The sequence below is a fragment of the Kitasatospora sp. NPDC022785 genome (assembly GCF_055561295.1).
In genome coordinates, this window is record NZ_JBVHHB010000022.1 from 109471 (window position 1) to 166543 (window position 57073).

The following is a 57073-nucleotide window of genomic DNA, read 5'->3' on the forward strand; positions in this document are numbered from 1 at the left end:
TGCTGGCCCACCTGTCCGGCGCCGCCCGCCGGGCACCCGAGAAAGGCTCCCGATGAAGATCCCCGACCTCGCCGAGGCCCGGCGGCTGAGCTGCGACGTGCTCGTGATCGGCGGTGGCACCGCCGGTTCGATGGCCGCGATCAGCGCGGCCGAGGCCGGGGCGGACGTCCTGCTGCTGGAGAAGGCGCACGTCCGGCACTCCGGCGCGCTCGCGATGGGCATGGACGGCGTCAACAACGCCGTCGTCCCGGGCCGCGCCGAGCCGGACGACTACGTCGCCGAGATCACCCGCGCCAACGACGGCATCGTCGACCAGCGCACCGTCCGCCGGACCGCCACCCGCGGCTTCGCGATGGTGCAGCGGCTGGAGCGGTACGGGGTGAAGTTCGAGAAGGACGAGCACGGCGAGTACCAGGTCCGCCAGGTGCACCGCTCGGGCAGCTACGTGCTGCCGATGCCGGAGGGCAAGGACGTCAAGAAGGTGCTCTACCGCGTCCTGCGGCAGCGCCACATGCGCGAGCGGATCACCATCGAGAACCGCGTCATGCCCGTCCGGGTACTCACCGCGGGCGGCCGGGCGGTGGGGGCCGCCGGGTTCGACACCCGCAGCGGGGAGTTCGTCACCGTCTCGGCCGGCGCGGTGGTGCTCGCCACCGGCCCCTGCGGCCGGCTCGGCCTGCCCGCCAGCGGCTACCTGTACGGGACGTACGAGAACCCGACCAACGCCGGGGACGGCTACGCGATGGCCTACCACGCGGGCGCGGAGCTGAGCGGCATCGAGTGCTTCCAGATCAACCCGCTGATCAAGGACTACAACGGGCCCGCCTGCGCGTACGTCGCCAACCCCTTCGGCGGCTACCAGGTAAACCGGCACGGCGAGCGGTTCGTCGACTCCGACTACTGGTCGGGGCAGATGATGTCCGAGTTCGCCGCCGAGCTCGCCTCCGACCGCGGCCCGGTCTTCCTGCGGACCACCCACCTGCCCGAGGAGACCGTCCAGGCGCTGGAGTCCATCCTGCACACCACGGAACGGCCCAGCCGGGGCACCTTCCACGCCGGGCGCGGGCACGACTACCGGACCCACGACGTCGAGATGCACATCTCCGAGATCGGCCTCTGCGGCGGCCACTCGGCGAGCGGCGTCTGGGTCGACGAGAACGCCGCCACCACCGTGCCCGGCCTCTACGCGGCCGGCGACCTCGCCTGCGTCCCGCACAACTACATGATCGGCGCCTTCGTCTTCGGAGACCTGGCCGGCACCCACGCCGCGGGCCACCTCCCCTCCGGGCGTGCCGAGTTGCCGGCAGACCAGATCGCGGCCGCGCACGAGCTGGTCTACCGGCCGCTGCGCCACCCCGACGGGCCGCCGCAGCCGCAGGTCGAGTACAAGCTGCGCCGCTTCGTCAACGACTACATCGCCCCGCCCAAGACCGGCGCACGCCTCTCCCTCGCCCTCGACCACGTCGAGCGGATGCGCGGCGAGATCGCCGCGATGGGTGCCCGGACCCCGCACGAGCTGATGCGCGCCGTCGAGGTGGACTTCATCCGGGACTGCGCCGAGATGGCCGCCCGCTCCTCGCTCGCCCGCACCGAGAGCCGCTGGGGCCTCTACCACGAGCGCGTCGACCACCCCGGGCGGGACGACGAGCGCTGGTTCAGCCACCTCAACCTGCGGAAGAACGCGGCCGGCGCGATGGAGTTCCTCACCCGGCCCGTCGCCCCGTACCTGGTCCCGGTCGACGGCCTGGAGCCGCCCGCCCTCCCGGTGACCGTCCTCGGCGAGGTCCACCCGCTGCCGGTCGGCCGCACCGGTGAGGCCGCCCCCCTCGCCCCGGCGCGCGCCGCCTCCGACGCACCGGCCTCCCCGCGGCTGCTCGACCTGCTCCGGCTCGCCGAACTGCAGCCCGGGCTCGACCGGTTGGCGCCCTACCTGGCCGACCCGGCCGCCGAGGTCCGGCGCACGGCCGTCACCGTGCTGACGGAGACCGCGCCGGACGGCACCGGCGCCGCCCTCGCCCGGGCGCTGGGCGACGCGGACGGGCCGGTCCGGGCGGCGGCGGTCGCCGGGCTGCGCGAGCTGGCCGAGGTGCTGGACGCCTCGCTCGGCGCGGACCTCCTCCCGGCGGCGGCCTCGGCCGACCCGGTGGTGCGGGCCGGGGTGCTGGAGCTGGCCCGGGTGCTGCGGGCCGGCACGGTGCGGCTCTTCGCGGACGCGCTGGCCGACCCGGCCGTCCCGGTGCGGCTCCAGGCCGTGCACGGGCTGGTCTCGTTGGACGCCGCCGCCGCGCTCGCGGACGCCGCCGGGGACGCCGCCCGCGAGGTCAGGGTCGCCGTCGGCGAGGGCCTCGGCACCGTCGGCGACCCGGTGGCCACGGCTGCCCTGCTCCGGCTGGCGGGCGACCGGGACCCGCTGGTCCGGGCCGCCGCCTTCGCCGGCGCGGCCGGGATCGGGTGCCCGCCCGTGCTCGCCGGGCCGGCCGGGGCCGCGGCGCGGGACGAGGCCTGGCAGGTGCGCAAGGCGTCCGCCGCGGCGCTGGCCGCCGCCGGGTCCCCCGCCCCCCTGCTCGGCCTGCTCGGCGACCCGGACGCGGACGTCCGCAAGGCCGCCGTCCGCGCGCTGGCCGCATCCGCCGCCGAACCCGCCGTCACCCCGGCCCTGCGCGCCCGCCTCGCCGACCCCGACGCCGACGTCCGCGCCTACGCCCGGCTCGCGCTCCGGGCACTGCGCGCACGGTGAGGCCGGACCGGTGGCCGACGGCGAGGCCGCCGGCCGTCCCCTCCTGCCCCGCGGCCCGGGCCGCGATGACGGTCACCCCCTGGAGCGCCTGGAGCGGCGTCGACCACCCGAACAGCCGGCCGGGTGGCGCGCGTCAGCCGATGAGGCCGAGCGCGCCCAGCGCCCCCACCCCGCCGAGAGCCATGAAGACGGGCATCAGGATCTTGATCTCGACCCGGCTGCCGGCCCGGAACCGCATGCCCTTCGGCGGCCCGACCGGGTACCAGCGCCGACGGCCGACCGGGATCGGCCACAGGATCGGGCAGCCGGAGACGGTCAGCGCGTCGCCGACGCAGTGCACGAGCGCGCCGAGCACGATCGGCAGGCCCACCCAGAGGTACTCCTGGCCGGGCTCGGTGAACAGCCACCCGGCGCCGTTGCCGGGCCGGTCGAGCACCTCGACCAGCATCCAGGCGCTGCACGCGCCCAGTAGCCAGACCAGCACGTCACTGGAGACCCGGGCGTGCCGCCAGAGCAGCCCCTCGATCGCCAGCACCATGTGGACGAACAGCACCGCCAGCACGCCCCAGCGGCCGCCGTACACACAGACCGCCGCGGCGCCGGCGCCGCAGAGCACGGCCCAGAGCCAGGTGTGGGTGAGCGTCCGGTGCCCGCCCGAGCGGCGCGGGTCGCGCTTGCCCCGGGTCGACTTGTAGACCGAGTAGGAGAGCTTGTCGATCACCTCGCAGAGCGTCCGGGAGACCGGCCCGAAGGCCCGCGATATGGTCGCCGCCTTGTGGTCCAGGTCGGGCGCCAGCGCCGCACCGGCGCAGATCAGGGCCCCCGCGAGCAGTACCGGCCACGGCATCGGGTGGTCCCAGGCCGCCGCCGCGGCACCCACCCCCAGCCAGGCCGCCGCCCCGGAAAGCGCGTGTGCCGGTCCCATCATGGCGAGAACCATCCCTCGATCAGCTGCCGGGCGCCCCGTGCGCCCGGCGGTCCCGCAGCATATCGACAGATGATCTTGCAGCCCGACCATCGTGACGGCGGCCGCCCCTGCCCGCACCCCTGCCGCCCGCCGGCCGGGCCCGGTTCGCCGGCCCGCCGAGCCCTGCCCCCGGCGTGCGGCCGTCCTCGCGAGGGCGGACCATGAGGCCAACGAGCGGAGGGACAGGTGACCCAGGAGATCCCCACCGCGGCCACGGGCGACCTGGTCGTGCTGAGCAAGGTCAACAAGCACTTCGGCACGCTCCACGTCCTCCAGGACATCGACCTGACCATCGCGCGCGGCGAGGTCGTCGTCGTCATCGGGCCGTCCGGCGGCGGGAAGTCCACCCTGTGCCGCGCCATCAACCGCCTGGAGACCATCGACTCCGGCGAGATCGCCATCGACGGCAGGCCGCTGCCCGACGAGGGCCGCGAACTGGCCGCGCTCCGGGCCGATGTGGGCATGGTCTTCCAGTCCTTCAACCTCTTCGCGCACAAGACCGTGCTGCAGAACGTGACGCTCGGCCAGATCAAGGTCCGCAGGAAGGACCGGAAGGCCGCCGAGGAGCGGGCCCGCCGGCTGCTCGACCGGGTGGGTGTGGCGTCCCAGACGGAGAAGTACCCCGCCCAGCTCTCCGGCGGCCAACAGCAGCGCGTCGCGATCGCCAGAGCACTGGCCATGGACCCGAAGATCATGCTCTTCGACGAGCCGACCTCCGCGCTGGACCCCGAGATGATCAACGAGGTGCTGGAGGTGATGCGGCAGCTCGCCCGGGACGGAATGACCATGGTCGTCGTCACCCACGAGATGGGATTCGCCCGTTCGGCCGCCAACCGCGTGGTGTTCATGGCGGATGGCCGGATCGTGGAGGAGACGACGCCCGATCAGTTCTTCAGCCACCCGAGCAGCGAGCGAGCCAAGGACTTCCTCGCGAAGATCCTGCACCACTGACGGGACCCGGGCCCCTCGAACACCAGGGAAGATCACCATGAAGCTTCGCAAGGTCACGGTCGCGGCCACCGCCGCGCTCGCGCTGGCCCTGACCGCCGCCGGCTGCAGTTCCGGCGGCGGCACGAGCAGCGGCAGCAGCAGCCCGGGCGGCGGTTCCAGCGGCAGTACGGGCGGCGGCGGCAAGATCACCGTCGGCATCAAGTTCGACCAGCCCGGCATCGGCCTGAAGACCCCGGACGGCACGTACACGGGGTTCGACGTCGACGTGGCCACGTACGTCGCCAAGGAGCTCGGCCACCAGCCCGGCGACATCCAGTGGAAGGAGGCCAAGAGCGCCGACCGCGAGACGCTCCTCCAGCGCGGCGACGTCGACTTCATCGCCGCCTCGTACTCGATCACCCCCGCACGCTCGGAGAAGGTCGACTTCGCCGGCCCCTACCTGCTGGCCCACCAGGACGTGCTGATCCGGGCGGACGACGACTCCATCACCAAGCCCGAGGACCTCAACAACAAGAAACTCTGCTCGGTCACCGGCTCCACCTCGGCACAGAACGTCAAGACGAGAATCGCGCCCAACGCCCAACTCCAGGAGTACGGCGGCTACTCGGAGTGCCTGACCGGCCTGGAGAACAAGGCCGTCGACGCCCTGACCACCGACGACTCGATCCTCGCCGGCTACGCGGCGCAGCCCGAGTTCAAGGGCAAGTTCAAGCTCGGCGGCTTCAAGATGAGCAACGAGAACTACGGCATCGGGGTCCAGAAGGGCAGCGAGCTCAAGGCGAAGATCAACACCGCCCTGGAGAAGATGGTCGCCGACGGCTCCTGGGAGGCGGCCGTCCAGAAGAACTTCGGCCCGGCCAACTACCAGAACGAGCCCGCACCGAAGATCGGCGTCATCGTCAGCTGAAGCGGGTGACCAACGGCGCGCCGCCCCGCAGCGGCGCGCCCCGCCGTTCACCCGCGCGAGAGCGCCACCCCGCTGCAGGCTCCACCCACACGAGAGCGCCACTCCACGCACGCGAGAGCGCCACCCCCCGCAGCAGGCTCCACCCACGCGGAAGGCCGGGAGACCGTGTTCGACTTTCTTGACCGTTACAACCTGCTGGGGGCCTTCTGGGTGACGGTGCAGCTCACGTTCTGGTCCGCCATCGGCGCCCTGATCTGGGGAACCGTCCTGGCCGCCATGCGCGTCAGCCCGGTACCGCTGATGCGGGGCTTCGGCACCGCCTACGTCAACGTGGTCCGGAACATCCCGCTCACCGTGATCATCGTCTTCACCTCGCTGGGCCTGTTCCAGACGCTCGGCGTCACGCTCGGCGGGGGCACCTTCAAGACGATCGACTTCCGGCTCGCCGTGCTCGGCATGATCGCCTACACCTCGGCGTTCGTCTGCGAGGCGCTGCGGTCGGGCATCAACACGGTGCCCGTCGGCCAGACCGAGGCGGCGCGGGCCATCGGCCTGAGGTTCGGCCAGGTGCTGACGCTCATCGTCCTGCCGCAGGCCTTCCGTTCGGTGGTGGGCCCGCTGGCGAACGTGCTGATCGCGCTGACCAAGAACACCACCGTGGCCTCCGCGATCGGGGTCGCCGAGGCCGCGGCCCTGATGCGGGTGATGATCGAGAACGAGGCCCAGCTCATCCTCATCTCCGCCGTCTTCGCGTTCGGCTTCATCTGTCTCACCCTCCCGACCGGGCTCTTCCTCGGCTGGGTGGCCAAGAAGGTCTCGGTGCGGCGGTGACCTCGCCGACCACGCTCTACGACGTCCCGGGGCCGCGCGCCAAGCGGCACAACGTGCTGTACACGGCGCTGTTCCTGGTCGCCCTCGCGCTCCTGGTCTGGTGGGTGGTCCAGAGCCTCGCCGACAAGGACCAGCTCGAGTGGGCCAAGTGGCGGCCCTTCTTCACGGACTCCCGCGCCTGGTCGACGTTCCTCCTGCCGGGGCTGCGGAACACGCTCAAGGCGGCCGCGCTCGCCATGGTCCTCGCACTGCCGCTCGGAGCGCTGTTCGGCATCGCCAGGCTCTCGGAGCACCGGTGGGTACGGGGCGCGGCCGGCACGGTCGTGGAATTCTTCCGTGCCATCCCCGTGCTGATCCTGATGCTCTTCGCGAACGCGGCGTACTCCGAGTTCACCGACGTCAGCCCCGACAGCCGGCCGCTGTACGCCGTGGTCACCGGTCTCGTCCTCTACAACGCCTCCGTGCTCGCCGAGATCGTCCGGGCCGGCATCCTCTCCCTCCCCCGGGGCCAGACCGACGCGGCCAAGGCCATCGGCATGCGCAAGAACCAGGTCATGCGCCACGTGCTGCTGCCGCAGGCGGTCACCGCGATGCTGCCGGCGATCGTCAGCCAGCTGGTGGTGATCGTGAAGGACACCGCACTGGGCGGCGCGCTGCTCGGCTTCTCCGAGCTGCTGGCGTCGGTCCGCCCGATGAGCGCGAACTACGGTGCCAACACCATCGCCAGCTTCACCGTCGTCGCGGTGATCTTCGTGCTGCTGAACTTCGCGCTCACCTCCTTCGCCGGTTGGCTGGAGGGCCGGCTACGGCACGGCAAGAGGTCCACCGGCGCGGTGGTCGGCGCCGACGCGGTCGAGGAGCTGGCGACGCCGGGCGAGCACGTGACCCGTGACGACCTCGGCGGCGGCCCGGCGCCCCCCGGCGCGTGATGGCCGGCGCCGGCCGCACGGCCGGGGCGTGCGGACCGGCCGGCGCCGGCCGTGCGGCCGGGGCGTGCGGCCGCCGGCGCTCAGCCCAGGCACCCAGCCCAGGGACTCAGCCCAGGGACGCCCCGGACCCCACGACGACCCCGTACAGGTCGGCGACGGTCGCGAGCGCGCCGTGGTGGATCTGCTCGGCGGTCAGCTCGACGCCCACCGACCGCAGCGGCCGCGTCGCGCAGGCGTCGGCGACCACCGTGGGCCGGTTGCCGCGCAGGAACGCGCCCTGCGCGGTGAACAGCACGCACATGTGCGTCATGAACCCGGCGATGATGACGTCCTTGTTGCCGGCGGCGTCGAGGTGCTCGGCCAGGTCGGTGCCGACGAACGCGTTCGGGACCTGCTTCACGACGACGGGCTCGCCCTCGATCGCCGCCACGCTCGGGTGGATCCGCCCGATCTCCGCCCGGATGTCGTACGGGGTGCCCTCGCCGCCGTCGTTGACGACGTGGACGATCTTCGCACCCGCCGCCCGCGCCCGACCCAGCAGCGCGGCGGCGGAGTCGAGCGCCGCCTGCCAGCCGTCCAGCTCCATCACGCCGCGGACGTAGGTGTTCTGGTAGTCGATCAGGATCAGGGTCGATCCGGCGAGCGACGCGGGCGTCTCGTCGAAGCCGTTGAGCTCGCGCAGGGTCGTCGTAGCCATGGGAGTACCGCCTTGAATTCCGTGTCAGGGTGCGCAGTTCACCGGCGGTGACCTGCTCATGAAACGCTACGGGCGGCCGTCCGGTGTCGGCAATGTCATCTAACATGCAGATACCGACATCGCCCGCACCGAGCAGCGGAGACCCGTGACCACCGTCAACCGACTCATCGTCATCGTCCTGTTCGAAGGCGTCGACCTGCTCGACGTCACCGGACCACCCGAGGTCTTCTCCCTGGTGCGGCGCGAGACCGACGACGCGACCGGCTACCAGGTCGTCCTCGCCGCGGAGACCCTGGACCCGGTCACCACCTCCGCCGGCGTCCGCATCCTCCCCGACCTCACCTTCGAGGAGGCGTCCGCGAGGGCCATCGACACCCTCCTGGTGCCCGGCTCGGTCGAGGTCGACGACCGGCGCCGCGTCCACGCCCTCACCGACCCCGCCGTGGTCGGCTGGGTGAGGACGCTCGCCGCGACGACGCGACGGGTTACCTCCGTCTGCGTCGGGGCGCACCTGCTCGCCGCCGCCGGGCTGCTCGACGGCAAGCGCGCCACCACCCACTGGTCGACCGCGCAGCAACTCGCCGCCGAACACCCGGCGGTCGAGGTCGACGCCGACCCGATCTTCATCCGCGAGGGCGACATCTGGACCGGGGCGGGGATCAGCGCCTGCCTCGACCTGTCCCTCGCCCTCGTCGCCGACGACTTCGGCGAGGCCACGGCGCTGCGCGTCGCCCGGCAGCTGGTGATGTACCTGAAGCGCCCGGGCGGGCAGAGCCAGTTCAGCGTTCCCCTCGAACCCGTCTCCACGACCCGGCGCATCGAGGACCTCCGCCACCACATCACCCGCACCCTGGGCGAGCAGCACACCGTCGCCGGCCTCGCCGAGTTCGCCCACGTCAGCGAGCGGCAGCTCACCCGGATCTTCAAGGCCGAGCTCGGCATGACCCCGAGCGTCTACATCGAGTCGGCCCGGGTCGAAATGGCGCGCAACCACCTCGAATCCACCGACATGACCCTCGAACGCATCGCGTCCACCTGCGGCTTCGGTACGACGGACACCCTCGTCCGGGCGTTCCGCCGCAGGCTCGACACGACACCGACGGAGTACCGCCTCCGGTTCCGCTCCGGCACCGGCTGAGCACCACGGGCGCGGAGGCGCGGAGCAGGGCGGGCCCCGGTCAGAGGGCCGCCCCGAGGCCGGGCGGCGGGGTGATCCCGAACTCGGATTCCAGCACCTCGCCGATCTCCTCCGGGCCTTCGAGCTCCCGGGTCGTGGTCGCTCCGGTGGCCTCGGTACGGGTGAAGGTCGTGCCTTCGAGCCGCAGGTGGCCGTCGGCGCTCGTGCGCTGGATGTAGAGCCGCCGGAAGGGCGAGCGCGGGTGGGTCGCCACGTGCCAGTTGGCCATCGTGATGTCGGGGGCGGGGACCGGGTCCAGGGTGAAGGCGACCTGGTCCCCCCAGGTGTCGCCCGTCCTCGCCTGGAGCACCCAGACCGGCGCGGGGCCGTCCGGCTCCTCCACCACGAGGCGGTGGACGCGCCCGGCGGCCTCGCGGACCTCCCCGGGGATCATCGGCAGGGGCTCCAGCAGCGCGCCGATCGACCCGTAGCCGACGTCGGCGAGGTAGCGGCCGGGATCACCGGGCACCCGGACGGCCAGCACCATGTGGGTCCGCGGCCGGATCTCCCCGGCGCGCGCGCCCACGCGGACGCGGCCGGTGAGCCGGGTGACCTCGAACCCCAGCTGCTCCAGTACGGCGGCGAGCAGGGTGTTGTGCTCGAAGCAGTAACCGCCGCGGGCCTCCTCGACGAGTTTGGTGTGCAGGTCGGCGACGTCCAGCGACGGGACCGAGCCGACGACCACGTCGAGGTTCTCGAAGGGGATGCCGAGGACGTGGGCGTGGTGCAGGGAACGGAGGGTGGCCAGGGTGGGCGCGGGCTCCCCGTCCCACCCGATGCGTGCGAAGTACTTTTCCACATCAACAGTCATACCGTCACCCTACGTACCGGAATGGGGTGTTGGCCTCGGCCCGTGGACCCGGCCGCGATGGAACGCGCGACCTAGGTCCGGCCCACCTGCCCGGCGCCGGGCGGGTCCGCGGCCGCCGCACGGGCGGTGACCAGACCCGATTCGTAGGCCGCGATGACCGCCTGGGCACGGTCGCGGACGGCGAGCTTGTCGAAGATGCTGGTGATGTAGTTCTTGACCGTGGAGAGGCTGATGTCCAGTGCGCGGGCGATCCCGGTGTTGTCGAGGCCGGTGGCCATCAGCTTCCACACCTCCACCTCGCGAGGGGTGAGTTCACCCCGGCCGGTGGGGACCGGCCGGGCGGCGGCGGGTGCCCGTACGTAGGTGGAGATCAGCCGGGTGAGCAGGCGCGGCGCGACGACCGCATCGCCCGCGTGGACGGTGCGGATCGCCGCGCTCAGGTCCTCCGGGGAGCTGTCCTTGGGCAGGAACCCGTAGGCTCCGGCGCGCAGGGCTCCCACGACGTACTCGTCGACGTCGAAGGTGCTGAGGGCCAGGACCCGGCAGCCGGGCACGGTCGCGGCGAGCTCCCCGGTCGCGCCGACCCCGTCGAGGACGGGCATCCGGATGTCCATCACCACGACGTCGGGGCGCAGTTGGCGGGCGAGGCTGACCGCCTGCGCACCGTTCTCGGCCTCTCCCACCACCTCGAAGGACGGGTCGGGGGAGAGGATCAGCGACAGGCCGCGCCGGACCAGCGGCTGGTCGTCCACGATCAGCACCTTGATCCTCGGCGGCGTCGGGCCGGCCCCGGTCATCGGCTCGCCCCCTCGCACCGGACGGCCGCCTCGTCCACCTCGTCCGTGGTCAGCGGCAGTTCGGCCACCACGGCGAACCCGCCGCCGGCCTGCGGGCCGGCGGTGAGGGTGCCGCCGTGCAGGGCGACGCGCTCGCGCATGCCGATCAGGCCGTAGCCGCCCGGGCCCGCCGCCGGCACCCCCTCCTGCGGCAGTGCGTCCCCGCCGTCGTCCCGCACCTCGACGGTCACCCCGCCATGACGGTACGTCAACTGCACGGACGCGCGGGCCGACCCCGCGTACTTGCGGGCGTTGGTGAGAGCCTCCTGGGCGATCCTGAACACCGTGAGTCCGACGGTCGGCGGCAGCGGCCGCCGCGGCCCGTGGACGCCGAACTCGGTCGGCAGTCCGCCGAGGCGGGACTCCGCCACCAGGCGGTCGAGGTCGTCGACGCCTGGCTGGGGCAGCGCCGGAGCCGTCTCCGGCTCGTCGCCGGCCCGCAGCACGTCGAGGAGCTGGCGCATCTCGCGCAGCGCGAGCCGCCCGGAGGCCTCCAGGGTGACCAGGGCGTCCCGGACCACCTCCGGATCGGCGATGTTGGCCCGGGCTCCCCCGGCCATCAGCTGCATGGTGGTGATGTGGTGGGCCACGATGTCGTGCAACTCCCTGGCGATGCGGCGGCGTTCGTCGGCCACCGCACGGTCCGCGAGGAGTCTGCGGTTGGCCGCCACCTCCCGCTGCCAGCGGTTGATCACCAGGGCGGTGCCGACGACGATCAGGCTGGAGACGGGCGGCCCGACGGCCACGTGCCAGGGCGGAATCCGGCCGTTGCTCTGGCTCAGGAGCGTCACCGACGCCGTCGCGACGGCCGCCACCGCCGTCACCCGGCCGGGGCAGGCCCTGGCGACCGCGAACAGGGCGACCACCAGGACGGCGCCGAAGTGGCTGGGCAGCGGGACGATCAGGGCGGCCGTCGCATCGAGCACCAGCACGGCGGCGAGCGCCGCCACCGGGTGGCGGCGCCGGGCGAGCAGCGGCAACGCCGCCGCCGCGACGAGGAGGAACCCGGCCACGCTCACGTCGTACTGGGCGCCGGGGTCGTCGAAGAACGCGTAGCTGAGCACGTTGATGGCGCAGGCCCCGGCGGTCACGAGCGCGTCGTTGCGCGACCACGGCGGCTCGGCACCGTCGACCGGCAACGGCTCCCCGGCATCGCCGGGCCCGGTGTGTCGGCTCCTGGGCATGTCCGTTCCCCCTCCGCCTGGCCTTCCGGCCTCCTGTCTCCCGGGACAGGGTTGCACACCGGCCGCGGTGTCAGCACCGGCGGCGGGTCGCGGCCGCAGGCCCCTGACCAGGACCGTGGTCCTGGTCAGGGGCCTGGCAGGGCCCCAGGGCCCCGGTCCGGATCATCCGCTCCCACGACGCCCGGCGGCCCCCGCGGCTGATGGTCTGGAGACCGGCCGGGAGCCCCCGCCAGACGTCCGCACCCAAGTCCGTCCGCCGGAGGACACCACATGATCCGCGCCCTGACCGGCTACTCGACCAGACACCCGTGGAAGGTCATCGCCCTCTGGGTGGTCCTGGGTGTCGTCCTGAGCGCCCTGACCCCGACGCTGCTCGCCCGCGTCACCCAGCACCAGACCGGGGACTTCCTTCCCCGCAGCTACGACTCGGCCGCCGCACAGCAGATCGCCGAGGAGCGGTTCGGGGTGAACCCCGACGCCACCACGGTGACGGTGCTGGTCGCCCGGTCCGACGGCAAGCCCCTCGACGCCGCCGACCAGCAGCGGATCGAGGCCGAGGCGGCGCAGCTGGGCCGGCGCCGGGTGGTCATGCCCCGGGAGGACGACGTCCCGCGGTTCCTGGTCCCGGACCGCTCCCAGACGCCCCGGATCGCCCCGGCGATGACGGCACCCGACCGGAGTTTCGAACTGCTCGCCGTCCAGCTGACCGGGAATCCCACCGACAAGGGGGTCCAGGGCGTCTACCGGACCTTCCGGGACTCCGCCCGGACGCAGTTCTCCGAGGCGGGGATGCGCACCGGCTTCACCGGGAGCCTCGCCGGGAGCGTCGACACCACCGATGCCCACAGCACCGCCGCGACGGTCGGGAGCGCCCTCGTCACGGGGCTGATCGTCCTGCTCAACGTGCTGGTGTTCCGCAGCGTGCTCGCGGCCCTGCTGCCGCTGCTCGCGGTCGCCATGATCGGCGGCGCAGCGACGGGAGCCGTCGCGGGCGCCGCGGTGCTCACCGGCCGCAAGCTCGACGCCGGCACCCCGGGGCTGATCAACGTCGTCCTGCTCGGCATCGGCATCGACTACCTGCTGTTCCTGCTGTTCCGCTTCCGCGAGCAACTGCGCACCCGGCCCGATCAGCCCGCCCGCGAGGCCGCCGAGCAGGTCTCCGGCCGGGTGGGCGCCGCGATCACCTCGGCGGCGCTGACCATCGTGGCCGCGTTCGCCACCCTGGGGCTGGCGACCTTCGGGCAGTTCCGCTCACTGGGCCCCGCGATCGCCGTCGCGGTCCTGGTGATGCTGCTCGGCAGCCTCACCCTGCTGCCCGCACTGCTGGCCGCCGCCGGGCGCAGGATGTTCTGGCCGTCGCGGACCCTGCGGCGCGAGCCGCGCGAGGGCCGTGCCGCCCGCTTCGGCGCGCTGGTCACGCGGCGGCCGCTGGTGATGCTGACCGCCTCCGTCGCCCTGCTCGCCGCCCTGGCCGCCGGGGCGGCCGGCATCCGGATGGACTACGGCCGGGGCGGCCCGGGTGACGGGACCGCTGCCGTGGCCACCGCGGCCGAGATCTCCCGCGCGCTGCCGGCCGGGGTGTCGGACCCGACGAGCGTCTTCGTCACCGCCCCGGACGGCGCCACCCTCACCACCGCCGGGCTCGACGGCCTCTCGCGCGCGCTCACCCGGGTCGACGGCGTGGGCGCCGTCGCACCGACCGTTCTGAACGAGGACCACCGCGCCGCCCGGATCGACCTCTATCCGACCGCCGACCCGCAGAGCAGGCAGGCCCGGGACCTGGTCGCCGGACCGGTCCGGGCCGCGGTCGCCCGGCACACGCCCGCCGGGACGACAGCCCACGTGGGCGGGACGGCGGCGGTCCTCGCCGACGTCTCGACCGCCGTCGACCACGACCTCACGGTCGTGTTCCCCGTCGCGGCCGCGCTGATCGCGCTGATCCTGCTGCTACTCCTGCGCAGCCTGCTCGCACCGGTCGTCCTGATGCTCTCCGTCGGGCTCGGCTTCGCCGCCACCCTCGGCGCCGCCACGCTGCTGTTCCAGCACGCCCTCGGCGAGCCGGGCGTCGACTTCACCCTCCCGCTGGTGCTGTTCCTCTTCGTCGTGGCCCTGGGCACCGACTACAACATCCTGATCGCCGACCGGATCCGGGAGGAGATGCAGCGGCCGGGCCCGGCCCGCGCCGCCGTGGCCCGCGCGGTGCGGTACACGACACCGGCCATCGCGACGGCCGGGCTCGTGCTGGCCGGCTCCTTCGCCACCCTCGCCACCACCCCGGGGAGCGAACAGGTCGCCTTCGCGATGGCGCTCGGCATCATGCTCTCGGCGCTCGTCCTTTCGCTGGTGCTGGTCCCCGCCCTGGCGGCACTCCTCGGCCGGGCCCTGTGGTGGCCGGTCCGTCCGCGACCCACCGCGGGCGGCCGCCCCCTGCACCATACGGCCGCACCGGCCACGGAACCCGACCGGGTCACGGCGTCCTGAGGCGTGGGACGGCGGAAGCGTGGGACCGCCGGCTCCGGGGCCATGCGCCCCCGGGGCCGGCGGTCCCGGGCTCCGGTCGCCCCGCCGCGTGGCCGGGCGACCGGAGCCCGGTGGACGGTCCCGTCCTCGGCTCAGAAGGCGGAGTTGGCGACCCAGTGCGCCAGCAGCTCGTCGTCCCCCCGCACATCGAAGCGGTCGGCGGACCGGTCCAGCCGGCCGTAGAGGAGGAGCAGCAGGTCCGCGGCGGAGCCCCGGACGGTCGCGTCGGCGGTCGCGTCCGCGCTCTGCGGGTCGAGCCCGAAACCGTCGGGGCGCAGCCGGACCAGCCAGTCCCCGTCGCCGTCGGTGCGGGTGAACCGGATGGTCCGGTCCGCGCCGCGGAGCGCGGCCGTCCCGGGGGCGAAGCCGGCGGCGAAGGGCAGGTTGGTCAGGAACTCCGACACCCCGTCGGCGGCGAGCGCCGGGTCGATGTCGGGGTTCAGGCCCAGTGCGAGGTCGGCGTCCACGCGGTGCACGAGGGTCTCGAACAGCATCCGGCGCACCCAGAACCGGGCGTGCTGGTCGGCGCCCCAGGCCCACATCTGCGCGTCGAGGTCGGCCGAGGCGAACTCCGCGCCGGCCTGCGCCGCGGCTTCGGCCAGCCAGTCGGGGTAGCCGTCCGGCGTCTGCGGCAGGCGCAGGTCGACGTCGCGGCTGCGCGGCGGCTCCTGGATCTTCTGCCGCAGCAGGACGGTGAACCAGCGCTGCACGCTGCCGGTGTGGCGCACCAGGTCGGTCAGGGTCCAGCCCGGGCAACTGGGCACCGGGGTGGTCGGATCGGCGGTCCGGACGGTGGCGACGAGGCGCGCGGTCTCGGCTGCGACGCCGGCGGCGTGGTCGAGGGTGGTGGTGGTCACGAGGGTCATTCTCCCGGGTTGCTGGGTCGGGCTCAGACGAGGGGCTTGTCGACGACGGCCTTGGCGTGGCTGAACGTGTCGATGGAGTACTCGCCGTGGTAGCGGCCCATCCCGCTCTCGCCCACGCCGCCGAACGGCAGCTCGGGCATGGCCAGGTGGGAGACCGGCAGGCCGAAGGAGAGCGCGCCGGAGGAGGTCTCCTCGGTCAGCCGCCGCTTGGTCCGCTCGGACTCGGTGAAGGCGTAGAGGGCGAGCGGCTTGTCCCGCTCGTTGATGAAGGCGATCGCCGCGTCGAGGTCGGGGACGGCGACGATCGGCAGGATCGGGCCGAAGATCTCCGCGCGCATCACGGGCGCGTCCGGGGAGACGTCCGCGAGGACGGTCGGGGCGAGATAGCGCTCGGCGCGGTCGTGCCCGCCGCCGGTGACGAGCCGCCCGTCGTCCAGCAGTGCGGCCAGGCGGTCGAAGTGGCGTTCGTTGACGATCCGCCCGTACTCGGGGTCGGCGGCCGGGTCGTCGCCGTACATCTCGTGGACGGCGTCGGCCAGGTGCTTCTCCAGCCCGGCGGCGGTCTCGCCGATGGCGAGGACGTAGTCGGGGGCGACGCAGGTCTGGCCGGCGTTGAGGAACTTGCCCCGGGCGATCCTGCGTGCGGTAAGCGCCAGGTCGGCGCCGGGCTCGACCACGACGGGGCTCTTGCCGCCCAGCTCCAGGGTGACCGGCGTGAGGTGCCGGACGGCCGCCGCCATGACGATCCGCCCGACCGTGCCGTTGCCGGTGTAGAAGATGTGGTCGAAGCGCTGCTCCAGCAGGGCGGTGGTCTCCGGGACGGCGCCCTCGACCACGGCCACGGTCTCCGGGTCGAGGTAGCGCGGCAGCAGCCGGGCCATCGCCGCGGAGGTGGCGGGCGCGAGCTCGCTCGGCTTGACGACCACGGTGTTGCCGGCGGCCAGGGCGCCCACCACCGGGGCCAGCGCGAGCTGGAGCGGGTAGTTCCACGGCGCGATGACCAGCACCACGCCGAGCGGGTCGCGGACCACACGGGCGTCGGCCGGCTGGAAGAAGCCGGGGACGGCGGCCGGCTTCGGCCGGAGCCACTCCTCCAGGTGCGCCACGGTGTGGTCGAGCTCGTTCAGCGTGAACCCGATCTCGGTGCGGTACGCCTCCTTCGCGCTCTTGCCGAGGTCGGCGGCGAGCGCCTGCTGGAACACCTCGGCCTGCTCGGTGAGCAGCGAGCGCAGGGCCGCCAGCTGGTCCAGGCGCCGGGCGAGCGGCTTGGTCCGGCCGCTGTCGAAGGTGGCGCGCAGGCGGGCGACCAGGGTGGGGATGTCTGCCGCGGCGGAGGTCGGGGGGTGCGTCATGAGGGTCTCGCGGTCCTTCCGGGGGCTTGAAGGCCTAGATGGTTGATGTCTTCAAGTAATTCGACGGTAGACCTCAATGGTTGATGATGTCAAGCAATCTCCCTATGCTGGAGGCATGCCCCAGACGCCCCGGCCCGCACCCGCCCCCTCCCCCGAAGAGCTGATGGACCGGCTCGCGCGGGTGGCCGCGGCCTACTACCGCCACTTCGCCACGGTGGCCGCCGGGCACGGGCTCACGCTGATGCAGGGCAAGACGCTCAGCCTGCTGACCCGCCCCCGACCCATGCGCGCCCTCGCCGAGCTGCTGGCCTGCGACGCCTCGAACGTCACCGGGATCGTCGACCGGCTCACCGCGCAGCACCTCGTCCGCCGCGAGGCCGACCCGGCCGACCGCCGGATCAAGAACATCGTGCTGACCGACCAGGGCGAGCACACCGTCGGCCGCATCCGGGCCGAGCTGATGTCCGGCCTCACCGCCCTGGAACAGCTCACACCCGACGAGCGCGACACCCTCCACACCCTGCTGGGCCGCGCCTTCCCGGAGACGGCCGCCCCGCAAAGCCACGTGTTCTGACCACGGAGGCTGGTGACAGGGCTCACGGCGTGGTGATCCGACGAACGGCCGGTGAGCCCGGCTCGAGCCCTGCCCGAGCGTCACCGCGCCGTGGCCACGAGGTACGGCAAGCCCGCCGTCCGCCGTGAAGCGACCGTGCCGCTCGCCGGCCATCGACGAGTGACTGCGATCAGCCACTCGGACGGTGAGCGGGTGGGCCTCAGGAAAGCATCGCTGCGCGCTCGGCCGCGCTGCGCAGAACGCAGAATTCATTGCCTTCGGGGTCGGCAAGGACGGCCCAGCCGGCACCATCGGGTTCCCGGCGATCGGCGACGAGTGTCGCACCGAGGCTCAGCAGTCGCTCGACCTCCTCTTCGCGCGAGGTCTCGGGGCGCAGGCACAGATGAATCCGGTTCTTGATCGTCTTCGGCTCCGGCACCTGGTTGAAGTACAGCAGCGGGCCCTCCGACAGGATCACCGCGGTCTCCACGTCACCCGGCTTGCTCCCCGGATGCAGCGGACAACCGAGCGCCTCGCTCCAGAACCGAGCCAGCTCATAGGCATCCGCGCAGTCGACCGCCACGTTCTGCACCACCGAAACCATGCACGAGATCGTGCCCGGAGCCCCGCTCGGTCAGCAAATCGCGTCCGGACCGCACCAGCGCCTTCGCCACGGACCCCAGCCTCCGGGGCCCGGCCGCTCCGCCGCGGAGAGCGGCGGACGGAGGCCGTGTGCTTCAAACCTGGGAATCCCAAACGTTCACCCTATCGGGTACAGAGCACACTCCGTAGCACCGTGGGGCCCGCCGCCCCGCCTACCGTTGATCAGCAAGCGACAAGGGACGCCCGATGCGGCGATCCCTTTCCTGCCATGCCAGGTGACGGCCTGTCATGGCATGCGCTTCTTCGACGTCCAGTCCTTCACAGAGGGAGGCACTTCCATGTCCGCGGACACCAGATCCGGGAACAGCGTGGAGACCGGCAACGGGGAGACCCCGGCGGTACGGTCATGAGCCGTACGGCCCTGGAGAGGATCCTCGGCGGCCCCAGCGGCCTGGGGACGGCGAGCCTGCACCCGGGGCGGCGCGAGGCGCGCCCGAAGCCCGGCGATCCGATCCCGGGCCTGTACCACCACCCGGTGCCCGAGCCGGACGCCGAACGCTCCGCGGAGGTCGGCCGCCGGATCAAGGCCTGGGCGGAGGACGAGGTCGAGCTCTACCCGCCGGAGTGGGAGGACCAGTTCGACGGCTTCTCGGTGGGCCGCTACATGGTCGCCTGCCATCCCGACGCGCCGGACGTCGAGCACCTGATGATCGCCGCCCGGCTGATGGCCGCCGAGAACGCGGTCGACGACTGCTACTGCGAGGACCACGGGGGCTCGCCGATCGGCCTCGGCGGGCGCCTCCTCCTGGCGCACACGGCTCTCGACCCCGTGCACACCACGCGGGAGTACCAGCCGGCCTGGGCGGAGTCGCTGCACGAGGACGCCCCCCGGCGCGCCTACCGCTCCGCCATGGACTACTTCACCCGCGCGGCCACGCCGGCCCAGACCGACCGGTTCCGGCACGACATGGCCCGCCTGCACCTCGGGTACCTCGCCGAGGCCGCCTGGGCCGAGACGGACCACGTGCCGGCGGTGTGGGAGTACCTGGCGATGCGCCAGTTCAACAACTTCCGCCCCTGCCCGACGATCACGGACACCGTCGGCGGCTACGAACTGCCCGCCGACCTCCACGCCCTGCCCGCCCTGCAACGGGTCATCGCGCTCGCGTCCAACGCCACGACGATCGTCAACGACCTGTACTCCTACACCAAGGAACTGGCCGGCCCCGGCCGGCACCTGAACCTGCCCGTGGTGCTCGCCGAGCAGGAGGACCTTGCCGACCGCGACGCCTACCTCAAGGCGGTCGAGGTGCACAACGACCTCATGCACGACTTCGAGGCCGAGGCCGCCGCCCTGGCCGCCGCCTGGCCCTCGCCGTCCCTGGTGCGGTTCCTACGCGGCGTGGCCGTGTGGGTCGACGGCAACCACTACTGGCACCAGACCAACACCTACCGCTACAGCCTTCCCGATTTCTGGTAACCAAGGAGCTCATCCCATGACGACGACCGACCTCCCCGCCGCGACCACCGTCTCCCTCCCCGGCCCGGCCACTCCCTACCAGGGCGACATCGCCCGGTACTGGGACCATGAGGCCCGGCCCGTGAACCTGCGCCTCGGTGACGTCGACGGCCTCTACCACCACCACTACGGCATCGGTGACGTCGACCACGCCTCGCTGGGCGACCCGGACGACAGCGAGCGTGAGAAGAAGGTGATCAGCGAGCTGCACCGGCTGGAGTCCGCGCAGGCCGAGGTGCTCCTGGACCACCTGGGCTCCGTCCGGCGCGACGCCACCCTCGTGGACGCCGGCTGCGGCCGTGGCGGCTCCAGCGTCATGGCGCACCAGCGCTTCGGCTGCAGGGTGGAGGGCGTCACCCTCTCGGCCAAGCAGGCCGAGTTCGGCAACCGGCGCGCCCGGGAGCTCGGCATCGAGGACCACGTCCGCGCCCAGGTCTGCAACATGCTCGACATGCCCTTCGAGACCGGCCGGGTGGCGGGCTCCTGGAACAACGAGTCCAGCATGTACGTCGACCTGCACGACCTCTTCGCCGAGCACTCCCGCATCCTCGCGGTCGGCGGCCGGTACGTCACCATCACGGGCTGCTGGAACCCCGCCTACGGGCAGCCGTCGAAGTGGGTCTCCCAGATCAACGCGCACTTCGAGTGCAACATCCACTCCCGCCGCGAGTACCTGCGCGCCATGGCGGACAACCGCCTCGTACCGCAGGCCGTCATCGACCTGACGCCCGCGACCCTGCCCTACTGGGAGCTGCGTGCCACCTCCTCCCTCGTCACGGGCATCGAGGAGGCGTTCATCAACTCCTACAAGGACGGCTCCTTCCAGTACGTCCTGATCGCGGCCGACCGGGTCTGACCGGGACTGACCGGCCGGGCCGGGCCGCCACACCGGGCCCCGGGGGCCAGTGCGCCCGCGGCCCGGTGCCGTCCGCCGGGTCCCCGGCGGCCCGTCTAGGGTTCAGTCCGTGGGGCGCGCGCCGCCGCCCGCCGGAACCGTCGAAGGGACCCTCACCATGCCGACCGCACCCGCCACCGGCCACGCCGCCACCCCGTCGCTCGCGCGGTTCGGCCTGGGCACGGCCGCCGTCGGGAGGCCCGGCTACATCACGCTGGGGCGCGACCTCGACCTGCCGGCCGAGCGCACCGTCGAGGCGCTGCGCGAGCGGACGCACGCCCTGCTCGACGCCGCCTACGCGGCGGGGGTCCGGTACTTCGACACGGCCCGGTCGTACGGCCGCGCCGAGGAGTTCGTCGGCGAGTGGCTGGACACCCGGCCGCAGGCCGCCGCCGAGGTGACGGTGGGAAGCAAGTGGGGCTACACCTACACCGCCGGCTGGCAGGCCTCCGGGGTGCCGGTGCACGAGGTCAAGGAGCACTCGACGACGGTGTTCGACCGTCAGATCAAGGAGACCAGGGAGCTGCTGGGCAAGCGGCTGGACGTGTACCTGGTGCATTCGGTCACCCCGGACAGCCCGGCGCTGACCGATACGGCGCTGCACGCCCGGCTGGCGGAGCTGGCCGCCGAGGGCGTCCGGGTGGGCCTGTCCACCAGCGGCCCGGACCAGGCCGCGACCGTCCGGGCGGCGCTGGAGGTGACGGCCGAGGGCCGGCCGCTGTTCGCCGCCGTCCAGTCGACCTGGAACCTGCTGGAGCCGTCCGCGGGTGACGCACTGGCCGAGGCCCACGCGGCGGGCTGGCTGGTGGTGGTCAAGGAGGGCATGGCCAACGGGCGCCTCGCCGACCGCAACGCCACCGGGCCCGACACGGCCCCGCTGCGTGCCCTCGCCGGCCGGACCGGGGCGTCCTGCGACGCCCTCGCACTGGCCGCGGCCGCGGCCCAGCCGTGGGCGGACATCGTGCTTTCCGGGGCGGCCACCCCCGCGCAACTGGCGTCGAACCTCACCGCCGCCGGGCTCGACCTCACCGCCGACCGGCTGGCCGGCCTCGCCCCGCTCGCCGAGCCCGCCGAGGCGTACTGGCGCACCCGGGCGGCCCTGTCCTGGGCGTGAGATCCGGCGGCAGCGGCGACCGCGCCGGGCCGGACCCCTCCCGGATGTACGCGCGCCGGCCGCTTCGCCGTACCGGCGTTCCGTGGACGGCGGGGGCGGACCGGACCGCTCCCCGATCTCCGTTGTCACATGCGAGGGGATGTCGGTGTCTTCATGTCAGACAGTCCGACGGAAGGAACACCATGACACTGCGCATTCCCAAGGCGGAGCTCCCCACCGAGATGAGCGAGAACATGATCAAGCAGCTCGGTGCCGTGCCCGAGCCCGTCGAGGTGGTGTGGCACAGCCCTAAGGTGGCCACCTCCAACCTGGAGTTCTCGGCCAGGCTGAGCGAGTGGGATGCGGCCGACGCGAGCCTCAAGTCGTTCGCGCACATGGCCGTCGCGGCTCAGGTCGGCTGCAGCTGGTGCCTCGACGTCGGCTACTTCCAGGCGCAGAACCAGAACCTGGACCTCACCAAGGCCAGCCAGGTGCCGCGCTGGCGGGAGTCGGACGTGTTCACGCCGCTGGAGCGGGACGTGCTGGAGTACGCCGAGGCCATGACGAACACGCCGCCGACCGTCACCGACGAGCTGTACGCGGGTCTGCTGGAGCGGCTCGGCCCGGCGGCGATGGTCGAGCTGACCGCCTACATCGCCTTCGTCAACATGGCGACCAGGAACAACAACGCGAACGGGGTCGCGTCGCAGGGCTTCGGCGACGCCTGCGCGATTCCGCTGGCAAAGCGTCAGGGGAAGCCCGACGTCGTGGAAACGGCATGACCGAGGATCCGTTCGTCGCCCATCGCCGTCTGCTGTTCACCGTCGCCTACGAGATGCTCGGGTCGGCGGCCGACGCGGAGGACGTGCTGCAGGAATCCTGGCTGCGGTGGGCCGACGTCGACCGGTCGCAGCTGCGGGATCCGCGGGCGTACCTCGTCCAGGTCGTCACGCGGCAGGCACTCAACCGCCTTCGGACGTTGTCTCGCAGGCGGGAGGACTACGTCGGCGAGTGGTTGCCGGAACCGCTCCTGACCACTCCTGACGTTGCCGAGGACGTCGAACTGGCGGAGAGCGTCTCGATCGCGATGCTGACCGTGCTGGAGACGCTCGGGCCGGCGGAGCGGGCGGTGTTCGTGCTCCGCGAGGTCTTCGACCTACCGTACGGCGAGATCGCCGAGGCCGTCGGGAAGTCCGCGGCCGCGGTACGGCAGATCGCGCGGCGGGCACGCGAGCACGTGGCGGCCCGGCGGCCTCGGACGGGGGTGAGCCGGTCGGAGCAGCAGGCCGTGGTGGAGCGGTTCCTGTTCGCGTTGCGCACGGGGCAGTTGCAGGCGTTGATGGACGTCCTGGCGCCGGACGTGGTCATGGTCGCCGATGGTGGCGGACTGGTGGCTGCCGCTCCGGCTCCGGTCCACGGGGCCGGACTGGTGGCGCCGTTGCTCGCGCGGGCCCACCGGGTGGTCACGGCGTTCGAGACGACGACCGTGTGGCTCAACGGCGCGCCGGCGGGCCGGATCGAGATCGACGGCGAGCCGTCCACGGTGAGCCTCGTGGTGGAGGACGGGCGGGTCACCCGGATCTACGTGGTGAGAAACCCGCAGAAGCTGACACGGCTCGACGAACCGGTCGAACTCGCCAGGTAGGCCGGCCGCGGCTCGGTGGTCGGTGGGTGTTCCGGACGGTGACGACCGCCCGGAGCACCCGGCCATCGATCGGGAAGGCTCCTCGTCGCATGACCGGCATCCAGGCCGTTGCGGATCCCTGACGCATGTCCCGGGGGTCACTCCGCCACGGCCGACGACGTGTCAGGCCAGTGCCTTGGACTGCCAGTAGCCGAACTGCCGGAGCGGGTCGCCGTCGAGCGCCCAGGGCCAGGGCGTGACCGTGTCGCCGATCAGGTCGAACGTCGCCGCGCCCTCGCGCACCCGGCCGGCCTGGACCAGCGCGTAGGCGAGCAGGTTGAGGTCGGCGCGGGCGGCCGCGTGCGTGAGCTGACCGGGGCGGAGCCAGCCGGCCAGGGCGGCGTCCAGCGCGCCGGCGGCCCGCTGGGTCGCCCACTGGCGGCGTACCAGCAGCCCCTCGACGCCGCCCCGGGCGAGCGTGCGGGCGTGCTCGTCGACCAGCGCGGTCAGCTCCACGCCCACGGCCGGCGCGGTCGACGGCACCCCGGCCCGGACGGCGTGCACGAACTCCTGCTGACCGCTGCGCGAACCGCACTCCTCCGGCGACAGGTAGCGCAGCATCTGCAGATGGGCCTCCCGGTTCCACGGGTCCCGCGAGGTCACCTCGTGCCAGACGGCGAACAGCTCGCGCGAGTCGGCGCGGGTCTGGCGCAGGATGCCCAGCAGCACCACCCAGGGCGTGGGGTCGTCGGGGAGGGCCTCGGCGGCGCGGTGGCAGTGGTCGGCGGCGGCCGCGGGGTCCTCCATCCGCCCCGCGTGCCGGCTGCGCACCAGCTCGACCCACGCCTCGAAGATCAGCGAGTCGGCGCTGCGCGCGCGGCGCAGCCGCCAGGTGCGGGCCAGCCCCGAGGGCGCCGCGGCCTCGGCGAGCACGGCGAATCGGTGCCCGCGACGGTCCCAGTCCGTACCGGCCTCCTGGAGAAGCCGCTCGACCTGGTCGATCTGAATGCCGTCCTGGCCCGGTATCCCGGGGGAATTCAGCTGCCGCCGGACGCGGCCGAGTCTGACGTCGTCGAGTTCCGGCAGCAGACGCGGGCCGGAAGAGCGAAGTCTTCGAAATATCGACACGCGCCGCAGCCTAGGCCCCCGGCGGAATTCCGGACAGCCTTCGGGAGGAAATTGTTATTTCCCGGTGCTATTTCCCGGCTCCGTGACCTTACCGTCTCGTACAGCGACCGGACGAGGCCCGCGCCCGTGGTGCGACGCATTCCCGTCCGCCGCTCGCATTTCGGACAGGTGATTGCGCGTCAGGAAATTGGATTCCGAGTGGCCGAATTACCGCGTCGCCGTGACCCGCCGTACCGGAATTCGACAGGACGATGCCGCCGCGTGCGCCTGCTTCCGGCGCGGCCGGAGACGATCTCGGCCGAACGCGCCCGCGGCGGCCCCTTGTCGCCGCGCCAAGGGGCCGCACGGGACCGCCGCGGGGAGGACGGGCCGTCCTGCCCACCCAGCCCGCGCCCGCCCTGCCCCTCAACGCCCTGCGCCCCCACCGGAGCTTCTGCGTCCGCGGCCCGGGCGGCCGGGACTTCGCCGTCGTCCACGCACTCACCACCGCCCCGGACGACGGCCCGGTCAGAGTCACCGTCACCTACTGCCGCCGCTCGGCCTGAGCACGAGCGGACCGGCGGGCACGGCCACGACCGCGGCTTGACCACTGGCGGGGGAAGCGGGCCGGAGGCGCCGGCGAAGCAGGCGGGTCGGCGGTCTCCGGGGCCCGACGGGGGGCGACCGTGGCGTCCATCACCCTCACCAGTTCGGGACGACCATGAGAAGACTCGCACTCCGCGCGCTGTCCGTGATCCGGGTTCGGTACGCGATCCGGGTACGGCAGGGCGCCGCGCACGGCGGGGACGAGGCCGGATAGCCGGTGGCGGCCCCCGGCCCGTGAACACCCTGTCACCGTGACGGACCGCTCCGAGAGGGCCGCCGCGCCCCTCGGAACGGGCACCGACCTGGCACGGACAACGGACCGCGCACGGGCCGTGACGGAGCCGGGGCGGCGAGGGGGCGGCCGGGCGGCGGACAGCAGTCCGCCCCGGCCCGGACGGACACCCGGCGTCACCACGACTGCGCCGTCCGGCCTCGCCGTCGAAACCGGCCCGGCACCTCTGGCCTGTCACGCCCCGTAGCGGTTTACTGGGAGGGAGCAGGGCAGGAACGGAGGCCCGGCGATGGAATGTCCGCACCCGTCCGGGACCCACACGGAGGTCCGCCGGCACTACGCGGCCGCCGGGGCGGAGGTGGCCCGGTTGATCCGGGCCGCCCCCGAGGACCAGTGGTCGGCTCCCACCCCCTGCCGTGACTGGGAGGTGCGCACGCTGGTGAACCACCTGGCCGCCCAGCATCTCTGGGTCTGCCAGGCGATCGCCGGCTACACCCCGGACCAGATCGGCCGCCGCTTCCAGGGGGACGTCCTGGGCCGCAACCCGCTCGGCGTGTGGGAGATGGCCGTGGAGAGCGCCGTACGCGCGCTCGGCCGGCCGGGCGCCCCCGACCTCCTGGTGCACGTGTCCTACGGAGTGCGGGACGTCGGCGGGTACGTCCGTGAGCTGACCGCCGAGACCGTCGTGCACAGCTGGGACCTCGCCCGGGCGCTGGGCGAGAGCGGCCGGATGCCGCAGGGCGCCGCCCGGTACGCGCTCGCGGAGTTCCGGGGCTACCGCGACCTGGCCGGCACCGGTCTGTTCGACCCGCCGCTCACCGCACTGCCGGGTGCCGACGCCCAGGAGCTCCTGCTGGCCCTCACCGGCCGCGACCCCCACTGGTCCGCCGAGCGGATCTGACCGGACCCGGGCCCGCCGCCACCTCCCTCCCGCCGTCGGTTCACCGGCGACGGACCCGTCCGTTCACCCGGGGACGGAGCGGACCAGCAGCAGCGCGATGTCGTCGGTGCGGTGCTCCGACTGCCCGGCCTGGCCGATCAGCGCATCGGCCAGGCGGTCCAGGGGTTCGCGGCCGTGCCGGGCCAGCGTGTCGACGAGACCGGCCATCGCCTGGTCGAGGTCGATGCCGGGCCTGTCGACGAGGCCGTCGGTGTACAGGACCAGGGTGGTGCCGATCGGCAGGTCGATGCGGATCTGCGGGTACTCCGCATCGGGGTCGACGTTGAGCACCATGCCACCGGGCGACTCCAGTGCCTCCGCCCGGCCGTCAGGGCCGTACCGCAGGGGCACGGGGTGCCCGGCATTGGCCAGCCAGGCCTCGCGGCGTTCGAGATCGACGCAGAGGTAGGCGCAGCTGGCCAGCAGGGCCGTGTCCAGGTCGGCCAGCAGGCGGTTGGTGCGCGCGAGCACGGTACTCGGATCGGCATCGGCCGCGGCGAAGGCACGGACGGCGGTGCGGACCTGGCCCATCAGCGCGGCGGCGTGGACGTTGTGACCCTGGACGTCACCGATGACGACGGCCACCGTGTCGGGCCCCACCCCGATGAGGTCGTAGAAGTCGCCTCCGACGTCCATGCCCTCGGTGGCCGGCAGGTAGCGCGCGCTGATCTCCAGGTTCCGTACGACCGGCAGCGCACGGGGCAGCAGGCTCTCCTGGAGACCGTGGGCGAGCACGAGCTTGGTGTCGTACAGCCGGGCACGGTCCAGGGCCTGGGCGATCAGGCCGCCGAGCGCGGTGAGGACGGCGCGCTCCTCGACGTCGAAGCGGTGCGGTTCGTCGAACGCCATCACGCAGGTGCCGAGCAGCCGGCGCGAGGTCACCAGGGGCAGATAGGCCCAGGCGGACATCCCGTCCTGCGTCTCGTGGCGGTCCGGGTAGAGCCGCTCCAGCTCCGCACGGGTCTCGAAGAAGGCCGGCACGGAGTTGGTCGACGCCTGGACACCGGGCGTGGGCTCCGTCAGCCGGGTGCCGTCGAACTGGTCGACCAGGCCGGCCGGATAGCCGCGATGACCGGCGAGGCGCAGACGTCCGCCCTCGGCCATCAGGACCGCGACGGCCCGGCCGCCGAAGGCCGGCAGGATCTGCTCGGCGACCATGCTCACCACGTCCTGCACGCTGATGGCCTCGGTCAGCGCGCTGGCGAGGTGCAGGAGGTGGTAGAGGGCTCCGGGCCGCGTGTGCACCGCCTGTTCGGCGGGTGCCTCGGTGTGCTCGTACAGCGAGGCGTCGGCGGCGGCGATCCGCGCGGTGACTCCGGTGGCGTCCGGGTAGAGCTGGAACGACAGCCACCGGTCCGGCGGCCGCATGGCGACGAACGAGGTGGCCGCCCCGCCGATCACCGCTGCCCGGTAGTGGTACTCGTACACCGGATCGCGCAGCCAGGGCAGCGCCGTCCACAGCCGGACGCCCAGCAGCCGCTCCACCGGCGCGCCGAGCAGTTCGGCGGCGGCCGGCGTGACCGCCGCCAGCCGGCCGTCCAGGTCGATGCCGCAGATGCCCTCCGGCAGTCGCGCCGCCACCATGGTCAGGGGGTCGGCGGACCGGTTCTCCGCCGTCGCGGCGCGGGGGGACGGCCTGATCGGACGGCCCGCCCTGGCCGCCTCCGCCAGCAGCTCGGCCAGGCGCAGCGCGAGCGCGTCGAGCAGGTCGCGTTCGCGGGGGGACAGCTCGGCGGGGTGGGCGGCGGGCCAGATGCCGAAGACGGCGCCGTACGTGGTCCTGCGCGTGACGAGCGGCGCCGCCCCGAGGCCGAACGCGTACGGCATGGCGACCGCGACCCTGGGGTAGCGTCGGGCCATATCCTCCGCACCGCCGACCCAGACGGCCTGGCCGCTGCGCACGGCGTCGACCACCGGAATCGGCGCGGTCATGCCGATGTGCTGCCACGGCCTGGTGAACTGCCGGGCCGCTCCGAACGTCATGACCAGTTCGAGCACCTGCTGGTCCTCCGACAGCAGGTAGAGACCGCCGGAGTGGGCGCCCAGCCTGTCCGGCACCGATCGCAGGATCTGCGCGGCCACCTCCAGGCCGCGCCCGGCCACCGCCTCGGCAGCCTCGTGTCCGGGCTGCGGCACCCCATCCCGCGACATGCCCATAACAGCACTCTCGTTCGAGCCGACGGTGGACCCACCGCCTTCCTTCCATAGTGCAGGTCGTGTCCACCGCCAGGAAGCCGACGGAGCCCGCCGCGGTACGGACGGACGACGTGTGACGGACGCCCCCCGAGGGCATTGACTCGGCCGCGGACCCGCGGAGATGATCACGCAGGGCCCAGGGCGACAACCCATTCCGGGTGTCGACCCGCAAGCTGAGAGGAACCCAGCCATGTCCGGATCCGGACAGCGCACCATCGAATCCGCCCCCTTCCCGACCCGTCCGACCATCGCCGTGCTCGGCCCCGGAGGAGTCGGCGGCCTGCTCGCCGCACTGCTCTCCCGTGCGGGGCACCGCGTGATCTGCCTCGCCCGCGAGGAGACCGCCGGCCCGCTGCGCCGGGACGGCATCCGCGTCCGCAGCAGGCAGTTCGGCGAGTTCACCGCGGCGGTGGAGGCCGACGACGTCCTGCGCGAGCCCGTCGACCTGTGCCTGGTGACGGTCAAGAACACGGCACTCGACGCCGCACTCGACCGCCTCCCGCCGCAGTGGCTGGCGAACGGCGCGGTGGTGCCCCTGCTCAACGGCGTCGAGCACACGCAGGCCCTCCGGGCGCGCTACGGGGGCGAACGCGTCGTCCCCGCCGTGGTCCGCGTGGAATCGACCCGCACCGCGCCGGGCGTCATCGACCACGGCAGCCCGTTCGTCGAGATCGACCTGGCCGGCCGGCCGGAGCCGTTGGCGCCGCTCGCCGCACTCTTCGAGGGTGCACGGGTGACGACCCGCGTCATGCCGGACGAGGACCGAGTCCTCTGGGGGAAGCTCGCGTTCCTGGCCCCCTTCGCCCTGCTCACCACCCGCCACCGGCTGCCCATCGGCGCCGTCCGGTCCGAGCGGCGGCACGAGCTGACGGCCCTGGTGGAGGAAACCGTGGCGGTCAGCCGGGCCTGCGGAGGCCGGACGGCGGTCGCCGACGTCCTGGCGCGCTATGACACGTTCCCGGCCGACAGCAGGTCGTCCATGCAGCGCGACGCCGAGGCGGGCCGCCCGCTGGAGCTCGACGCGATCGGCGGAGCCCTGCTGCGGGCGGCCGAACGGCACGGCATCCGGGTGCCGCTGACGACGCGGCTGGTGGCGGAGCTGTCGACCGGCTGAGCTCCGCCGGGCCGGCGTGACCGACCACGGCCGGGCGTCATCGCACCGGAGCCGGCCGGGGACCTACGCGCGCAGGGCGGGGTCCTCGGCCAGCTCGGCCAACAGGGCGTCCAGCTTCGCGCGGTCGACCGAGGGCATCAGGAAGACGTGCACGTAGCTGCGGCGGGTGGACTCGTCGCCCGGCACCATCAGCACGTCCTGGGATGACAACGACCACTTCGCCACCAGCTCGGGGCTGGGCTTGCGGAAGCGCACCGTGACGGCGCCCGGGGTGCGGGCCGGCCAGAGCTCGACGCCCGTCTCCTGCTCCATGGCCCTCAGGCGCCGCTCCAGGTAGCCGGCCAGCTCCTGGGCGCTGCGGATCCGGTCCACCTGGTCCTGGTAGGAGTGCCGGGACAGGTGGTCCCAGATGACCAGCGGGGAGAACCCGTTCCTGGAGCCCGCGAAGGTGGTGTCCGGCGCGCCTATGTAGTCCGGCTGGGACGGGGGCGAGATCTGGTACTTGACCTTCGTCATGTAGATGCCGCAGGGCCACGGCGCACCGGGCCACTTGTGGCCGCTCATGGCGATGGAGGAGACCATGTCGAGGTCGCCGAACTCCGTGGTGGGCAGCCTGAGGCCGAAGTCGTATTCGGGCAGCTCCACTTCGGGGGTCCAGCCGTACGCCGGGTCCTGGGAGGCCATTCTCAGGAACGGCGCGTAGCCGGCGCCGAGGGCGCCGTCCACGTGGATCCAGAAACCCCGGCGCAGGTCGACCAGCGGCTCACCGGTCCGCGGGTCCGTGCCGTAGGTCACCTGGCGCTGGATCAGACCGTGCCGCTCGAAGATCGGCAGCAGGCGCTCGCAGACCTTCCGGACGTCGTCGTGGGCGCCCTTGAAGGTGCTGCCGAGGTTGAGGTTGAGGAAGACCGGGTGCCCGTTCGCGGCGAAGAACTCGACCAGCACGGCGAGGGCGTCGATGTCGATCTCGCCCGGCCCGTCCCAGGACCGGCCCGAGGGGCCGGGGCGGGAGGGCACCTCGGTGGGCCACTCACGGCGGCCCGTGTCGGGGTCGACCAGCGGGCACTCGTCCGCGTACTTCTCCAGGCCGACCGCGTGGAAGGTCTCCACGCCGAGCACCCGCACCGCCTTGGCGAAGGAGTAGTGGGTGTCCTCGGAGTAGAACGCCACCGGGCGGTGGGCATTGGGGTTGTGCCGGTCGGGCGCGGCCTGGACGTACCGCAGGGCGTCGAACGGGGCCGCTGGCGGCTGGATCAGCGCCTTGCCGCTCAGGTAGTCCCGGGCGTTCCAGAGCGCGTACATGTTGCCCTCGGTCGAGCCCATGGACAGCATGTAGCCCCAGTACGACTCGGGGTCGGCGGGGTCGTGCGGCCGCTCGGCGTTCCACAGTGCCGCGTAGTAGTCGAGCACCGCGCGCTCGACGACCTTGGTGTTCGGCTTGTAGCCGCCGCTCTGGAACGGGTCGCCGAGGTTGTTGATGTTGTTCGGCATGAACCGGGCCAGGTCCAGCGCGCAGCCCTGCATGTCCTGGGTGGCCTGGTAGCCCACCAGGTGCCGGCGCTTCCTCGACAGGTACTCGTCCACCGTGTCGAGGGCACGCAGCCGCCGGTCGTCGTCCAACCCGCTCGCGGGGAGCTCGAAGTCGCGGCCGTCCAGCTCCGCCCCCGGGTCGACGACGGTGCCGGCGGCCGCGGCGGTCACGGCGGTCGCATCTGTCCCGGCCGTCTCCGCCGTCTCGGCGGCGATGGTGGCGAAGGTGGCGGTGGGGCTCATGGACGCGGCACTCCGGGGTCGGTGCGGGCCGGTCCACGGGCGGGGAACGGCGGAGGGGCGTTCGCCGCCCGCGGCCAGGATGGAACTTCGCGGAGCCGAGCGGAAGATCTTCCGAACATCATTCGGTATGACCGCGAAATGTCTTGCGAATCGACGGGAACAGCTGGAATCCTGCCCGGCATGCCGAATAATCCGCAGGCCCGGAGGGCGCCCATCGACGACGTGGACCGGGCGATCATGCGCACCCTGGCCGACAACGCCCGCATGCCGAACAACGCGCTCGCCGAGGCGGTGGGCATCGCCCCCTCCACCTGCCTGGCCCGGGTGCGCGCACTGCAGGAGCGCGGGATCATCCGCGGATTCCGGGCGGACGTCGACCCCGCCGCGATCGGCCTGCCGCTGCAGGCGATGATCTCCGTCCGGCTCCGGGCCCACACCCGTGAGCAGAACGAGAGCTTCCGCAGCACCGCCCCCGACCTGCCCGGCGTCCTGGCCGTGTTCCACATGGCGGGATCCGACGACTACCTGCTCCACGTCGGCGTCGCCGGCCCCGAGGGCCTGCGCGACTTCGTCGTGGACAACCTGACCACCCACCCGGCGGTCGCACAGACCCGGACCAACCTGATCTTCGAGCAGATAGCCGGCCGCCGCTACCTGGGAGACCCGGCGTCGGCCACCACCTGAGCCGCCGACGGCCGGGTGATCCACCGCCCGCCGGTCACGTCCGAGGCGGTCCCGTGGGGCGACGACCTTCGGAAACCGCTGTCCGGAGCGGGCCGTCCTGGTCCCGCTCGGTTCGGGAGCCGACGGGCTGCGGAAGTGCCCGCGGATGCGGCTGCGACTCCCGCCGACCCGCCCCCACCGTGATCCACTTCACACCCGGCCGTCGTTCTCCGTGAACGGAGCTGGTCAGTGCCGGTCCCCGGCCCCCGGCGACGGGCCGATGGCCGAATTCGTCAGTAGACCGTCATTGCCGCCGTTCCGTGCCGGATACAGGCTGTGACTGTGCATCAGCGACGAGTTGTGGTGTTGGTCTATCCCGGTGCACAGGCACTGGACATAGCGGGTCCGATCGAGGTGTTCGACACCGTGAACCGCATGCTCCCCGAGGGGGGTGTCCGGTATCGGACCGAGTTCGTCTCCCCCGACGCACCGCTCGTGCGGACCTGCTCGGGTATGGTGATCGCGGCCGAGCCGCTCGCCACGGGGGACGGCCCGATCGACACCCTCCTCGTCCCGGGCGGATGGAGCCTCAAGGAGGCCTTGGCGGACCGGGAGTTAATCGTCTGGATCCGCCGGGCGGCGGCCCGGTCGCGCCGGGTCACCTCGGTGTGCGGCGGGGCGTTCCTGCTCGCCGAGGCGGGCCTTCTCACGGGGAGGCGCGCCACGACCCACTGGGCCTTCTGCGAGGAGATGGCCCAGCGGTACCCGGACGTGACGGTGGACCGCGAGCCGATCTTCGTCTGGGACGGCTCCTTCGTCACCTCGGCCGGAGTGTCCACCGGGATAGACATGGCCCTGTCCCTGGTGGAGGCCGACCACGGTGCGGCCTTCGCGCTGGACGTGGCGCGGTTCCTGGTCCTGTTCTTCAAGCGCAACGGCGGGCAGTCGCAGTTCAGCACGGTCCTGGAGGCGCAACTCGCCGATCGCGCGCCGATCCGCGCCGCGCAGGAGTGGATTCTCTCGCACCTCGAACAGCCACTGCCCGTGCCCGAGATCGCCGAGCGCGCCAACATGAGCGTGCGGAACTTCGCCCGGGTGTTCCGGCGCGAGGTGGGGACACCCCCGGGCCAGTACATCGACCAGATGCGCATCGCCCGGGCCCGCAAGCTTCTGGAGTCCACCGATCTCCCGGTCACCCAGATCGCCCGGCGCTGCGGCTTCCCGGCCCCCGAGACGTTCTTCCGCTCCTTCGGCCGAGCCCTGGAACTGACCCCGAAGGAATACCGCCAACGCTTCCAGACCGCCTCACCGGCCGGCCGCATCGTCGGGCCGGGCCCGTCCGACAGGAGCACCGCATGACCGCCGTGGTCCGGCTCGTCGACCACCTCGCGAGGGAGCTGGCCGAGTCCGGCGTCAGGCACGTGTTCGGTGTCGGCGGCGCGAACATCGAGGACCTCTACGACGCCCTGCACGCCACCGGCGACGTGATCCGCACCGTCGTGGCCAAGCACGAGTTCTCCGCCGCCACCATGGCGGACGGCCAGGCCCGGACCACCGGGCGCCTCGGCGTCGTCGCCGTGACCTCGGGCGGTGGAGCGGTGAATCTGGTGCCGGGGCTGGCGGAGGCGTACGCCTCGCGGGTGCCGATGCTGGCGATCGTGGGACAACCGCCCACCGAGCAGGAGGGTTTCGGAGCGTTCCAGGACTCCAGCGGCAGGGCGGGTTCCATCGACGCCCGGGAGCTGTTCACCCCCGTGACCCGGTACTGCGCCCGGGTCGACGACCCGGACTCGTTCCCGGAGCTGCTGTCCCGGGCAGTCGCGGTGGCCCAGACCGATCCCAAGGGCCCGGTCGTGCTCCTGCTGCCCAAGGACGTGCAGCGGGCACCGGTGGAGCTCCGGGAGCCGCTGCCGGCCACCCCGCCGGTCCGTACGGAACCCCACCTCCCGGACCTCACGGTGGACGTCCTTCGCCGCGCGCAACGCGTCCTGGTCATTGCCGGTGAGGGCGTGGCCTCGGCCGACGCCCGGGCCGAGCTGGCCGACGTGGCAGGCCGGCTCGGTGCCTGGGTGGCCGTCACCCCGGACGCCAAGGACGTGTTCGACAACCGGGACGCCCGGTTCGCCGGGGTGGCCGGGGTGATGGGTCATGAGAACGTGGCAGAGTGCCTTCGGCGGGCCGACGCCTGCCTGCTGGTGGGCACCCGGCTGCCGGCCCTCGCCCGCGGCGGCCTGGAGCAGGCGCTGGCCGGGACGCCGGTGATCTGCATCGATCCCGAGGCGCCGTTCGTGCCCGGGATCTCCCTGAGCGGCGACCTGCGGGACACCCTTCACGCGCTCGCCGCCCGGCTCGCTCCCGGCCGGCACCCGGCCCCCGCACATGCCGGCCCCTCCCCTCTGCCGACCCCGCACGCCCCGGCCGGTTCCCACCCCGCGGCCGGTTCCTACGCCGCGGCCGTGGCCTCGGTCGAGGCCGCGCTGCCCACGGACGCACACGTCTTCGTGGACGCCGGGAACGCCGGGGCCAGCGCGATCCACCTGCTCCCCGCCCCGCGCCAGGGCCGCTTCGTGGTGGCGGTCGGCATGGGCGGCATGGGCTACACCTTCGGTGCCGGCATCGGCGCGGCGCTGGCCACCGGGCGGCGCACGTACGTGATCGCCGGTGACGGCGCGTTCTTCATGCACGGCATGGAGGTCCACACCGCGGTCGAGCACGCCGCGCCCGTCACCTTCGTGATCTTCAACAACAATGCCCACGCCATGTGCGCCACTCGTGAGCAGCTGTTCCTCGGGGCCGTGCACCCCGGCAACCTGTTCCGCCCGGCGGACATCGCCAGGGGCGTGGCCGGCATGTTCCCCGGCCTGGACGTGACCCGGGCCGAGGACGGTGCGCAGTTGCGACGGGCACTGCTGCGGAGCAACGCGAGCAACGGTCCCGCCTTCGTCACGCTGGATTTCGATCCTGCCGAGATACCGCCGTTCCTTCCCTTCCTGAACATCGCCGGCCGGGAGCCGGCCCAGAACGAGGAGACCTCCCATGAGCGCGGACCAGTCCGTGTTGGCTGACATTCCCGGCCTCACCAGGGTCGAGAACACCGACCTGGAGCAGCTGACGGCCCGCTGTGCGGAACTGACCCGGCCCGCCTACCCACACGGCGAGGTCTACGGGAAGTACTGCACGATCCAGGAGTACGTCGCCTGCCCGCCGGAGCAGGCGTACGAGTACCTGAGGCAGGGCCACCACCTGGAGGAATGGACGTACAGCCTGCGGAACTTCGGCCCCACCGGGACCCCGGGGCTCTGGGTCGGTGACGACCGCCTGGAGGAGCAGACCCGGATCTTCTGCAGGGTGGAGACCAACGCCGAGGCCATGACGGTGGACTTCCACTGCTCCTGGGACCAGGGCGACGAGCTCTGGATGGTGTACCTGATGCGCGTCCTGCCTGCCCGGTCGGTGCTCGGCAAGCCCGGCTCCGTGATCACCTGGACCAACTGCCGGCACCCGTACTACGACGCCAACCCCCACCCCGGACTGGCCCCGCGGGCCGACCGCCCGTGGGTGGGCGACTACTGGGACCTCTTCTACGCCGGCCACACGGTGGAGATGGGCAACCTCAAGGCGATCCTGGAACACCGCCACCGCAACGGCCTGCCGGTCTGCTCCTCCCCCACCACGGCGGTGGTGCGGTGACCACGGTCAGCCTCACGGACGTCGCCGGCTACCTTCCCGGCGAACCGGTCCCCGCCGAGTTCTACACCGAGTACCCCGGCGCGGAGGACAGGCTCCGCGACAACCCCATGTTCAGGATTCCCCCGATGCGGCACCACGTGGCCGCGGGCGAGACCAACGTCGACATGGTCGAGCGCGCGGTCGCGCCCCTGATCGAGCGGCACGGGCCAGGCGAGATCCGCTCCGTGGACGTCCTGCTGATGCACAGTCAGCTTCCGGACTCGCCGTTCGTGGGCGCCGGGACCGAGGTGGCACGCCGGCTGGGACTGAAACCGCAGTGGCTGATCGACGTGGCCAACGCCGGGTGCGCCTCCTTCGTCCACATGCTCGAACTGGCCCGGCAGATCCTCACCACCACCGACGCCAGGACCGCGCTGATCTGCAACGCGCAGAGCGCCGCCGGCCAGCTGTTCACCCAGCCCGACGTGCGCCGGCTCGCCCAGGCCGCGATCCCCGGGGACGGCTGCGGGGTGGGGTACGTCACCACATCGGAGGGCTCTCCGGTCCTGGATCTGACGACTCGCCACATCGCTGGCCACGGCGGCGACATGAAGGCCGTCCTCGATGACGGTCGCAAGTACTGGGAGCCGGGCGAGTCCCAGCTGCGGATCGGCTTCACCGAGGCCACCACCGCCAAGGTCCTCGAACGCGGCAACCGCCTGGTGCCGGAGGTGGTCACCGCGCTGTGCCGACGGCTCGGGGTCACCACCGGCGAGATCGACCTGCTGGTGACCAACCAGCCCAACCGCACGTTCCTGCGCAACTGGCGAGAGCAACTGCGGCTGCCGCCGCACCGCCACCCCGACACCTTCGACAGCTGCGGCAACCTGTTCGGCGCGGCGATCCCCATCACCCTCGACCACGCCATCCGTTCAGGACGGGTCAAGGAGGGCGACCTCGTGGTACTGGGCGGCTTCGCCCACGCGGGCGACTACGCCGGCGCGGCCGCGATCCGCTGGAACACCGGCGGCACCGGCCCACTCGGCCGGTAAGGGCTGCCGACGCGGCAACGCGAGCATCACGGCCTCCTGCTCGGACGATGTCCCCCGGCGTCTAGGCTCGGGGACATCGACCAAGGAGAGGGCGAACACGAGTGGGCAGCTGGGAGAGCGCGCTGGACGCGGCCGGGATCGACGACCCGGGACTGCGCGACGACTACAGCCGGCAGCGCCGGCGGGTCACGCAGTACAAGCGGGAGGCCGTGCTGGCCGCCGATCTCCTCCTGCCGGCACGGCTCGTGCCGCACGTGATCGCGGCCACCGCCCACATGCACCGCACCGACACCCTGCTCGACAGCGGGCCGCGCGAGCAGCGGAAAGCCGCGTACTCGCGCTGGGAGCAGGAGGTCGCCGACAGCCTTGCCAGCGGGGGGACGGACAACCCCGAACTGCGTCCGCTGCTGAACACCGTCGCCGCGCACCCCGCCCTGCGCGACCGCGCGCTGGAGCACCTCGCCGGGGCAGGCGCCGACCTCGACTTCGCCGGGTTCGCCACCGAGGCCGACTACCAGCACTACGTGGACGCCTACTCGCTGCCCGCGTTCATGGTCGTCGCCACCCTGCTCGGCCCGGACGGAGACCAGACGGCCTACCGTGCCGCCTGTCGCACCTTCATCGACGCCAGCCAACAACTCGACTTCGTCAGCGACCTCGCCGAGGACCTGGCCGACGACCGCCTGACGATCCCCGAGCAGACCCTGAACCGGCACGAGGTCACCCGCGCCGACCTGGAACAGGCCCGCAACCTCGCGGGCATCCGGGCGCTGATCACCGACCAACTCGACCGGGTCGACCGCACCCTCGCCGAGGGCCGCGCCGTCGTCGGCCTCATCCCGCCCGCCCACCGGCCCATGGTCCGCTGCATGATCGGCCTGGACGAACTGACCAGCGCCGCCGCCCGCGCCGACATCCCCGCCCTGCTGCGCCGCTCGGCCGGCCCGCCCAAGCTCGCCGCCCTTCGCCTGCTCGGCCTCGAATACCTGCGGGCGCGCCGCGTCAGGCGCTGAACGTCACCATCGCGCGGGTCGCTTCGGGCGGTGCGGTGCGGGCGGTGCGGTGCGGTGCGGGCGGTGCGGCGCGGCGCGGGCGGTGCGGTGCGGCGCGGGCGGTGCGGTGCGCGGGGGCCTTCCCCGGTTCCTCACCGGGTCCGCCGGAAGAAACCTGCGCGATGACGCTCCCCGGCCGGCCGCCCGCCGCCGTACGCTACAGAGTCATGAAAGCCATGGCGCAGCGCACCTGGAAGGCCGGGGAGCGGTTGGAGCTCGTGGAGCTGCCCACGCCCGAGCCGCGCAAGGGTGAGGTCCGGGTCGGTGTCCAGGCCGTCGGGGTCAACCCGGTGGACTGGAAGATGCGCAGCCACGGCCCGCTGCGGCAGGCCGCCCGTCTGCTGGGGCCGAAGCCACCGGTGGTCGTGGGGGTGGACTTCGCCGGGGTGGTCGACGCCGTCGGCCCGGGGGTCGTGGGCTTCTCACCGGGCGACCGGGTGGTGGGCGGGACCGACTTCTCCCGGGGGCAACGCGGCTCCTACGCCGACACCGTGGTGGTGCGCGAGGACCAGCTGTGCCCCGTCCCCGACTCGGTCGACATCGCCGTGGCCGCCGCCCTGCCGGTGAGCGGCGTGACCGCCCGGATGGCGGTGGTGGACCTGGGCCGCATCCGCCGGGAGAGCACCGCCGACCGCCGCGTGCTGGTGCTGGGTGCCTCCGGCGCCGTGGGCCAACTCGCCGTGCAGATCGCCAAGTCGGAGGACGCGTTCGTGGTCGGCGTCTGTTCGGCGAAGAACGCGGACCTGGTCGGGGGGCTGGGCGCCGACGCGGTCCTCGACTACGGCCGGGGCGACGCGCTGGTCCAGGCCCGGGCCCATGCTCCCTTCCATCTCGTCATCGACTGCGTCGGCGGTTACTCCGGTGCCGGCTGCCGGGCCCTCCTGTCGTCGGGAGGGCGCCACATCATGGTGGCGGGCGACGACCCCGCAGCCCTCGTGCAGATGCTCGTGGCGCCGTCGCGCTCCAGGGGCATCCTGGGCAGGCCCACCGGCCGGCGGCTGGCACCGCTGGTGGCGGCGGTGGCCGACCGCCGGCTCCGGGTGGCGATCGCGCGGACCCTGCCGCTCACCGCCGCCGAGGAGGCCCACCTGCTCAGCCGGAGTGGGCGTATGACGGGCAAGTTGATCCTGCTGCCCTGAGGTCCGCGGCCTGCCGGCTCCTACCCCGCCCCGACCGGCCCCCGCAGCGCGACTCGCGGCGGCGCGGCTCACGGCTCCCGCGGGGTGGGACCGGCGAGGGGCGCCCTACCTGAACATGCGGTCGGCGCTGGTGGCCAGGCGATGCGTGGCGCTGTGGCGGCTCACCCAGTCACGGACGAGGTTGATGGCGTTGGCGCACTGCCAGCTGTTGTCGTACTCGCGCACTCCGGTGAAACTGCCGTAGCCCGCGATGATGCCGTCCACACGCGCATCGCCCAGCAGCTTGTCGACGTACCACGGATCGTTGTAGGTGGTCGTCCAGGACAGCGTGGCCGCGAGCCGTCCGGCGGCACGGTCCCCGGCGCCCTTCTTCAGCTCCGCGCAGGTGTTGTAGGTGGCTTCCGTGCAGTTGCCGAACCCGTTGGCGATATTGCTGTCGCCGTAGTCCATCGCCCGGTGACCGGGCGGGATCGCGGCACCGGAGCGGTCGAAGGCGCTTCGGGCCTGATCGCGGGTCCCGGTCGTCGTCATGCCCTCCAAGCGGCCGAGCTTGCCTTCCAGGCTCTTCCAGCCCCTGCCGCCGACATCCGGCGTGCTGCCGCCGTGGTACTCGTAGAAGCCGTAGAGCACCTGGATCCCGGCAGCCGTCAGCCGCTGCGCCTTGTCCCGCAGTCCGGCGACGCTGCACCCACGGTTCGGCTCCTCCCCGCAGTAGTTCGGGTCCTTGATGTCCAGCCAGACCAGTGCCAGCCGACGCCCTGCGTTGGCGTTGGAGACGATGCGGTCGATCATGCTGTCGAAGCTGGGGCCGAGCCGGGAGTCACCGGCCGACGAACAGTCGTGGTACGCGCGCCATTCGTTCGGGTTCCACCAGGCACAGACGTCTATCTCGATGCCGTTGGCACCGTGGTTGAGCGCGGCGTCCACGCCGTCCAGGGTGTCGACGCGGTGCGCGATGGCGTAGATCGCCTGACGCTGATCGGCTGCCGCCGCCGGGGTCGTACCCGTCACGGTGACACCGATGATCCCGCACAGCGCTGCCATCAGCGCCGGCAGGATCCGCGGGCCGGCGCCGTGCCTGAGGTGAGTGGTCAAGGAACGTACTCCTTCATGTCGTTTCATGTCGGTGGCCGGGCCGGGGTGGTCATGAGCGGCAGACAACCCGCTCCCCCGCGCCGACGTGTGGCGAAGAGAGAGCGGACCGGCAGCCGCTGCGCCCTCCAGGGCTCCGACGGCATGGCCGAGGTGGCGTGCCGGCAGCGGAAAAGCGCCGGCCCGCCACCTCGGCGGGGAACTCTGCCGAGGTCCCCCGAGCCGATCGGTCGTACCCACTCTGCCCCGAGTCCCCGGGCTGCGCGAGGCACCCGGTCCGATCTCGGCCAGGCAGGTCCACAGCCACAACTACAAATGCGGGCATCCGTGGTGAGTGACAATCAGAAGCGGCCGCCAGGAGTACCGGGGCCTCGGCGTGCGGCGCTGTGTCCGGAACCCGACGTGGACCGGGGCGAGGTGCCGGGGGAAACCCTCGGCCGGAGGCGGTGACCGGGGTCAATCCAGTCCGAGAAGCCGTCCGACCGGCGGTGACGTGGTCGCGCGCGGCGGTTGGCGCGTTCGGGGGCCGGTTGCCTCGGTGGGGCCGCGACCGCCACCCGTGGTCATGTGGCTTCCTCGTAGACGTGTGGCCCGGTGCGGACGGAGTCGGTGACCTCGCAGACCGCGCGACCCAGCGCCGTGGAAGGGTCCGCGAGGTCGAAGCACAGGTCGAAGTGGTTCCGGCCGGTGGCCACCACTTCGACCAGCCAGCTGGTGCGGCTGCGGGCCGTCCGGGCGAAGTCCTGCTGCTGACGGGCGAATTCGTCCGTCTCGTGCTCTCCGCGTGCCAGCACCAGCGGGGGCAGCGTTCGCGGCAGGTGGTGGAGGGGGCTGTTGCGCCGCGCCTCGTCCCGGGTCATGCCCACGCGGTCGTTGACATAGGTCAGGCGCACCGGCTCCAGGTCGTACACGCCGCTGAGCAGCACCGCGCCGGCCCATCCGGCCGACCGCCCCGGTGCGGCCGCCGGCGTCTCGTCGAGCAGGCACATGGCAGCCAGGTGCGCGCCGGCGGAGCTGCCGGCCAGCACCATCCGGGCGGGGTCGCAACCGAGTTCGCCCGCGTGGGCGAGCAGCCACCGCGCCCCCCTGCGGACCATGGCAACGATGGCGTCCAGCCCGTACCTGGGAGCCAGACCGTAGCCGAGGGCGGCGTACGCGACACCGCGGGAGTTCAGCCCGGCTGCCGGGAACGACGCGTCCGCCCTGCCCAGCTCCTGCCAGTAGCCGCCGTGCAGGAACACCACCAGCGGCGCCCCGGGACCGCCCGGCCCGGCCGGTTCAGGGGCGGGAAAGAAGTCCAGCCGCTCCTCGGGGCGGGGCCCGTAGCTCAGGGTCCGCCACTCGAGCGCGGCCCGGGTGCGGGCGCTCGCCGCCGCGTACGCGTCCAACTCCACCCGCAGGTCCGGCACGCACGAGCTGGGCGAGTACTGTACGGCCAACTGCTCTGCGGTGTACTGCCGATACACGGTCATCGGGCTCACGCTGCACCGCTCCCGCCCGACAGGCGCATCCCTGCTAAACGGCTGCCCACAGCCACCCGTCCCGCTGGTAACGCGGACCGGAACGACGCCCGTCGCGAGGACCGGTACCTCGTCCGCGAGCGTGCACCGCTGCGCGCCGGCGCCCGCCGGCCTTACGCCGCAGCTGCTGTCGTACCGGCCCGCCCACCCGACATCCCCCACGCCAAGCCCCTTTCGCCTCCCACGATCCCGCCGAGCAGGGCGGGCACCGGCAGGATATGCCCGATCTCGCGGATCATTCGAAAGAACGGCCGAGTTGAACCAACTACCCGCCGATGCATCGGGAACTGACGCCATGACAGTACGACGTGGCAGCGAACTTCCCTCCGCACCTGTCGACTTCACCGAGCCGGCGTCGACACTGCAACGCGAGGTCGCCGCACTCGACGTGCTCGGACCGCGGGGCCCGGGTGAGCACGGAAAGCCTCCGACTGCCGCTCCAGGAGCCGTACACGGCGCCGTTCCGGGCCGAACCCGGCGCGATGCTGGAGCAGCACCGCGCCGGGTGGACGGTGCGGGCCCGCGATCAGGCGGTCCGCCTCGTCACGGGATGACACCGCTCCCCCACGGGCCGGGGCATCGTCGCCCGGGGCGATCGTCGCCCCGGGGGGATCGTCGGTGCATCCGGAGCCGTCGGCCCTCAGGTGCCCGTCAGCGGTGACCGGACTGCGCGCCGGCCGGCGCCTCCTGGCGGGAGCTCAACTGCGCCTCCTGGTGGGAGCCGAAGTGGCTGGGCAGGAGTGGCACGACCTTGGCGATGAAGCTCTCCATCTGCCGGCACACCTGCGCGCTGTCGTGGGTGAAGAAGTCGAACCAGAGCATCAGCCGGTCGTCCGGATGGAAGCGTTCGGTGATCTGCCGGGCGATGTCGGACGGCGTGCCGATGAGGGCGTTGTCGGCGGCGGAGGCGACCTTTCGGGGATCCAGGGTGCCTTCCAGGGCCGTCCAGTACGCGCGCAGGCGGCGCTCGGCGTCCTCGCGCGCCGCGGCCCGGGAGCGCTCGGCCGACCAGCCGGGCCGGTCCTCGAGGAAGACGAAGACCGTGCGCGGCATGTACGAGCGCTGCCAGGGCCCGCCCGAGGGGTGGTAGGCCTGCGCCAGGCGGGTGTGCGTCGCCTCGATGACCTCGGGCGGGGTGATGCTCAGGTTGAACACCCGGACCGGCCGGAAGCGGTTCAGGCGCGCCTGGAGCGCCTGGTCCTGCGATCCCAGGACCAGGGTGAGCAGTTCGGGCCGGGCGGGCTCCGGAACGGCCTTGACCGCTTCGAACTGCCAGCGGCGGGGCACGACCACCCGGTCCCCGGGCGACCCGGTCTCCTTGAGGGCCTGCCGGTAGCTCTCCGCGTCGGGGAACCGCTCCGGTCCCAGTTCGGCTTCCGGAATGTCCTCGCTGGTGAGGACCTCTCCGGAGAGCAGCCGGACGAAGATCTCCGCGGCCTCCGCGGTGATCGCGGACCGGACCTGCGGCCAGGCGGCGCGCTCCCAGTCGGTCCGCGCGTCCACTCCGCTCAGCCGGTTGATGTAGTCGAAGCGCCCGCCCGCGAAGCCCACGTGCAGCCGGCGCTGCTCGGCCGGATCCAGACCGTGCCAGGCCAGCAGGGCGGCGACCCGCTCGGCGGCGGCCAGCGGGCCGCCGTTGCAGACGACGTTCATGATGGCCGACCCGACGTCGATCCGCCGGGTACTGGCGAGCACGCGCGATGCCAACTGGCAGAAATCCGTGTTGAGTCCGACTTCACCGCGCCAGTGCGGGATCACCGGTTGCCGGTGGGTGCGCTGCAGTTCACTGCTGTAGTGGCTCTCGGCCACCCAGAGGGTCTGGAAACCCAAGTCGTCGGCCGCCTGAGCCTGTTCGAGGAAGTTCTGTAACACCGTGGCATGCGGGGGGAAGGAATCGCCTGGCTGAGCCTGCGTCAGACTGCAGAAGAGATCGAACTTCATACGCGTCACTCCAGATAAGGGGCCTGCCGTGGAACCGATGTCGCACACGGATGCGCGCGCCGGTGCGCACTCCTTCTCTCCGCTGCCGGCCGCCGCTTGTCCGTCGCGTCCGCAGGGAACGGTACCAACGCCCTCGGCGACCACTCGTGCTGCAGGTACGGGCCGCCATGACTACGAGCGGGGCGGTGCGCAGGCCCGCCGGTCCGGCGACGCGCCTTCTCGGACTGCCCGTTCCTCGGGCGTTTCGCTTCTCGGGCGTTTCGCTTCTCGGGCTGCCCGCCCACGCGTCAGGCCGTCGGGGTGTCCGGTCGCAGGAACTGCTCGGCCCAGATGATCTTGCCCTCGGGGGTGTAACGGACGCCCCAGCGTTCGGCGAGCTGCGCGACGAGGAACAGGCCGCGGCCGCCCTCGTCCTCGGCCGCCGCGTAGCGCAGGTGGGGGGCGGTACTGCTGCAGTCCGAGACCTCGCAGATCAGCGAGCGGTCGTACAGCAGCCGCACCTTGATCGGACCGGCCGCGTAGCGGATGGCATTGGTCACCAGCTCGCTCAGCGCCAGTTCGGTGACGAAGACGGCCTCGTCCAGGCCCCACGCGGTGAGCAGCCGGGTGGCCTCGGCGCGTGCCTGGGCCACGGCCGCGGGGGTCCCGGCCACCTCCCACTCGGCGGTGCGATCGGGGTCCAGCACGCGGGTACGGGCGACGAGGAGGGCGATGTCGTCCGTCTGACGGGCGGGCAGCAGGGCGTCGAGCACGGCGTCGCACACCTCGTGGGGCGACCGGCCGGGGTGGGCCAGGGAGGCGGTGAGGAGGTCCAGGCCGACACCGATGTCGCGGGTACGGTCCTCGACCAGGCCGTCGGTGTAGAGGACCAGGCTGCTGCCCTCCGGCAGCCGCACCTCCGTGGCTTCGAACGGCATCCCGCCCACGCCCAGCGGCGGACCGGCGGGGAGGGAGAGGAGCTCCACTCTGCCGTCCGGGTGGACGAGGGCGGGCGGCGGATGGCCCGCCCCGCCCAGGACACAGGTGGCGGTGGTGGGGTCGTAGACGGCGTAGAGGCAGGTGGCGCCGCTGATCGCGAGCACCCCTTCCGTGGTGGCCGTCTCCTGGTCGATGTGGCTGACCAGTTCGTCCAGGTGCCCGAGGAGCTCGTCCGGCGGCAGGTCGAGGGTGGAGAAGTTCTGGACCGCGGTGCGCAGGCGGCCCATGGTCGCGGCCGCGTGCAGGCCGTGACCGACCACGTCGCCGACGACGAGCGCCACACGGGTGCCCGGCAGCGGGATGACGTCGAACCAGTCGCCCCCGACCCCTGCCTGGGCGGGCAGGTAGCGGTAGGCGATGTCGAGAGCGCTCTGCTCGGGCAGCTCGCGCGGCAACAGGCTGTGCTGCAGGGTGACGGCCATCGCGTGCTCGCGCGTGAAGCGGCGGGCGTTGTCGACGGACACGGCGGCCCGGGCGGCCAGCTCCTCGGCCAGAGACAGGTCGTCCTCCTCGAACGGACCTCTGTCCCGGCCGCGCCAGAAGCAGGCGATGCCCATCAGCACACCCCGGGCCGTCAGCGGAACGGCGATCAGCGATGTCAGGCCGAACTCCAGCGCCGCCCTCGTGCGCTCGGCGTCCTGCATGCGCCACCCGGCGTCGGTCGCCAGCTCGGGCACCAGCGCGGAATGCCCGCTGGCGAAGCCCTCCGCCTGCGGGGTGCTCCCGGCCCACGTGACCAGTTCCCCCTGGGGGTACAGCGGCGAATCGTCCCGGATGCCCGTGAGCGCCACCCGCTGCAGCTCCACCGGAGCGCCGACCGCCAGGGACCGCGGCTCCTCGCCGCGCATGACCTCCTCGGCGAGATCGACGGTGGCGTAGTCACAGAATTCCCGTGCGGCCATCCCGGCGAGCTCCTCCGCGGTGCGCCGGACGTCCAGGGTCGTGCCGATGACCATGCTCGCGTCGTACAGCAGCCTGAGCCGGCCGCGGGCGATCTCGGTCTTCCCGGCGAGGACCAGCAGCTCGGTGGAGTCACGCAGGGTGGTGACGCTCCCGGGCGGGCCTCCCCCGCTGTCGGTGGGGCGGTGATTGACGGCCAGCACGCGGTCGCCGACGGAGAGCACCTCGTCGGTGACCGCGTGGCCGGCGAGCAGCAGCTCGGTCGTCCGGGGGCCGAGGCCGAGGTCGGTGACGGCGCGCCCCTCCGCGTCGGGCGGCAGGTCGAGCAGCCGGCGCGCCTCGTCGTTGGCGAGCAGGACGCGGCCGTCGCCGCTGACGATGGCCACTCCCTCGCGCACCGCGTGCAGCACCGCGTCGTGGTGCTCGTACATGCGCGTCATCTCCTCCGGCCCCAGGCCGTGGGTCTGCCGGAGGAGACGCCTGCCCACCAGCGCCGTACCGGCCGTGGCCAGGCCGAGCGCGACGGTGCCGGCACCCAGGACGACCGGCAGCTGATGGTTGATCGCGCTGCTCACATTGGTGATCTTCATCCCGGACGACACGATGCCCACGACCGCACCGTTGGCGTCCTCCACCGGGACCACCACCTGGTACTCCCGGCCCAGTGGGCCGTTCACCTGCTCGACGGTGACCTTGCCCTGCAGCGACGGCCCGATGGTGCCGACGAACTTCTTGCCGATCTGCTCGGGCTCGGGGTGGGTGAAGCGGATGCCGTTCCGGTCGGCCACCACGATGAAGTCGACCTGGGCGCCCTTGCGGGCCGCTTCGGTCAGCGGTTGGAGCTCTGCGCTGGGGTTGGGGCCCTGCATCGCCGCCACCAGACCGGGACTGTGGGCGAACGACTCGGCCGCGGCGAGCGAGCGGTCACGCGCTGCGGCGTACCGGTCGCTGCGGGACTCGATCAGCAGCGCGACGACGGCCGCCACCACGAGCAGCAGCACGATCAGCACCTGGAAAACGAACATCTGCCCGGCGACGCTGTGGATGCCGAGCACCGACCGCATGCGTTGCGCCGAGGGCTCCCGCGGGACTGGGCGTGGGTCCCGCCGCCCACGACGGCCACCCGACCGGCGCCGGCGCGGCCGGGGAGAGGGGCCCGTGTCTTTGGCCATACACCCATGGTCCCGCCCCGGGCACGAGCGGGGCACACCGTACGACGGGCCTCGTACGAACACCCCACAGGCGCCACGCCCACCCGCCCCGGACCCAGCAGCGCAACGTCGTCGGCGCGCCACTCTCCGTGCCCGGCACGGTCGACGAGGGTGCCGCACAGGAGTCCGCGAGGATCAGATCAGCCCCTTGGCGGATTCTCCGGCAGGGAACGGCTGCCCGACCGCGATGTCGAGGGGCCCGGCGAGCGCATCGGCGACGGCAGCGGCGATCGCGCCCGGAGCGTCGCCTTCGCCGTGGGCGTCCAGGCTGGACCGGTCAGCCCATGTCTCCACCACGGTGACCCGGTCGGTGCCGGCGTGGACGGCGTACATCCGACACCCGCTCTCGGCATGGACGGCTGGGGTGTGCTTCCCGAACACGGCCAGGACTTCTTCGCGGCGGCCGGACGCACCATCAGATCGGGCATACTGTCGATCAAGTCGTCCGTCGAGTGGGGGTCTGGTGAGCGAAATCGAGCTGGTGGTCGCGGCGATGGCAGCGGGGGCCTCGGCCGGGGTCAGGGACACCCTCAGTCTTGCCGTACGCGAAGCCTACGAGGGCCTGCGGGACGCGGTGCGCCGGCGCCTGGCCTCCCGGGGCGAGCAGGCCGTCGAGGTGCTCGACACCGTCGAGACCGAACCCGGTGTGTGGGAGGCGCGGTTGACCGCCGAGCTGGCCGCGGCCGGAGCCGACCGGGATCCGGCGGTCGTCGACGCCGCCCGGGAGCTGCTGGCGCGGTTGGAGGCCCACGGGAGCGGAGCGAACGCCGGAAGGTACGCCGTCGACGCGCGGGAGGCCAAGGGCGTTCAGATCGGTGACCGCGGCACGCAGACCAACACCTTCAACTGAGCGGCGTCCGCGGCGTTGAGCAGGGACTCGGGGGACCAGCCCGTGCGGGTGGACGCCCGCGCGGCGGAGGGCGTCCAGATAGGTGACGGCAACCTCCAGATCAACGTGAGGGTTGCCGCACCTCCCGTGGCGCGCTCGGGCTACCTCCATCAGGTCCGGAGGCTGGGCACACCGCACTTCACCGGCCGGCGCGACGAGCTCGCGGTGATGGACCGGTTCTGCACCGCCGACGACGGGCCCGACCACTTCCGCTGGCTGGCCCCCGCGTGGGCGGGCAAGACCGCGCTGATGGCGCAGTTCGCCCTGCACCCTCCGGCAGGCGTACAGGTGGTTTCCTTCTTCATCACCGCCCGTCTCGCCGGCCAGAGCAACCGGCCGGCGTTCTGCGAGGTGGTCCAGCGTCAACTGTGCGAGCTCCTCGGCGAGCAGGAGCCCCCGGTCACCGAGCACACCCGGGACGAGCAGTTCCTGCACACTCTGGACCGGGCCGCCCGGCTGTGCGCCGGCCGCGGGGAGCGGTTGATCCTGTTGGTCGACGGGCTCGATGAGGACCGCGGTGTGACCTCCGGCCCCGAGAGCCACAGCATCGCCGCCCTGCTGCCGGCGGAACCACCCGCCGGCATGCGGGTCCTGGTCGCCGGCCGCCCCAACCCGCCCGTTCCCGACGACGTCCCCGGGCACCACCCGCTCCGCAGCCCGGGCTGCTCCCACGCGCTGGCGGTCTCTCCGCACGCGACCGCCGCCCGTCACGACATGGAACGCGAACTCCTGCGCCTGCTGGAGGCGGAGGGGGTGGAGCGCGACCTGCTCGGGCTGCTCACCGCAGCGGGCGGCGGGCTGAGCAGCCACGACCTCGCCGAGCTCGCCGGATGCCCCAGGTGGCGGGTCCAGCGGCACCTCACCTCGGTCACGGGTCGCACCTTCGTCACCCAGGGCTCGCACTGGGGCGGATCCGGGCCCGAGGTGTACCTCCTGGGCCACCAGGGGCTCCAGCAGGCGGCGGCGGAGTTCCTGGACGGCGAACTGGCCGCGTACCGGGATCGTCTGCACTCCTGGGCCGGCCGGTACCGCGAGCGGTCCTGGCCGGCCGGAACCCCGGAGTACCTGCTGCGAGGCTATCCCCAACTCCTCGGCGAAGCCGGCGAGTTGGAACAGCTGGTGCGCCTGGTCGCCGATCACGACCGGCAGGACAGGCAGTTCGACCTGTCCGGCAGCGACCTTGAGGCCCTCACGGAGATCGGCTCGGCACAGGACCTTCTGCTCGCCCGCGAGCCGGTCGATCTCGACTCGATGCTGCTCCTGGCCGACCACCGGGGCGATCTGCACAACCGCAACCGGAGCACGCCCGACAGCCTGATCGCTCTGTGGGCCCGGCTGGGAGAGACAGAACGAGCCGCAAACCTCGCCAGGTCGTTCCCCGACCCCGACCGGCGGGCCGGAGCCCTCGGCGTGGTCATCGGGGCCCTGGCCGAGGCTGTGGCCGGCCAGGATCACGGTCTCGCGGCCGCACGGCTCGGCGTCGAGGCGGCCGATCAGGTCCGCGGCATCGAGGACTGGCGGCAGCGGGCCCGGCTCCGCACCGTCATCGCTCGCGCGCTCGCCAGGACCGGCCGGTACGACCAGGCGCTCGACCTCGCTCGTGACGCCTACGACGACGCCCGCAACCAGATCCACCACGACCGTTACCGGGTGTTCGCGGACCTCGCGGACGTGGTCGCCCTCACCGGGGACGAAGAACGAGCCGCCGCACTCATCGGCCGGGCCGTCGCCATCGCCAAGGCCATCCGTCTGCCGTCGGTACGCCGCAAGGAGCTGGCGTTCCTGGCCGCGACCCACGGTTCGCAAGAGGCCCTGGACCTCTTTCGCCGCCACGTCGCTCCCGCCGATCCCCGGGACGACCCGTACCGCCTCAGCGAGATGGACCTCGCAGAGCTCGCCGGTTCCCTCGCCGCGATCGGAGACGCCGAGCAGGCACTGGAGCTCGCCGGCGGAATCACGGATCCGCTGCGGCTGGCCGAAGCACTGGCCGGAGTCAGCGCAGGGCTGGCCCGGACCGGACACACCACGCAGGCGATCGAGGCCTTCGGCACCATCACCGACCCCGCCCGACAGGCGGACGTGCTACCCGAGATCGTCAGGGCCCTGTACGACGACGGGCGTCCGGAGGAAGCCGACGACCTGCTCCGGGAGGTCATCCTCGCTGCTCAGGAGGGCGCACCGCATCCGGCGTCCGAGAGTCTGCTGGTCGTCGCCGCCGGCTTGCTCGCCGACAGCGGCCGTACCGAGGAGGCCGTCGCCCTCGCCCTCACCATCAGCACCCCCGCGACCCAGGCCGCGGCACTGTCCGGCGTCGCCGAGGCGCTCGCTTTCGAAGGCCTGGTCACCGAGGCCACGGAACTCGCCCATCGGGCCACCGCGCGCACCATCGCCAGACCCTCGCGACGGCCCGCAGCCCTCCCCGGTCTCGTCAAGGCGTTGGCCGACATCGGGGAGACCGGCCGGGCGCGCGCCCTCGCACATGCGGCCGCCGCCCATGAGCTCGCCGCCGCCCCCTCGTCCCGGTCTTCCGTGCACCTCGCGGATGCCGCCCTCGCCTCGGCGCACATCGGAGACACCGGGCGGACGGTGGAGCTGGTCGATCGCGCGGTCGCCCTGGCGGCGGGCGATCGGTCCGACTCCGGTGCCCTGGCCAGCAGTGCCCAAGCGCTCGTCGCCATCGGCCGGCCCGGCCGAGCGCTCGACCTCGCCCACAGGCTGGTGGACGACCAGCGGGGGCAGGACCGCGCCTGGTTGGCGGCCTGGTACACCGCGGAGATCGCCGAGGTACTCGCGGCCGCAGGTCATTTCGATCACGCCATGGACATCGCCTCCACCATCCTCGCCCCCCACCGACAGTACACATGCCTGAGCCGGCTCGCCGGCAGCCTCGCGATGAGCGGAGGAAGCCGGCATGCACTGCCGCTCGCCCGGGGCCTCGTGGAGGCCACCGACCGCGCGGACGCCATCGCCCGTGTCGCCGAGGCGCTCGCCGTATCCGGACGCACCGACGACGCACTCGACCTGATCGACGAGGTGACCGAAGCCATCCGGTTCCTCCCCGAAGGCGCGGCCGAATCCGAAGCCCGCGCCCGGATGGCCGTGGTACTCGCCACCGCCGGCCGGATCGGCCCCGCACGCGAACAGGCCGGGCGGGCCCTCACATCTGCTCGGACCAGCGTTCGCAACAGGCTTCAGGCCTCGGCCCTGGTGGAGGTTGTCCACGCCTTCGCCGCAGCGGGACTGGTCGATCAAGCCCACGAGGTGGCACGCACCATCACCGACGGTTACCACCGGACTCGCGCCCTCTCGCTTCTTGCCCGAAGGAGCGGTCCCACTCCGACGGGCAGGCGCATGGTCGCCGAGGCGGTGCGCTCGGGCGGCTGGTACTCCGTGCTGGAGGTCCTGACCACCGTGGCCCCGGAGTCCCTGACCGTCCTGGCCGATGAGGTCCGACAACTCTCCGGTCAGCCCCGGGCGGCAGCACGGTAGGGCCGGCCGACGACAGACGTGACCGGGCCGCGAGCGCCGTCAAGAGATGTGCTCGCGGCCCGGTGCCACGGGGTGATGCTCAGGATGGTTTCCCCGAGCCGTGCTCAGGCGTGGGCGATTCGCCGCCGGAGCCAGGCAGGGACGAGACCGAGGGAGCGCCGCGTACTCCCGGCCGGGTCGGGCCGACCCTCGACTGCGGCGCGGATGGCCCGCTCCCGCTCCGCCTCCCGGAGCAGATCGGCCTCACGCAGCTTGTGCTGTGAGTAGTGCAGCATGACGTGTCCTCCTGGATGGGTGCGCCTTGCGCCATCCACCCTCGCGGGCGGAACGTCCCACCTGCATGAAGCAAGCGCCCCGTTCCCGTCCCGGTCGTGTCCCAGGGCTCCGCCTACACGGTGTCCGCACTGCCCGCCTCCGGGGAGACCGGTCGTGCCTCTCCACCCCGAGGAGCCGCCGTCCTCAGCTGACAGGCGGGCGGCGACCGGTCCACGGGTGCGCGAGTTCGAGCGTGCGGGCCACCTGGAGCAGGAGGTCCTCCCGCCACGGTGGGGCGACGATCTGGACCCCGACGGGCAGGCCGGTGGCGGCATCGTGGTGGACGGGGACGGAGATCGCGGGTTGCCCGGTCACGTTGAACACGGACGTGAAGACCCCCATCGGGTAGCTGTTCCGCAGTGCCGTCAGGGGATCGTCGCCAGCGCCTGCCCGCCAGGCACCGACACGCGGCGGGAGGCACGCCATCGTGGGCGTGACGAGGAGGTCGAAGCCTGCGAGGAAGCCTTCCACGATGCGCCGCGACAACTGCTGGGTCCTTTGCACTCCTTCTGCGTAGGACCACGAGTCGATGGATCGTGCCGCATCACGCAGGGCACGATTGTGGGGCTCGACGCGGTCCGGGTCCGCGAGCGCGATCCCGGCACCGCCGACGTTCCAGATGGTGGTGAACGCCGCGACCAACTCGTCGCTCGGGGGCAGCGGAAGAGGAGTGTCGACGATGTGGTGGCCGGCGGATTCGAGCGTCCGAAGGGTGATGCCGACGGCTGCCGCGCACGCAGGATCCACCCCTATCCCTTCGATCGGGGAGTCGGTGAGCACACCGATCCGCAGCCCGCTCGGTGGGTCCGTCTTCATGACAGCGGCGAAGGGGCGGCGCGCGGCCGGAGGTGACCACCACGCGGCCGGATCGTGGCGCGCGAGCACATCCAGGACGGCCGCGGTGTCCGCCACCGAGCGGGTGATCACGCCGCTGGTGGCGAGACCCTCCACGTTGACCGTCGAGTTGCTGACCAGGCCGCGGGTGGGTTTGAGCCCGACGAGTCCGTTGCACGACGCGGGGATGCGGATCGACCCTCCGCCGTCCTCGGCGTGGGCGATGGGCGCCATTCCGGCGGCGACGGCGGCGCCCGCTCCGCTCGACGACCCGCCCGGTGTGCGGTCCGGGTCCCACGGGTTGCGCGAGATACCCAGGGCTTCGCTCTCCGTGAAGGGCACGGTGCCGAACTCGGAGGTGGTGGTCTTGCCGAGCAGGACGAACCCGGCGTCCACGAATCGACGCACGACCGGGTCCGACGCTGCGGCAGGCACCCGCCGGACGGCGGCGGACCCATGGCTGGTGGGCCATCCGGCAACGTGGACGAGGTCCTTGATCGGCAGCGGGACGCCGTGGAACGGCGGGAGGTCCTCGGTCGACCGGGCCCGCACGACTGCGTCGGCTGCGGCAGACGCGGCTTTGCGGACCTCGTCGTCGGCCCGGTGGCAGAAGGCGTTCAGCCGGGGGTCGAGTTCGTCCATCCGCTGGAGACAGCGGTCGGCCACCTCGACCGGACTCACCTCCTTCCTGCGGATGGCCGCGGCGAGTTCGAGGGCGGGAGTGAACGGGTCGATCGGCGAGCGCGTCACGAGCTGGCCTTTCCGGTCGAGGGTGCTTGTGATAGGCCGTCAGTGTCGTCGCGTCGCCGCCGTAGTGGCTTGGATGAATGTCGCGTAGCCTGGCGAACATGCCGTCTGCCGAGTCTGCTCATGACGCCGCGGCCTTGTGGGACATCGCCACCCCGTCACGGCCCGGTCGACTGCCGGGGGTCGGCATGGCCGGGTTCCGCACCCGCACCACCGATCTCGTCGACCTGAACGTGGTCCCGTACCCGGCCGTCACGGTGGCCGTCGACCTGGGCGACGGGCCGCTCGCCGTCGACGACATCCGCGGCCGGCGGCTGGGCGGCACCGTCGTCGTCGGACTCGCGGCCGGTGGCGTTCGAGGGCGCGGCCAGGACATCGAGTGTCTGCAGGTGCGGCTGTCGCCGTTGGTCGCGCACGCGGTGCTGGGCGGCTCTGCGGAGTCGGGCGGGATGGTGGTGTCCCTCGACGACCTCTGGGGCCGCGACGCCGCGCGTACCCAGGAGCGACTACGCACCGCCGGGTCGTGGGAGGACCGGTTCGCGATCGCGGAGGCCGCGCTCGCCCGACGACATGAGGCAGGCCCGGCGGTCGACCCGGAAGTCGCCTTCATCTGGGGGCAGATGCTGGCGAAGCGGGGCGGGGTCAGGGTAGAACGGCTGGCCACCGAGGTCGGTTGGAGCCGTAAGCGCCTGTGGTCGCGGTTCCGTTCCCAGATCGGCCTCAACCCCAAGCGCGCGGCCCAGCTCGTCCGTTTCGACCACGCGGCCCACCGTCTCGCTGCGGGGCACAGCGCCTCGCTGGTGGCGGCCGAGATCGGCTACGCCGACCAGTCCCACCTCCATCGGGATGTCGTGGCCTTTGCCGGGGTGACGCCCACGGCTGTCGCGGTCGCGCCCTGGCTCGCTGTCGACGACGTCGCGTGGGCCGCCCCCGAATACCTGTCCGGCGGATGACGCACGACGCATGATGCATGACGTATGACCTATACCGTATGACGTATCGTCAGAATACGTTCGGAGAAAGGTCGGCATCCCCCGCTCGCGGAGGGAACATTTCTCCAAGACGCCAGGCGGTTGCGTCCGTGACACTGCGATCATGTCCAAGAATCGGAACGACTCCACACTGCCGCGCCTTCCGTGGCCGCGGTATGGCGTTGACGCGCCGGCCTTCCCCGCGGTCCTCGGCGCCGCCGGGGTGGCCTGCTGCCTGACCGCCGGCCGGTGGCGGTCAGGACGGATCGCGATGGCGACTGCCGGGACGGCACTGCTCGCCCAGACCGGGGTTTACCTGCACACCACACTGCGCGGCAAACTCCGCGTCTGGGAGCGGGAGTTGTCCCAGGTGGGCCTGAAAGGCGACGAGCAGCTGCTGGACCTGGGCTGCGGCCGCGGAGCGGTGCTGATCGAGGCCGCCAGGCGGCTGCCGGCGGGCCGCGCCGTGGGCGTGGACCTGTGGTCCATGGACCAGATCGGCCAAGGCACCCTGCGCGGACTCGGACCCGAATACTGGTACGGCGGCCCGTGGCTCGGCATCACGCTGCTACATGCCGTCAAGGAACGCCAGCCGCGTTTCCACGAGTGACCCCGCCCGGTCCGGCAACACGGTGGCCACGATCCCCCGACCGCCGCCGCGCACCACGTGGAGGCGCCGTGGATACGGCCCTGTGCCGGCGAACTGCGGAGGTCACTGCCCGGGCCCGATCCGCCGCACCGGGCATTACCGCTTGACAGGGTGCGTAATACTGTAACGCGCATCACCCGGGCGTCGTCGGAGCGGGCAGCGCCGCCCGGGCCTCGCGGGCCCGGCGGGTCCCTCTCCCAGCAGCTCGGAGCACGACATGCACCCCTTCCTCGACCAGCCGGGGCCGCTCGCCTTCGCGCACCGGGGCGGTGACCTCGGCCACCCCGAGAACTCGCTCGTCGCCTTCGAGGCCGCCGTGGCCCTCGGGTACCGCTACCTCGAGACGGATGTGCACGCCACCCGCGACGGCGTGCTGGTGGCCTTCCACGACTCCCGCCTCGACCGGGTCACCGACCGCACCGGGGCGGTGTCCGAACTTCCCTGGGACGCCGTCAGGCAGGCCCGGATCGGTGGCACCGAGCCGGTACCGCTGCTGGAGGACCTGCTCGGCGCGTTTCCCGGAGCCCGCTTCAACATCGACGTCAAGGCGGCACCGGCCATCGGGCCGCTGGTCGAGGCGATCCGCCGGACCGACTCCTGGGACCGGGTCTGCGTCGGCGGCTTCTCCGACAGCCGCCTCGCAGCCGTCCGCGCCGCCGCCGGCCCCCGGCTGGCCACCTCGCTCGGCCCGCGCGAGGTGGCCCGGCTGCGGCTGCGCTCGCTGGCCGGGCCGCTGCTGCGGGGGCGCGGGGCGCCGTTCACCGGGGTGTGCGCGCAGGTGCCGGAGCGTCACCGGGGCCTGCCGGTCGTCGACCGCGCCTTCGTCCGCGCCGCCCACCACGCCGGACTTCAGGTGCACGTCTGGACTGTGGACGAGCCCACACGGATCCGGGCTCTCCTCGACCTGGGTGTGGATGGCATCATGGCCGATCGCATCGACGTCCTGCGGGACGTCCTCGGCGAGCGCGGCTGCTGGACCGACGGCAGCACCGGCTCCAGCACGGTGATAGGAGCCCCATGAACACCACGGCCCAGCTACCGGACCACCTGACGACCGCCACCGACGACCGCGCCCTGCGCCGCATGCAGTTCGGCTGGTACATCAACGACTGGGCCAACGCCGCCTTCTCGGCCACCGTCCTGACGGTGTTCCTCGGCCCGTACCTGACCTCGGTGGCCAAGAACGCCGCCGACGCGGCCGGTGACGTGCACCCGCTCGGCCTCTCGGTCCGCGCGGGTTCGTTCTTCCCCTACACGGTCTCCTTCTCCGTACTGCTCTCGGTCGCGGTGATGCTGCTGACCGGGACGGTCGCGGACCGCACCGGGCGGCACAAGGAGCTGATGTGCGGCTTCGCCTACGTCGGCGCGATCGCCACCATGGGGATGTTCCTCCTTGACGGCGACCGCTACCTGCTCGGCGGCGCACTGCTGGTGGTCGCCAACATCGCGTACGCGGTGTCGGTCGCGCTCTCCTACGCCTACCTTCCGGGCCTGGCCTCCCCCGACGAGCGCGACGCGGTCTCCTCCAAAGGCTGGGCGTACGGGTATGCGGGCGGCGGCCTGCTGCTGATCGCCAACCTGGCGCTGTTCGAGGGCCACGACGCGCTCGGCCTGTCCTCCGGCACCGCCGTGCGGATCTGCCTGGCCTCGGCCGGCCTGTGGTGGGCGCTGTTCACCATCGTTCCGATGCTGCGGCTGCCCTCCCGGGCCGGTGCGGCCCCCGACCGTGCGGCGGCCGTGCCCGACCGGCCCGCCGCCGGCAGCCTGCGCGAACTCGCCCGCACCCTGCGCGGCATGCGCCAGTACCCGCTCACGCTGCTCTACCTGGGTGCCTTCCTCTGCTACAACGACGGCATCCAGACCGTCGTCTCCCAGGCCTCGCTCTACGGCAGCGAGGAGCTCGGCATGGACCAGACCTCGCTGGTCGTCGCCGTGCTCCTGGTCCAGATCGTCGCGATCGGCGGCGCACTGCTCCTCGGCCGGATCGCCCACCGGTACGGCGCCAAGCAGACCGTCCTCGGCTCCCTGGTCGGCTGGGTGGTCACCCTCGCCCTCGGGTACTTCATGCCCGCCCACCAGCCCGCCTGGTTCTTCGCCCTCGCCTGCATGATCGGCCTGGTGCTCGGCGGCAGCCAGGCGCTCTCCCGCTCGCTGTTCTCCCACCTCATCCCGGCCGGCCGGGAGGCCGAGTACTTCAGTGTCTACAAGGTCAGTGACCGCGGCACCAGCTGGATGGGCCCGCTCGTCTTCGGCCTCGCCTACCAGATCACCGGCAGCTACCGCTCCGCGATCATCTCCCTGCTGGTCTTCTTCGTGATCGGCTTCGCCGTGCTGGCGAAGGTGCCCGTCCGCCGCGCCATCGAGGCCGTCGGCAACCCCGTTCCCGAACGGCTCTGACGGTCCGCCCCACGGCGGCCTGAGCTCGCCTCGGCCCGCCTCAGGCCGCCTCAGGCCGCCCCGCCCGTGCGCAGGAGGTCCCCGGCGCGGGCGGCCAGGCCGTCGGCGCCGCAGTGGGTGGCCAGCTGCAGTCCCCGGGCCAGGGCGGTATGGGCGGCCGGCGCGGTGCCCAGTGCCTCACCCAGGTCGACCAGGGCGATCGCGTGCTCGTAGCGGGCGGGTGACCGCTCCAGGTGCCGGACGGCCTCCGCGAGCAGCCCGGCCGCGCGTGGCCGGTCGTGGACCGCCGCGCAGAGCCGCAGAGCGCTGCCGACCGCCGAGTCCGTCCCGGACTCCCGGGCCCGGCGAACGGCCTCCTCGGCGAGGTCGCGGGCCCGGTCCGGCTGGTCGGGGGCGACCGCGCGCGCCAGGTGCCCGAGCCACGGTGCCCACACCGTGTTGCGCCAGCCACGCGCGTCCAGGGCCGCGCCGGCGGCGGTCAGCGTCGCGGCCGCGGCGGGCGCGTCCCCCCGGGCCAGCAGGAGGCGGCCGTACAGCGTGGGGGC

48 protein-coding genes and 1 pseudogene (2 of these 49 running past the window's edge) are annotated in these 57073 nt (G+C 72.7%); 30 read left to right on the forward strand and 19 right to left on the reverse strand.

Annotation, left to right across the window (positions count from 1 at the left end; translation table 11 throughout):
- Together ACZ3YO_RS29125 and ACZ3YO_RS29130 are read left to right on the forward strand one after the other, a co-directional pair.
- Positions 1-56, forward strand: partial view of an ABC transporter ATP-binding protein gene (locus tag ACZ3YO_RS29125; protein ID WP_465575036.1) — the end only. It extends 709 nt beyond the left edge of the window; 56 of the gene's 765 nt are visible here — the last part of the coding sequence; the start codon falls outside the window, past its left edge; it ends in the stop codon at positions 54-56.
- Positions 53-2737 (forward strand): fumarate reductase/succinate dehydrogenase flavoprotein subunit, encoded by a 2685-nt coding sequence (locus tag ACZ3YO_RS29130; RefSeq protein ID WP_465575038.1) that lies wholly within the window; start codon positions 53-55, stop codon positions 2735-2737. The genes ACZ3YO_RS29125 and ACZ3YO_RS29130 overlap by 4 nt, the downstream gene beginning before the upstream one ends.
- Positions 2738-2870: 133 nt before the next feature.
- On the opposite strand, the gene ACZ3YO_RS29135 is transcribed toward ACZ3YO_RS29130, so the two are convergent.
- Entirely contained in the window at positions 2871-3665 is a 795-nt protein-coding gene (locus tag ACZ3YO_RS29135; RefSeq protein WP_396323336.1) for a metal-dependent hydrolase, read from the reverse strand.
- A gap of 225 nt (positions 3666-3890) precedes the next feature.
- Between ACZ3YO_RS29135 and ACZ3YO_RS29140 the strand changes: the two genes are divergently transcribed.
- From ACZ3YO_RS29140 to ACZ3YO_RS29155, 4 genes are all read left to right on the forward strand, one after another.
- Positions 3891-4655, forward strand: a complete 765-nt coding sequence (locus ACZ3YO_RS29140) for an amino acid ABC transporter ATP-binding protein (protein WP_465549354.1) — start codon at positions 3891-3893, stop codon at positions 4653-4655.
- A 37-nt stretch (positions 4656-4692) separates the two neighbouring features.
- Positions 4693-5562 (forward strand): glutamate ABC transporter substrate-binding protein, encoded by an 870-nt coding sequence (locus ACZ3YO_RS29145; RefSeq protein ID WP_465575042.1) that lies wholly within the window; start codon positions 4693-4695, stop codon positions 5560-5562.
- Between the two features lie 165 nt (positions 5563-5727).
- Positions 5728-6393: an amino acid ABC transporter permease gene (locus ACZ3YO_RS29150; protein WP_465575045.1), complete on the forward strand. Its 666-nt coding sequence runs from the start codon at positions 5728-5730 to the stop codon at positions 6391-6393.
- Positions 6390-7322 carry an amino acid ABC transporter permease gene (locus ACZ3YO_RS29155; RefSeq protein ID WP_465575048.1) on the forward strand — a complete coding sequence of 311 codons (933 nt, stop codon included), beginning with the start codon at positions 6390-6392 and terminating at the stop codon, positions 7320-7322. Before ACZ3YO_RS29150 ends, ACZ3YO_RS29155 begins: the two co-directional genes overlap by 4 nt.
- A 106-nt stretch (positions 7323-7428) precedes the next feature.
- Here the strand turns inward: ACZ3YO_RS29155 and ACZ3YO_RS29160 are convergent, their stop codons facing one another.
- Positions 7429-8019 (reverse strand): cysteine hydrolase family protein, encoded by a 591-nt coding sequence (locus tag ACZ3YO_RS29160; RefSeq protein WP_465575051.1) that lies wholly within the window; start codon positions 8017-8019, stop codon positions 7429-7431.
- 145 nt (positions 8020-8164) lie between these two features.
- On the opposite strand from ACZ3YO_RS29160, the gene ACZ3YO_RS29165 reads away from it, so the two are divergent.
- Entirely contained in the window at positions 8165-9157 is a 993-nt protein-coding gene (locus ACZ3YO_RS29165; RefSeq protein ID WP_465575054.1) for a GlxA family transcriptional regulator, read from the forward strand.
- Between the two features lie 40 nt (positions 9158-9197).
- Here the strand turns inward: ACZ3YO_RS29165 and ACZ3YO_RS29170 are convergent, their stop codons facing one another.
- The 3 genes from ACZ3YO_RS29170 to ACZ3YO_RS29180 form a co-directional block, all read right to left on the reverse strand.
- Positions 9198-10007: an arylamine N-acetyltransferase family protein gene (locus tag ACZ3YO_RS29170; protein WP_465575057.1), complete on the reverse strand. Its 810-nt coding sequence runs from the start codon at positions 10005-10007 to the stop codon at positions 9198-9200.
- 71 nt (positions 10008-10078) lie between these two features.
- Positions 10079-10804, reverse strand: a complete 726-nt coding sequence (locus ACZ3YO_RS29175) for a response regulator (RefSeq protein WP_465575060.1) — start codon at positions 10802-10804, stop codon at positions 10079-10081.
- Complete coding sequence (locus ACZ3YO_RS29180) at positions 10801-12027, reverse strand: sensor histidine kinase (RefSeq protein ID WP_465575063.1); 1227 nt, start codon at positions 12025-12027, stop codon at positions 10801-10803. Before ACZ3YO_RS29180 ends, ACZ3YO_RS29175 begins: the two co-directional genes overlap by 4 nt.
- A 270-nt stretch (positions 12028-12297) precedes the next feature.
- Between ACZ3YO_RS29180 and ACZ3YO_RS29185 the strand changes: the two genes are divergently transcribed.
- Positions 12298-14508 (forward strand): MMPL family transporter, encoded by a 2211-nt coding sequence (locus ACZ3YO_RS29185; protein WP_465575065.1) that lies wholly within the window; start codon positions 12298-12300, stop codon positions 14506-14508.
- A 131-nt stretch (positions 14509-14639) separates the two neighbouring features.
- Here ACZ3YO_RS29185 and ACZ3YO_RS29190 read toward each other — a convergent pair whose 3' ends face one another.
- Positions 14640-15413 carry a maleylpyruvate isomerase family mycothiol-dependent enzyme gene (locus ACZ3YO_RS29190; RefSeq protein WP_465575068.1) on the reverse strand — a complete coding sequence of 258 codons (774 nt, stop codon included), beginning with the start codon at positions 15411-15413 and terminating at the stop codon, positions 14640-14642.
- A 23-nt stretch (positions 15414-15436) separates the two neighbouring features.
- Complete coding sequence (locus tag ACZ3YO_RS29195) at positions 15437-16765, reverse strand: aldehyde dehydrogenase family protein (protein ID WP_465575070.1); 1329 nt, start codon at positions 16763-16765, stop codon at positions 15437-15439.
- Between the two features lie 115 nt (positions 16766-16880).
- Between ACZ3YO_RS29195 and ACZ3YO_RS29200 the strand changes: the two genes are divergently transcribed.
- The gene (locus tag ACZ3YO_RS29200; protein ID WP_465575072.1) at positions 16881-17339 is read left to right on the forward strand and encodes a MarR family winged helix-turn-helix transcriptional regulator; all 459 of its coding nucleotides are present in this window, start codon (positions 16881-16883) and stop codon (positions 17337-17339) included.
- A gap of 199 nt (positions 17340-17538) precedes the next feature.
- Here ACZ3YO_RS29200 and ACZ3YO_RS29205 read toward each other — a convergent pair whose 3' ends face one another.
- Positions 17539-17922 carry a VOC family protein gene (locus ACZ3YO_RS29205; protein ID WP_465575074.1) on the reverse strand — a complete coding sequence of 128 codons (384 nt, stop codon included), beginning with the start codon at positions 17920-17922 and terminating at the stop codon, positions 17539-17541.
- Between the two features lie 414 nt (positions 17923-18336).
- Between ACZ3YO_RS29205 and ACZ3YO_RS29210 the strand changes: the two are divergent.
- The 5 genes and pseudogenes from ACZ3YO_RS29210 to ACZ3YO_RS29230 all read left to right on the forward strand — a co-directional run.
- Positions 18337-19401: pseudogene (locus ACZ3YO_RS29210) on the forward strand (family 2 encapsulin nanocompartment cargo protein terpene cyclase); the annotation flags it as partial.
- 16 nt (positions 19402-19417) lie between these two features.
- Complete coding sequence (locus tag ACZ3YO_RS29215; RefSeq protein ID WP_465575076.1) at positions 19418-20296, forward strand: geranyl diphosphate 2-C-methyltransferase; 879 nt, start codon at positions 19418-19420, stop codon at positions 20294-20296.
- 157 nt (positions 20297-20453) lie between these two features.
- On the forward strand, positions 20454-21449 hold the full coding sequence (locus ACZ3YO_RS29220; protein ID WP_465575078.1) for an aldo/keto reductase: 996 nt from the start codon (positions 20454-20456) through the stop codon (positions 21447-21449).
- 182 nt (positions 21450-21631) lie between these two features.
- Positions 21632-22210, forward strand: a complete 579-nt coding sequence (locus ACZ3YO_RS29225; protein ID WP_465575080.1) for a carboxymuconolactone decarboxylase family protein — start codon at positions 21632-21634, stop codon at positions 22208-22210.
- The gene (locus ACZ3YO_RS29230; RefSeq protein ID WP_465575083.1) at positions 22207-23073 is read left to right on the forward strand and encodes an RNA polymerase sigma-70 factor; all 867 of its coding nucleotides are present in this window, start codon (positions 22207-22209) and stop codon (positions 23071-23073) included. Before ACZ3YO_RS29225 ends, ACZ3YO_RS29230 begins: the two co-directional genes overlap by 4 nt.
- A gap of 162 nt (positions 23074-23235) precedes the next feature.
- On the opposite strand, the gene ACZ3YO_RS29235 is transcribed toward ACZ3YO_RS29230, so the two are convergent.
- Positions 23236-24180, reverse strand: a complete 945-nt coding sequence (locus ACZ3YO_RS29235; RefSeq protein ID WP_465575086.1) for a hypothetical protein — start codon at positions 24178-24180, stop codon at positions 23236-23238.
- A 1106-nt stretch (positions 24181-25286) separates the two neighbouring features.
- Here ACZ3YO_RS29235 and ACZ3YO_RS29240 point away from each other — a divergent pair.
- Positions 25287-25898, forward strand: a complete 612-nt coding sequence (locus ACZ3YO_RS29240; RefSeq protein WP_465575088.1) for a TIGR03086 family metal-binding protein — start codon at positions 25287-25289, stop codon at positions 25896-25898.
- Between the two features lie 63 nt (positions 25899-25961).
- Here the strand turns inward: ACZ3YO_RS29240 and ACZ3YO_RS29245 are convergent, their stop codons facing one another.
- Positions 25962-28088: a SpoIIE family protein phosphatase gene (locus ACZ3YO_RS29245; RefSeq protein ID WP_465575091.1), complete on the reverse strand. Its 2127-nt coding sequence runs from the start codon at positions 28086-28088 to the stop codon at positions 25962-25964.
- 235 nt (positions 28089-28323) lie between these two features.
- Here ACZ3YO_RS29245 and ACZ3YO_RS29250 point away from each other — a divergent pair, with 235 nt between their 5' ends.
- Entirely contained in the window at positions 28324-29247 is a 924-nt protein-coding gene (locus tag ACZ3YO_RS29250) for a ketopantoate reductase family protein (RefSeq protein WP_465575094.1), read from the forward strand.
- A gap of 63 nt (positions 29248-29310) precedes the next feature.
- Here the strand turns inward: ACZ3YO_RS29250 and ACZ3YO_RS29255 are convergent, their stop codons facing one another.
- Complete coding sequence (locus tag ACZ3YO_RS29255; RefSeq protein ID WP_465575097.1) at positions 29311-31020, reverse strand: PLP-dependent aminotransferase family protein; 1710 nt, start codon at positions 31018-31020, stop codon at positions 29311-29313.
- A gap of 180 nt (positions 31021-31200) precedes the next feature.
- Between ACZ3YO_RS29255 and ACZ3YO_RS29260 the strand changes: the two genes are divergently transcribed.
- The 7 genes from ACZ3YO_RS29260 (at position 31201) to ACZ3YO_RS29290 (ending at position 38595) form a co-directional block, all read left to right on the forward strand.
- On the forward strand, positions 31201-31704 hold the full coding sequence (locus ACZ3YO_RS29260; RefSeq protein WP_396323309.1) for an Lrp/AsnC family transcriptional regulator: 504 nt from the start codon (positions 31201-31203) through the stop codon (positions 31702-31704).
- 342 nt (positions 31705-32046) lie between these two features.
- A complete protein-coding gene (locus ACZ3YO_RS29265; RefSeq protein WP_465575100.1) occupies positions 32047-33042 on the forward strand; it encodes a GlxA family transcriptional regulator in 996 nt (331 codons plus the stop codon).
- Positions 33039-34748, forward strand: coding sequence for a thiamine pyrophosphate-binding protein (locus tag ACZ3YO_RS29270; RefSeq protein WP_465575103.1), 1710 nt, complete (start codon positions 33039-33041; stop codon positions 34746-34748). Before ACZ3YO_RS29265 ends, ACZ3YO_RS29270 begins: the two co-directional genes overlap by 4 nt.
- A complete protein-coding gene (locus tag ACZ3YO_RS29275) occupies positions 34720-35373 on the forward strand; it encodes an SRPBCC family protein (RefSeq protein WP_396323301.1) in 654 nt (217 codons plus the stop codon). Before ACZ3YO_RS29270 ends, ACZ3YO_RS29275 begins: the two co-directional genes overlap by 29 nt.
- A complete protein-coding gene (locus tag ACZ3YO_RS29280; protein ID WP_465575109.1) occupies positions 35370-36404 on the forward strand; it encodes a 3-oxoacyl-ACP synthase III family protein in 1035 nt (344 codons plus the stop codon). Before ACZ3YO_RS29275 ends, ACZ3YO_RS29280 begins: the two co-directional genes overlap by 4 nt.
- A gap of 101 nt (positions 36405-36505) precedes the next feature.
- Positions 36506-37417 carry a phytoene/squalene synthase family protein gene (locus ACZ3YO_RS29285; RefSeq protein ID WP_465575111.1) on the forward strand — a complete coding sequence of 304 codons (912 nt, stop codon included), beginning with the start codon at positions 36506-36508 and terminating at the stop codon, positions 37415-37417.
- A 206-nt stretch (positions 37418-37623) separates the two neighbouring features.
- Positions 37624-38595, forward strand: coding sequence for an NAD(P)-dependent alcohol dehydrogenase (locus ACZ3YO_RS29290; protein ID WP_465575115.1), 972 nt, complete (start codon positions 37624-37626; stop codon positions 38593-38595).
- A gap of 105 nt (positions 38596-38700) precedes the next feature.
- Here ACZ3YO_RS29290 and ACZ3YO_RS29295 read toward each other — a convergent pair whose 3' ends face one another.
- Together ACZ3YO_RS29295 and ACZ3YO_RS29300 are read right to left on the reverse strand one after the other, a co-directional pair.
- On the reverse strand, positions 38701-39690 hold the full coding sequence (locus ACZ3YO_RS29295; RefSeq protein WP_465575117.1) for a PI-PLC domain-containing protein: 990 nt from the start codon (positions 39688-39690) through the stop codon (positions 38701-38703).
- Between the two features lie 560 nt (positions 39691-40250).
- On the reverse strand, positions 40251-41159 hold the full coding sequence (locus ACZ3YO_RS29300) for an alpha/beta hydrolase (RefSeq protein WP_465575119.1): 909 nt from the start codon (positions 41157-41159) through the stop codon (positions 40251-40253).
- A gap of 458 nt (positions 41160-41617) precedes the next feature.
- Here ACZ3YO_RS29300 and ACZ3YO_RS29305 point away from each other — a divergent pair, with 458 nt between their 5' ends.
- Positions 41618-41761, forward strand: coding sequence for a hypothetical protein (locus ACZ3YO_RS29305; protein ID WP_465575122.1), 144 nt, complete (start codon positions 41618-41620; stop codon positions 41759-41761).
- Positions 41762-41858: 97 nt separating this feature from the next.
- Here the strand turns inward: ACZ3YO_RS29305 and ACZ3YO_RS29310 are convergent, their stop codons facing one another.
- The 3 genes from ACZ3YO_RS29310 to ACZ3YO_RS29320 form a co-directional block, all read right to left on the reverse strand.
- Complete coding sequence (locus ACZ3YO_RS29310; RefSeq protein ID WP_465575125.1) at positions 41859-43148, reverse strand: LLM class flavin-dependent oxidoreductase; 1290 nt, start codon at positions 43146-43148, stop codon at positions 41859-41861.
- A gap of 287 nt (positions 43149-43435) precedes the next feature.
- Positions 43436-46090 carry a SpoIIE family protein phosphatase gene (locus ACZ3YO_RS29315; RefSeq protein WP_465575127.1) on the reverse strand — a complete coding sequence of 885 codons (2655 nt, stop codon included), beginning with the start codon at positions 46088-46090 and terminating at the stop codon, positions 43436-43438.
- 282 nt (positions 46091-46372) lie between these two features.
- Positions 46373-46765: a putative quinol monooxygenase gene (locus ACZ3YO_RS29320; RefSeq protein WP_465575130.1), complete on the reverse strand. Its 393-nt coding sequence runs from the start codon at positions 46763-46765 to the stop codon at positions 46373-46375.
- Between ACZ3YO_RS29320 and ACZ3YO_RS29325 the strand changes: the two genes are divergently transcribed.
- Together ACZ3YO_RS29325 and ACZ3YO_RS29330 are read left to right on the forward strand one after the other, a co-directional pair.
- The gene (locus tag ACZ3YO_RS29325) at positions 46701-47087 is read left to right on the forward strand and encodes a hypothetical protein (RefSeq protein ID WP_465575133.1); all 387 of its coding nucleotides are present in this window, start codon (positions 46701-46703) and stop codon (positions 47085-47087) included. The genes ACZ3YO_RS29320 and ACZ3YO_RS29325 overlap by 65 nt on opposite strands.
- Positions 47088-47102: 15 nt before the next feature.
- Positions 47103-50615, forward strand: coding sequence for a hypothetical protein (locus tag ACZ3YO_RS29330; RefSeq protein WP_465575136.1), 3513 nt, complete (start codon positions 47103-47105; stop codon positions 50613-50615).
- Between the two features lie 104 nt (positions 50616-50719).
- Here ACZ3YO_RS29330 and ACZ3YO_RS29335 read toward each other — a convergent pair whose 3' ends face one another.
- Both ACZ3YO_RS29335 and ACZ3YO_RS29340 read right to left on the reverse strand, forming a co-directional pair.
- Positions 50720-50890 carry a hypothetical protein gene (locus ACZ3YO_RS29335; protein WP_465575138.1) on the reverse strand — a complete coding sequence of 57 codons (171 nt, stop codon included), beginning with the start codon at positions 50888-50890 and terminating at the stop codon, positions 50720-50722.
- Positions 50891-51074: 184 nt separating this feature from the next.
- Positions 51075-52514: an amidase gene (locus ACZ3YO_RS29340; RefSeq protein ID WP_465575141.1), complete on the reverse strand. Its 1440-nt coding sequence runs from the start codon at positions 52512-52514 to the stop codon at positions 51075-51077.
- A 98-nt stretch (positions 52515-52612) separates the two neighbouring features.
- Here ACZ3YO_RS29340 and ACZ3YO_RS29345 point away from each other — a divergent pair, with 98 nt between their 5' ends.
- From ACZ3YO_RS29345 to ACZ3YO_RS29360, 4 genes are all read left to right on the forward strand, one after another.
- On the forward strand, positions 52613-53464 hold the full coding sequence (locus ACZ3YO_RS29345; protein WP_465575144.1) for a helix-turn-helix domain-containing protein: 852 nt from the start codon (positions 52613-52615) through the stop codon (positions 53462-53464).
- Positions 53465-53606: 142 nt separating this feature from the next.
- On the forward strand, positions 53607-54092 hold the full coding sequence (locus ACZ3YO_RS29350) for a hypothetical protein (protein ID WP_465575147.1): 486 nt from the start codon (positions 53607-53609) through the stop codon (positions 54090-54092).
- Positions 54093-54348: 256 nt separating this feature from the next.
- Positions 54349-55152, forward strand: a complete 804-nt coding sequence (locus tag ACZ3YO_RS29355; RefSeq protein WP_465575149.1) for a glycerophosphodiester phosphodiesterase — start codon at positions 54349-54351, stop codon at positions 55150-55152.
- The gene (locus ACZ3YO_RS29360) at positions 55149-56528 is read left to right on the forward strand and encodes an MFS transporter (RefSeq protein WP_465575152.1); all 1380 of its coding nucleotides are present in this window, start codon (positions 55149-55151) and stop codon (positions 56526-56528) included. Before ACZ3YO_RS29355 ends, ACZ3YO_RS29360 begins: the two co-directional genes overlap by 4 nt.
- 50 nt (positions 56529-56578) lie before the next feature.
- On the opposite strand, the gene ACZ3YO_RS29365 is transcribed toward ACZ3YO_RS29360, so the two are convergent.
- Positions 56579-57073, reverse strand: the 3' end of a protein-coding gene (locus ACZ3YO_RS29365) for an ATP-binding protein (protein WP_465575155.1). Its footprint extends 2298 nt past the window's final position; the window shows 495 of its 2793 coding nt (coding positions 2299-2793); the start codon falls outside the window, past its right edge; its stop codon occupies positions 56579-56581.

Excerpts from the sequence above, each read along its gene's own strand:
- ACZ3YO_RS29130 (WP_465575038.1), top strand. The coding sequence starts at position 53 with ATGAAGATCCCCGACCTCGCCGAGGCCCGGCGGCTGAGCTGCGACGTG.
- ACZ3YO_RS29135 (WP_396323336.1), bottom strand. The coding sequence starts at position 3,665 with ATGATGGGACCGGCACACGCGCTTTCCGGGGCGGCGGCCTGGCTGGGG.
- ACZ3YO_RS29145 (WP_465575042.1), top strand. The coding sequence starts at position 4,693 with ATGAAGCTTCGCAAGGTCACGGTCGCGGCCACCGCCGCGCTCGCGCTG.
- ACZ3YO_RS29160 (WP_465575051.1), bottom strand. The coding sequence starts at position 8,019 with ATGGCTACGACGACCCTGCGCGAGCTCAACGGCTTCGACGAGACGCCC.
- ACZ3YO_RS29170 (WP_465575057.1), bottom strand. The coding sequence starts at position 10,007 with ATGACTGTTGATGTGGAAAAGTACTTCGCACGCATCGGGTGGGACGGG.
- ACZ3YO_RS29175 (WP_465575060.1), bottom strand. The coding sequence starts at position 10,804 with ATGACCGGGGCCGGCCCGACGCCGCCGAGGATCAAGGTGCTGATCGTG.
- ACZ3YO_RS29180 (WP_465575063.1), bottom strand. The coding sequence starts at position 12,027 with ATGCCCAGGAGCCGACACACCGGGCCCGGCGATGCCGGGGAGCCGTTG.
- ACZ3YO_RS29185 (WP_465575065.1), top strand. The coding sequence starts at position 12,298 with ATGATCCGCGCCCTGACCGGCTACTCGACCAGACACCCGTGGAAGGTC.
- ACZ3YO_RS29190 (WP_465575068.1), bottom strand. The coding sequence starts at position 15,413 with ATGACCCTCGTGACCACCACCACCCTCGACCACGCCGCCGGCGTCGCA.
- ACZ3YO_RS29195 (WP_465575070.1), bottom strand. The coding sequence starts at position 16,765 with ATGACGCACCCCCCGACCTCCGCCGCGGCAGACATCCCCACCCTGGTC.
- ACZ3YO_RS29200 (WP_465575072.1), top strand. The coding sequence starts at position 16,881 with ATGCCCCAGACGCCCCGGCCCGCACCCGCCCCCTCCCCCGAAGAGCTG.
- ACZ3YO_RS29205 (WP_465575074.1), bottom strand. The coding sequence starts at position 17,922 with ATGGTTTCGGTGGTGCAGAACGTGGCGGTCGACTGCGCGGATGCCTAT.
- ACZ3YO_RS29215 (WP_465575076.1), top strand. The coding sequence starts at position 19,418 with ATGACGACGACCGACCTCCCCGCCGCGACCACCGTCTCCCTCCCCGGC.
- ACZ3YO_RS29220 (WP_465575078.1), top strand. The coding sequence starts at position 20,454 with ATGCCGACCGCACCCGCCACCGGCCACGCCGCCACCCCGTCGCTCGCG.
- ACZ3YO_RS29225 (WP_465575080.1), top strand. The coding sequence starts at position 21,632 with ATGACACTGCGCATTCCCAAGGCGGAGCTCCCCACCGAGATGAGCGAG.
- ACZ3YO_RS29230 (WP_465575083.1), top strand. The coding sequence starts at position 22,207 with ATGACCGAGGATCCGTTCGTCGCCCATCGCCGTCTGCTGTTCACCGTC.
- ACZ3YO_RS29240 (WP_465575088.1), top strand. The coding sequence starts at position 25,287 with ATGGAATGTCCGCACCCGTCCGGGACCCACACGGAGGTCCGCCGGCAC.
- ACZ3YO_RS29245 (WP_465575091.1), bottom strand. The coding sequence starts at position 28,088 with ATGTCGCGGGATGGGGTGCCGCAGCCCGGACACGAGGCTGCCGAGGCG.
- ACZ3YO_RS29250 (WP_465575094.1), top strand. The coding sequence starts at position 28,324 with ATGTCCGGATCCGGACAGCGCACCATCGAATCCGCCCCCTTCCCGACC.
- ACZ3YO_RS29255 (WP_465575097.1), bottom strand. The coding sequence starts at position 31,020 with ATGAGCCCCACCGCCACCTTCGCCACCATCGCCGCCGAGACGGCGGAG.
- ACZ3YO_RS29260 (WP_396323309.1), top strand. The coding sequence starts at position 31,201 with ATGCCGAATAATCCGCAGGCCCGGAGGGCGCCCATCGACGACGTGGAC.
- ACZ3YO_RS29270 (WP_465575103.1), top strand. The coding sequence starts at position 33,039 with ATGACCGCCGTGGTCCGGCTCGTCGACCACCTCGCGAGGGAGCTGGCC.
- ACZ3YO_RS29275 (WP_396323301.1), top strand. The coding sequence starts at position 34,720 with ATGAGCGCGGACCAGTCCGTGTTGGCTGACATTCCCGGCCTCACCAGG.
- ACZ3YO_RS29290 (WP_465575115.1), top strand. The coding sequence starts at position 37,624 with ATGAAAGCCATGGCGCAGCGCACCTGGAAGGCCGGGGAGCGGTTGGAG.
- ACZ3YO_RS29300 (WP_465575119.1), bottom strand. The coding sequence starts at position 41,159 with ATGACCGTGTATCGGCAGTACACCGCAGAGCAGTTGGCCGTACAGTAC.
- ACZ3YO_RS29310 (WP_465575125.1), bottom strand. The coding sequence starts at position 43,148 with ATGAAGTTCGATCTCTTCTGCAGTCTGACGCAGGCTCAGCCAGGCGAT.
- ACZ3YO_RS29315 (WP_465575127.1), bottom strand. The coding sequence starts at position 46,090 with ATGCGGTCGGTGCTCGGCATCCACAGCGTCGCCGGGCAGATGTTCGTT.
- ACZ3YO_RS29335 (WP_465575138.1), bottom strand. The coding sequence starts at position 50,890 with ATGCTGCACTACTCACAGCACAAGCTGCGTGAGGCCGATCTGCTCCGG.
- ACZ3YO_RS29345 (WP_465575144.1), top strand. The coding sequence starts at position 52,613 with ATGCCGTCTGCCGAGTCTGCTCATGACGCCGCGGCCTTGTGGGACATC.
- ACZ3YO_RS29350 (WP_465575147.1), top strand. The coding sequence starts at position 53,607 with ATGTCCAAGAATCGGAACGACTCCACACTGCCGCGCCTTCCGTGGCCG.
- ACZ3YO_RS29355 (WP_465575149.1), top strand. The coding sequence starts at position 54,349 with ATGCACCCCTTCCTCGACCAGCCGGGGCCGCTCGCCTTCGCGCACCGG.
- ACZ3YO_RS29360 (WP_465575152.1), top strand. The coding sequence starts at position 55,149 with ATGAACACCACGGCCCAGCTACCGGACCACCTGACGACCGCCACCGAC.